The 57,671-nt window shown below is 61.1% G+C and carries 45 protein-coding genes and 5 pseudogenes (1 of these 50 cut by a window edge); 15 read left to right on the top strand and 35 right to left on the bottom strand.

Translation table 11 applies throughout. The features are described 5' to 3' along the window. The first annotated feature begins 172 nt into the window (after positions 1-172). Positions 173-580: a hypothetical protein gene (locus CK220_RS32430; protein ID WP_348629658.1), complete on the top strand. Its 408-nt coding sequence runs from the start codon at positions 173-175 to the stop codon at positions 578-580. Positions 581-981: 401 nt separating this feature from the next. Here the strand turns inward: CK220_RS32430 and CK220_RS31375 are convergent, their stop codons facing one another. The 7 genes from CK220_RS31375 to CK220_RS11595 all read right to left on the bottom strand — a co-directional run bounded on the left by CK220_RS31375 (position 982) and on the right by CK220_RS11595 (position 8,855). Continuing rightward, positions 982-1,947, bottom strand: a complete 966-nt coding sequence (locus CK220_RS31375; RefSeq protein WP_141245115.1) for a hypothetical protein — start codon at positions 1,945-1,947, stop codon at positions 982-984. Between the two features lie 444 nt (positions 1,948-2,391). Then, positions 2,392-4,437 carry a S8/S53 family peptidase gene (locus CK220_RS11620; protein ID WP_095811652.1) on the bottom strand — a complete coding sequence of 682 codons (2,046 nt, stop codon included), beginning with the start codon at positions 4,435-4,437 and terminating at the stop codon, positions 2,392-2,394. 12 nt (positions 4,438-4,449) lie between these two features. Beyond that, positions 4,450-5,298, bottom strand: coding sequence for a S1 family peptidase (locus tag CK220_RS11615; protein WP_095811651.1), 849 nt, complete (start codon positions 5,296-5,298; stop codon positions 4,450-4,452). Beyond that, positions 5,282-6,295 carry a peptidoglycan-binding protein gene (locus CK220_RS11610; RefSeq protein WP_095811650.1) on the bottom strand — a complete coding sequence of 338 codons (1,014 nt, stop codon included), beginning with the start codon at positions 6,293-6,295 and terminating at the stop codon, positions 5,282-5,284. The genes CK220_RS11615 and CK220_RS11610 overlap by 17 nt, the downstream gene beginning before the upstream one ends. Positions 6,296-6,336: 41 nt before the next feature. Further along, positions 6,337-7,038 (bottom strand): acyl-homoserine-lactone synthase, encoded by a 702-nt coding sequence (locus CK220_RS11605; protein ID WP_245429122.1) that lies wholly within the window; start codon positions 7,036-7,038, stop codon positions 6,337-6,339. 85 nt (positions 7,039-7,123) lie between these two features. Further along, complete coding sequence (locus CK220_RS11600) at positions 7,124-7,780, bottom strand: LuxR family transcriptional regulator (RefSeq protein ID WP_245429119.1); 657 nt, start codon at positions 7,778-7,780, stop codon at positions 7,124-7,126. 871 nt (positions 7,781-8,651) lie between these two features. Then, positions 8,652-8,855, bottom strand: coding sequence for a hypothetical protein (locus CK220_RS11595; protein WP_095811648.1), 204 nt, complete (start codon positions 8,853-8,855; stop codon positions 8,652-8,654). A 1,484-nt stretch (positions 8,856-10,339) separates the two neighbouring features. Here CK220_RS11595 and CK220_RS11590 point away from each other — a divergent pair. The 7 genes and pseudogenes from CK220_RS11590 (at position 10,340) to xopAD (ending at position 21,036) form a co-directional block, all read left to right on the top strand. Next, positions 10,340-10,837 carry a hypothetical protein gene (locus tag CK220_RS11590; protein ID WP_095811647.1) on the top strand — a complete coding sequence of 166 codons (498 nt, stop codon included), beginning with the start codon at positions 10,340-10,342 and terminating at the stop codon, positions 10,835-10,837. A 75-nt stretch (positions 10,838-10,912) separates the two neighbouring features. Next, a complete protein-coding gene (locus CK220_RS11585; RefSeq protein ID WP_141245114.1) occupies positions 10,913-11,314 on the top strand; it encodes a hypothetical protein in 402 nt (133 codons plus the stop codon). 429 nt (positions 11,315-11,743) lie between these two features. After that, entirely contained in the window at positions 11,744-11,947 is a 204-nt protein-coding gene (locus CK220_RS11575) for a hypothetical protein (protein ID WP_095811644.1), read from the top strand. Between the two features lie 478 nt (positions 11,948-12,425). Continuing rightward, positions 12,426-12,803: a hypothetical protein gene (locus CK220_RS11570; protein ID WP_141245113.1), complete on the top strand. Its 378-nt coding sequence runs from the start codon at positions 12,426-12,428 to the stop codon at positions 12,801-12,803. Positions 12,804-13,096: 293 nt separating this feature from the next. Continuing rightward, positions 13,097-13,815, top strand: a pseudogene (locus CK220_RS11565) (IS5 family transposase); the annotation flags it as partial. Positions 13,816-13,906: 91 nt separating this feature from the next. Further along, a pseudogene (locus CK220_RS32425) lies at positions 13,907-14,166 on the top strand (recombinase family protein); the annotation flags it as partial. A 57-nt stretch (positions 14,167-14,223) separates the two neighbouring features. After that, positions 14,224-21,036 carry a XopAD/skwp family type III secretion system effector gene (gene xopAD / locus CK220_RS11555; RefSeq protein ID WP_095811642.1) on the top strand — a complete coding sequence of 2,271 codons (6,813 nt, stop codon included), beginning with the start codon at positions 14,224-14,226 and terminating at the stop codon, positions 21,034-21,036. A 497-nt stretch (positions 21,037-21,533) separates the two neighbouring features. Here the strand turns inward: xopAD and CK220_RS11545 are convergent. Continuing rightward, positions 21,534-21,737: pseudogene (locus CK220_RS11545) on the bottom strand (IS5/IS1182 family transposase); the annotation flags it as partial. Between the two features lie 460 nt (positions 21,738-22,197). On the opposite strand from CK220_RS11545, the gene groES reads away from it, so the two are divergent. The 3 genes and pseudogenes from groES to CK220_RS32420 all read left to right on the top strand — a co-directional run. Then, positions 22,198-22,494: a co-chaperone GroES gene (gene groES / locus CK220_RS11540; protein WP_095811641.1), complete on the top strand. Its 297-nt coding sequence runs from the start codon at positions 22,198-22,200 to the stop codon at positions 22,492-22,494. Between the two features lie 62 nt (positions 22,495-22,556). Beyond that, entirely contained in the window at positions 22,557-24,212 is a 1,656-nt protein-coding gene (gene groL / locus CK220_RS11535) for a chaperonin GroEL (RefSeq protein WP_095811640.1), read from the top strand. Between the two features lie 119 nt (positions 24,213-24,331). Further along, a pseudogene (locus tag CK220_RS32420) lies at positions 24,332-24,653 on the top strand (TSUP family transporter); the annotation flags it as partial. Between the two features lie 329 nt (positions 24,654-24,982). Here CK220_RS32420 and ccoS read toward each other — a convergent pair. The 8 genes from ccoS to ccoN all read right to left on the bottom strand — a co-directional run bounded on the left by ccoS (position 24,983) and on the right by ccoN (position 33,047). Next, positions 24,983-25,138: a cbb3-type cytochrome oxidase assembly protein CcoS gene (gene ccoS, locus CK220_RS11525; protein WP_095811639.1), complete on the bottom strand. Its 156-nt coding sequence runs from the start codon at positions 25,136-25,138 to the stop codon at positions 24,983-24,985. Beyond that, entirely contained in the window at positions 25,135-27,414 is a 2,280-nt protein-coding gene (locus tag CK220_RS11520; protein ID WP_095811638.1) for a cation-translocating P-type ATPase, read from the bottom strand. The genes ccoS and CK220_RS11520 overlap by 4 nt, the downstream gene beginning before the upstream one ends. Further along, on the bottom strand, positions 27,411-27,908 hold the full coding sequence (locus CK220_RS11515; RefSeq protein WP_095811637.1) for a FixH family protein: 498 nt from the start codon (positions 27,906-27,908) through the stop codon (positions 27,411-27,413). The genes CK220_RS11520 and CK220_RS11515 overlap by 4 nt, the downstream gene beginning before the upstream one ends. Continuing rightward, a complete protein-coding gene (ccoG, locus tag CK220_RS11510; protein ID WP_095811726.1) occupies positions 27,905-29,446 on the bottom strand; it encodes a cytochrome c oxidase accessory protein CcoG in 1,542 nt (513 codons plus the stop codon). The genes CK220_RS11515 and ccoG overlap by 4 nt, the downstream gene beginning before the upstream one ends. A gap of 224 nt (positions 29,447-29,670) precedes the next feature. After that, positions 29,671-30,534, bottom strand: coding sequence for a cytochrome-c oxidase, cbb3-type subunit III (ccoP, locus tag CK220_RS11505; RefSeq protein ID WP_095811636.1), 864 nt, complete (start codon positions 30,532-30,534; stop codon positions 29,671-29,673). After that, positions 30,531-30,686, bottom strand: a complete 156-nt coding sequence (locus tag CK220_RS11500; RefSeq protein ID WP_095811725.1) for a cbb3-type cytochrome c oxidase subunit 3 — start codon at positions 30,684-30,686, stop codon at positions 30,531-30,533. Before CK220_RS11500 ends, ccoP begins: the two co-directional genes overlap by 4 nt. A gap of 10 nt (positions 30,687-30,696) precedes the next feature. Continuing rightward, on the bottom strand, positions 30,697-31,428 hold the full coding sequence (gene ccoO / locus CK220_RS11495; RefSeq protein WP_095811635.1) for a cytochrome-c oxidase, cbb3-type subunit II: 732 nt from the start codon (positions 31,426-31,428) through the stop codon (positions 30,697-30,699). An 11-nt stretch (positions 31,429-31,439) separates the two neighbouring features. Next, positions 31,440-33,047, bottom strand: coding sequence for a cytochrome-c oxidase, cbb3-type subunit I (gene ccoN / locus CK220_RS11490; RefSeq protein ID WP_095811634.1), 1,608 nt, complete (start codon positions 33,045-33,047; stop codon positions 31,440-31,442). A gap of 86 nt (positions 33,048-33,133) precedes the next feature. On the opposite strand from ccoN, the gene CK220_RS11485 reads away from it, so the two are divergent. Continuing rightward, positions 33,134-33,709: a hemerythrin domain-containing protein gene (locus CK220_RS11485; RefSeq protein WP_095811633.1), complete on the top strand. Its 576-nt coding sequence runs from the start codon at positions 33,134-33,136 to the stop codon at positions 33,707-33,709. Here CK220_RS11485 and CK220_RS11480 read toward each other — a convergent pair. From CK220_RS11480 to glmS, 16 genes are all read right to left on the bottom strand, one after another. After that, positions 33,706-34,464: a Crp/Fnr family transcriptional regulator gene (locus CK220_RS11480; protein WP_095811632.1), complete on the bottom strand. Its 759-nt coding sequence runs from the start codon at positions 34,462-34,464 to the stop codon at positions 33,706-33,708. The genes CK220_RS11485 and CK220_RS11480 overlap by 4 nt on opposite strands. A 383-nt stretch (positions 34,465-34,847) precedes the next feature. Beyond that, positions 34,848-35,120 carry a DUF2274 domain-containing protein gene (locus CK220_RS11475; protein ID WP_095811631.1) on the bottom strand — a complete coding sequence of 91 codons (273 nt, stop codon included), beginning with the start codon at positions 35,118-35,120 and terminating at the stop codon, positions 34,848-34,850. Positions 35,121-35,133: 13 nt separating this feature from the next. Further along, positions 35,134-36,351 (bottom strand): TrbI/VirB10 family protein, encoded by a 1,218-nt coding sequence (locus CK220_RS11470; protein WP_095811630.1) that lies wholly within the window; start codon positions 36,349-36,351, stop codon positions 35,134-35,136. A gap of 11 nt (positions 36,352-36,362) precedes the next feature. Continuing rightward, on the bottom strand, positions 36,363-37,391 hold the full coding sequence (gene trbG, locus CK220_RS11465; RefSeq protein WP_095811629.1) for a P-type conjugative transfer protein TrbG: 1,029 nt from the start codon (positions 37,389-37,391) through the stop codon (positions 36,363-36,365). Beyond that, complete coding sequence (gene trbF / locus CK220_RS11460) at positions 37,381-38,112, bottom strand: conjugal transfer protein TrbF (RefSeq protein ID WP_095811628.1); 732 nt, start codon at positions 38,110-38,112, stop codon at positions 37,381-37,383. The genes trbG and trbF overlap by 11 nt, the downstream gene beginning before the upstream one ends. Beyond that, the gene (trbL, locus tag CK220_RS11455) at positions 38,113-39,435 is read right to left on the bottom strand and encodes a P-type conjugative transfer protein TrbL (protein ID WP_095811627.1); all 1,323 of its coding nucleotides are present in this window, start codon (positions 39,433-39,435) and stop codon (positions 38,113-38,115) included. Positions 39,436-39,461: 26 nt separating this feature from the next. Continuing rightward, positions 39,462-40,193, bottom strand: coding sequence for a P-type conjugative transfer protein TrbJ (trbJ, locus tag CK220_RS11450; RefSeq protein ID WP_095811626.1), 732 nt, complete (start codon positions 40,191-40,193; stop codon positions 39,462-39,464). Beyond that, a complete protein-coding gene (trbE, locus tag CK220_RS11445; protein WP_095811625.1) occupies positions 40,190-42,643 on the bottom strand; it encodes a conjugal transfer protein TrbE in 2,454 nt (817 codons plus the stop codon). Before trbE ends, trbJ begins: the two co-directional genes overlap by 4 nt. Further along, positions 42,637-42,909, bottom strand: coding sequence for a VirB3 family type IV secretion system protein (locus tag CK220_RS11440; protein WP_095811624.1), 273 nt, complete (start codon positions 42,907-42,909; stop codon positions 42,637-42,639). Before CK220_RS11440 ends, trbE begins: the two co-directional genes overlap by 7 nt. Beyond that, positions 42,909-43,217, bottom strand: coding sequence for a TrbC/VirB2 family protein (locus CK220_RS11435; RefSeq protein WP_095776539.1), 309 nt, complete (start codon positions 43,215-43,217; stop codon positions 42,909-42,911). Before CK220_RS11435 ends, CK220_RS11440 begins: the two co-directional genes overlap by 1 nt. A gap of 11 nt (positions 43,218-43,228) precedes the next feature. Continuing rightward, positions 43,229-44,197, bottom strand: coding sequence for a P-type conjugative transfer ATPase TrbB (gene trbB / locus CK220_RS11430; protein WP_095811623.1), 969 nt, complete (start codon positions 44,195-44,197; stop codon positions 43,229-43,231). Beyond that, complete coding sequence (locus tag CK220_RS11425; protein WP_095811622.1) at positions 44,194-44,607, bottom strand: CopG family transcriptional regulator; 414 nt, start codon at positions 44,605-44,607, stop codon at positions 44,194-44,196. Before CK220_RS11425 ends, trbB begins: the two co-directional genes overlap by 4 nt. A gap of 116 nt (positions 44,608-44,723) precedes the next feature. Continuing rightward, the gene (locus CK220_RS11420) at positions 44,724-46,754 is read right to left on the bottom strand and encodes a conjugal transfer protein TraG (RefSeq protein WP_095811621.1); all 2,031 of its coding nucleotides are present in this window, start codon (positions 46,752-46,754) and stop codon (positions 44,724-44,726) included. A 565-nt stretch (positions 46,755-47,319) separates the two neighbouring features. Further along, entirely contained in the window at positions 47,320-47,709 is a 390-nt protein-coding gene (locus CK220_RS11410; RefSeq protein WP_095811620.1) for a hypothetical protein, read from the bottom strand. Between the two features lie 422 nt (positions 47,710-48,131). Next, positions 48,132-49,457, bottom strand: a complete 1,326-nt coding sequence (gene hemN / locus CK220_RS11405; protein ID WP_095811619.1) for an oxygen-independent coproporphyrinogen III oxidase — start codon at positions 49,455-49,457, stop codon at positions 48,132-48,134. A 628-nt stretch (positions 49,458-50,085) separates the two neighbouring features. Further along, positions 50,086-51,909, bottom strand: coding sequence for a glutamine--fructose-6-phosphate transaminase (isomerizing) (gene glmS / locus CK220_RS11400; protein WP_095811618.1), 1,824 nt, complete (start codon positions 51,907-51,909; stop codon positions 50,086-50,088). A gap of 498 nt (positions 51,910-52,407) precedes the next feature. Between glmS and CK220_RS11395 the strand changes: the two genes are divergently transcribed. The 3 genes from CK220_RS11395 to CK220_RS11385 all read left to right on the top strand — a co-directional run bounded on the left by CK220_RS11395 (position 52,408) and on the right by CK220_RS11385 (position 54,225). Next, the gene (locus CK220_RS11395) at positions 52,408-52,578 is read left to right on the top strand and encodes a hypothetical protein (RefSeq protein WP_245429116.1); all 171 of its coding nucleotides are present in this window, start codon (positions 52,408-52,410) and stop codon (positions 52,576-52,578) included. Positions 52,579-52,654: 76 nt separating this feature from the next. Further along, the gene (locus tag CK220_RS11390) at positions 52,655-53,293 is read left to right on the top strand and encodes a LysE family translocator (RefSeq protein WP_095811617.1); all 639 of its coding nucleotides are present in this window, start codon (positions 52,655-52,657) and stop codon (positions 53,291-53,293) included. A 17-nt stretch (positions 53,294-53,310) separates the two neighbouring features. Beyond that, a complete protein-coding gene (locus CK220_RS11385) occupies positions 53,311-54,225 on the top strand; it encodes a dihydrodipicolinate synthase family protein (RefSeq protein WP_095811724.1) in 915 nt (304 codons plus the stop codon). Between the two features lie 108 nt (positions 54,226-54,333). Here CK220_RS11385 and fni read toward each other — a convergent pair whose 3' ends face one another. From fni to CK220_RS11370, 3 genes and pseudogenes are all read right to left on the bottom strand, one after another. Then, positions 54,334-55,383, bottom strand: coding sequence for a type 2 isopentenyl-diphosphate Delta-isomerase (gene fni, locus CK220_RS11380; protein ID WP_095811723.1), 1,050 nt, complete (start codon positions 55,381-55,383; stop codon positions 54,334-54,336). Positions 55,384-55,521: 138 nt separating this feature from the next. Next, positions 55,522-56,391, bottom strand: a pseudogene (locus CK220_RS11375) (hypothetical protein); the annotation flags it as partial. Next, positions 56,388-57,671: the 3' portion of a hypothetical protein gene (locus CK220_RS11370; RefSeq protein ID WP_095811616.1), read on the bottom strand. 267 nt of this gene lie beyond the right edge of the window; 1,284 of the gene's 1,551 nt are visible here — the last part of the coding sequence; its start codon lies beyond the right edge, outside the window; its stop codon occupies positions 56,388-56,390. The gene CK220_RS11370 and the pseudogene CK220_RS11375, both read right to left, overlap by 4 nt.

Here is a 57,671-nt window from a genome sequence, read left to right as displayed (position 1 = left end):
TAGCACCGTTCGCACAGAGATTGCGCGCGCTGATGCGTTTGTTGTGGCGCGGCCAGGCGGTGGCGGCATTCGATTGGGCGGGGAGGTTGTTAAAAATGACGCACAGCTTGCTGCATGGTTTGCCACGGTTCCCACCCCGGCACCCGCCCAAGCCCACAGTGTTGCGCGGCGTATGGTGACTGCGCGCGCTGACGCGCGTGTGATATTAGGCGGCAAGATGGGCGTGTTATCCGATCCAGCCGATGCGTACGACGGCGCCATGCCAGGGATCGTCGAGGAGGCTATTTTGACACTGGACGCGGCCAAGCCGCTAGTCGTCCTCGGCGCGTTCGGCGGTGCAGCGCGCGATATCGCCATCGCTCTTGATCTCCTGGCTCCTACCTTCACAGTGCCTCGAACCAAGCAGCACGGGAGCTATGCGCCTGCCATCAAGAAGGTTGGGCGTCTTGGCAGTCGCCTTCCCAGCGGGCTTCGCAGCGCCCTTTGCGATGTCGCGGACGATGACCGGGCCGAGCAAACCGCCTTTCAGGTTGCGACGATAATAGGCAAGTGGCTCACAAGTGAGAAATTGGGTTCCTAACCCCACGTCGGCATCTTGGTTGGATGACTAGCTCTTTACTCGACCAGTGGCTCTCAGGATCTCGCGAACCACAGTCATTTTTGTGCAAACGAGACTGGCCTGCGGCGGGTAGATTGGATCGGCCGACGCGCCTCCTCAATGGCCGAAGCTCTCCCCAACTTGGTGCTACAACAGATTGTTGACGACAATGCCTGCCACCGGCTACGTGCATGATATACCAACATAAAAATGGGCGTAAAAATGGAAACCAGGATCCAGGTTCCCAGCCAACCTACTTTCCCGAGCGGAAGTTCGCGCCATCAGTTTGGGGCTGGGTGCACTGTTAGCGGCAGACGCGCCTCCTGCCTCGATCAAGTCGAGCGTCAGCTGTGATCGAGCTACCCCGGAAAGCAAGCCCTAATTTAGCCAGAGACGCACGAACGGATATCCGTGGCAATCCCGGGATCCGTCGGCACGGGGGTAGGCACGAGACCTCCTGCATCCCGCAGAGCTTTGCGACGCTGGAGATACACAAGCTTCTCCTGGTAACCTGCGAACGCCATCCCAATCGCATTTCCTGGCACAGCGAGTACGCGCTCGACAATGTTGAGTGGTAGTTGGGACAGGCCCGCAATTTCGCTGTCCTTCTTGACTCGCATAGTCGTAAGGACCCCATTCTGAAAATCGAGCTGAGTTATTCGCTTATTGAAGAAGGCGCCGCGCACCTTCAGCCAGCCGACATCTCGCTTGCTCGCCACCGTCTGTTGAGTAAATGGAAAGGCGACCTTCCCGTCGGGCTCAACCAGATAGGCGTTGAATTTACTCTTCGTTGCAAAGCAAACGGCGTCATCTGGGCAATCAGCGATGCCCGTCCGGAAATCGAGTTCGGCTGGCACCGCAACCTTGACCTTGCACAATTGCTTGTTAAACCGCGCGAGAGCAATTTTGTCGTAGGGATCCATCCACGCAGACACTACTGTCCGTGAACAGGTCCCCCTAACTACCTCTTTGGGCGGCGCGAGCACCGGAACCCCTGGTCCTGCCTCCGCGAACAATTGCACAATGTTTAAGATGATATCAGCTGTGCGATCCTGAGCGCCAAAATATACCGCCTTGAGGAAACCTTCCTCCGAACGGCTGATGCATACATTCTCATCGGCAAATCCATTCGCCGTATAGGACAGATACCGCGGCCTCGACCTGTCTGGAACATCAATTGTGTCAATCTTGGACGCTGCAGGGGCGCTCTGATCGACCGTATACCGAACCAGGGTTTGTGGCAGAAAGTATGGAATACCTTCAACTGGATTCAGATTAGAGTGCAGCGCAGAACAACCTGCAGCTATACTGCACAATAATACTGCCCCCAGACGGCTACGCTCGTTCATATGCCTCTCACGTTTATGATCCGACAGCTGCTGTATACAGAAGACCCGTGGGTTGGCTGGGAACGATCGGCTTTGAGTCGCCCGGCGGTCAGGTTGGAAGGGGCTAGGCGCTGAATTCTCTCCTACTAGTGTGTGCGTTATGTTAGGGAGGCTGACTCCCACTGATCAGTGCCTCCGCCCCAGCACCATCGAAGTTAGATTATTCTGCCAATGTTTCTTTATGGCAGTCCGGCCCTCTCTCGCGTCCTACTTGTCCGCCAGTAGGTGCCCTGTTGTCAGCTTGTTTGTGGAAGCCGCATGCTACAGACGTCCGAACTCTTTCACGAGTTGGCCCAACCGTTTTCGCTTCTCCCAGCGTGATCCGAAAAAAAGCGGACGACGAAACGCATGCCTCGAGTCTCGTTTCCCGAGCATCGATTATGGATTACGATCCTGCTACCGACCTCACGGTCTAAATGCCATGACGATGTCCTTGACTTGCTTCACATCTATAACCTCCTTCTTGCCAGTCATAGCGTCAGTAATATCAATAGTAGGAAATAGACTATCACACCACAACTCTTGAACAGTTCTGCGTTCCGGCTCAACGAAGTTCCCCTGCTCGCGATAGATAAAGTACGGCTTTAATGGGCCGTCAAAGCGTTCATTCCCAAGATAGGCAATTTTTCGTATCTCTGTGAACGGTATTGCAACGTCTGGGCACAGTTTTACAGTGCCTGTGTCCGTCTCGTCTAAGTGCAGATTCCCGAACATCAATCGTCCGCTTGTCAATTCAACAACATCTGTATATAGGGATAGTGCCTTCCTCGGATTTAATACCCTTCCATCTTTAACATTTTTCCACAGCTCTGGGTGCAAGTCGGATGAATAAATGAGGCGCCGCTTCACCTGAACGGGCTTGATCGCTGTCCAGTCTTCGCGATGCTCCCGCATCAGTAGAGCTGCTACGAAAACCACCTGCGGTGCGGCGAACGATGTCCCAGTCTCCAGGCTGACTTTGAACACATCGTCTTCAGCGTCATACCGAAGAACGGGAACTCCGCACCCCCACGCGGCGATGTCGACGTGCGCACTACTCCGGTTGGAGTCACGCAGCCACTCGTTACCTCCGTCTACTGCCCCGACAGTTATGATATTGTCGCTATCGTTTCCTCCGAACATCGCCGGATAGGCGGTGTAGTTCGTTCCAAGTTCATCGCCGCCATTTCCGGCCGAAACAACGATTAGAAAATGCTCGTCAGGTCCCACAAACTCTGAAAATCCTTCTATCTCACCAGGAAACCGGAGGCTCATATTAACAATTTTGACGCTTTCATTTGCTTGCGCCAGGTGCAGACCCCGAAGCACGAGTTCTTCTTTCGCCACGAATTGTTTGTGAGCTTGCCCCTGGTCGTCACTTGTCAATTGCACATCGATCACGCGAAATGGTGCAATTTCAACGAACTTCATCAAACCGCTTACACGTCCCAGCAGGTTGCCACCCGCAGAAATCGAGAGCACCTCCGTTCCATGCGCCTTTTGGTCGTGGTCTGGTAACGCCTCGGTCTGATCATGGGGAAGCCACGTGGCCAGCGGCCGCAACATTATCGCCAACAGCGGATTTGCATTGCCTTCCACGCCGCTATCAAGGATTGCCACCCGTACCGGCTGCAGTTCCCTGCTCCAATCTTGTTGTTTGTCTAAATACTCATTTCGGATCAACGCATCAGCAATTTCTTGAAATGCACTCTGGGTCTTCGGTATTCCGCTCATGCGGTCGGCACCGCACCTGCCCTCATTTTTCTCTTCCTCGCCCGAGTCCAAAACACCCCAGTTGGTTGGGCGAAAGGACTTAATTCCTCCGGATTCGATATCCTTTTGTATCGTTCGCACTGCATCTTTTACTGCCTTGCTGCGCACTGGAATGTCGACTGTGAACTTAGGGAGTATCACTGGCTTGCCAATCGGAAGAGCCGATAGGCTGTCGGGAGTCGTGTTGTTTAGGCGTGCAACAGCATGCACGTAGTCGTCCCATGATAAGTCAGGAGTTTCCAGTTTTTGCCTATCAAAGTATGTCCACAACGTCTCCCCGGGCGCTACCGTGTGACTTTCCGCAGTTTTGCCGACACAAAATGGCACATACACGACCTGTGCGGACGTTGCTCTTTTTTCCAACGCAGCTTCTGCGTTGTCTTCATCTATAGATAGCCGTGGATTTAGCTGCCCGATTTTCTCACGGAGGATACCGAGATACACCCCCGTAACAGAGGAGCACTCCTCTTTCACTGTTTCGGTTATTGTTCTTCCAACCGGGACGGTTATTGTAATCGGACCAGCGCTTTCAGCCAGTGTTTTTTCTAGCGATGGCGACATATCCGACGGTGATTTGCCGAGAACGACCCGCGCAGGGAGTTGAACTGACAACCCGTTCAGTAGCTCTGAAGCCCCGGCCTTGGGCGGCAAGGCGCATATACAGACCGCTCCTAAACATCCTAGCCAAATGCTACCCATGAGAACGCCTCTCTAAGGTCGGCAACCAGTTGCTTCCGTGTGGATACCGCAAATAAACGCTTTGGTCTGTTTGCTCCAATCAATGGCCCAGGACACAAACGCCTCGGTATCTGTAGACGATATATAAGATACCTCACTAATGTCGCCCTTTGAATTCACACCCACTATCAGACGATGGCGCTGGATCGCGTCATCATAAACGTATGCGGCACCGCCACTGTCACCAAAGCACACAGCGGCACCTCCATGAGTTATTGTGTAAAGATCATCGTTTCTCGGGAGTCGAGTGACTGTGGCCGTGCCAGAGAATAGCATTCCAAAATTCCGGTCAAAACCTCCAGGAGTCGTGCAACCATAGCCTAAGATGGTTATGGGCATAGCCACCTTTGGAAAAGCAATTGACGTATTAACTGCTTCAAATGCAACACCAGATATCGGAGCGTCGGTATTACAAAGAGCAAAATCGTGAGTGGTATTTGTGTTCTTATAACCAGGATGCCTTTTGCATTGCGCCTTGATTGGTTGGCTGTGTATTTTAATCTGGCCGGATGCTCCGTCCTCAATGCAGTGTGCCGCCGTCAAAACCGCCTGAGGTCCGACTACCGTTGCCGTGCAGCCGCCGATCGCACTCTTAAAGATCAGTGTGGCAGGCCAAATCTCCGGTTTCGCAGACTTCGCGCCAATGACCTCTATACTGCCATCCGTCGCTTGGTCCGGGGTGGCAAATACGAAGGAATCTTGCTGCGCTGCCGTTTGCTGCGCGCCAAAGAGGAGAAGGGCTATCGCAGCCGCCGAGCGGCTCAGCCACACATGAAATTTCCGTTCAAAGCCGTGCGGAGCACAGTTACTCGCGTGGTACATTTTTCGGATCCGTCAATTCATACAAGGTATCATCATCCAGCGTACCGGTTTCGGGTAGACCGCGATCTCGCTGGAACTCCCTTAGAGCGCCCGCATAAGCCGCAGCGGCGTCAGCCTCTTGTTTTGGTTGTGCCCCCGGTTCAGCGGCGGTCTGAACGGCCAGTACGTCCTGCTCGTCAGTGAGATCGAGTGCCTCCAAGGCACTCATAGCAGCCAACCTCTCTTCGTCGTTGAGCTGTGTCGCGGCCGCCACCTGGGCGGGACCTTCGAGGTCCGGACCGAATGCTTTCTTCGCTCTGATGTACCAAATCTTAGCATTATCCAGCCCAACGAGTGCCGGGTTAATCTTCAACCGGACATCGCGAACCGACCCATGGTCAGCGACCGAGTTAATATCGTGCGAATTCCAGTACTCGGTGGCGACCAAAAGGCCTTCATTAGGCGATCTTGCGAGTTCCGGATTCCCGTCTTCAGTGCCCGGGGCAGGCAGGCCCTCCAACTTCAGCCCAGCGTCCTTTCCCCTGTCCCGGAAATTTGCGCGCCCTGTCAATTGGATGTACCCGGAGCCCCTGTAATCCCATCCGTCATTGGTACTTCGCCCTAGGTTCCCGAGCTTCTTGCCATAGACATGGTTGGCGATTGCAACCGGCCGGTGCGCTAGGCGCCTCGCTTGGTCGGGGCTTACGCTCTTCGGGAATATTTTCAAGAGGCCCTGTTCCGAGTAGTTCATGTTCTCATCCAGGCGAAGCAACCCTCCCGTTTCGGCGGCGACTTCCGCTATAAAGTGATAAAATCTTTGCGGGTTATTGATATTCTTTTTTTCAAGATAGGATCGGTACTGAATAAGGCCGGCGATCAGGTCAGCGCGTGCGTGTGGCGAAAACTTCTGCAAATTGTCTAGAGTTAGCGCATCTGTCACTTTGGCAGCCATAGTCAGGTGACTGAACAACAAAACGAATGCGCAGGCATAGGACACAACCTTCAAACGCGAGAGCATCTTTGTCTCCTTGACCTCAAGGACCTTTCTTCCAGGAGGTTTCACGGCTCGCCCTGATGGATCGCATGGATTTCATGTCTGCCGCTAAGATCGATATAGATCGAAGATCGGTCGCCATGGACGAATGGCACCTGCGCCCCCCTCCTCGCCAGCAGCGAATGCTCGATCCTTAGTATCTTCCGAACACTCGCCAGCGCCGCCTCATTCACTTCGATGTAGGCGACGATGTACCACTCGCCATTTTCTTCTCTGGCCATCCCCAGCGGCTCGGCGTGCCATTTCAGCGCACCGTGGTGGGGCATGAAGTAGGTTTCCTGGACGCCGCCGACCGCGGTCAGGCCCTCGTCGAGCGCATATTCCATCACCGCGCAGCAGAGTTGCGTCAGCGTGCCTCGCAGCCCGGTCGAGCGCTTGTCGGGCACGACGAAGGTGCGCGTCCATTCGGCCCAGTCGGGAAGTCTGGGCACACCTGATTTCTCGCACATGTGAGGAAAGACCTCCGAGACCATGTGCGGCTCAGTCGTTGGGATCAATCGGGCCGATGTCACGACGCGACCCTCTTCGATACCGAGCAGATAGGTGGCCACATCAGTATCGAACTGGTCTACTTCCCGACCGTCCGGGCTTGGGGGGCGCCAGTGTTTCTGATGCACGAAAAAGTCGTGTCGGCGGCGCAGGAACTCGTCGAATTCGTTTTCGTAGAGATGCTTGTTCTGCGCATTGACAACATGGGCCGTGATCATAGCGCGATCCCCCGATCGTTCTTTTGGGGGAATAGTTGCAGTCTCTCTAATGTACGTCACCTGTCCGATCGGACAGTTGACGCAGCTATGGATGGATCAGGCGCCTGCGCACCGCCTCGACGACAGCTTGCGTGGTGGTGGCAACGCCGAAAGCCTCGCGGGCCCGCGTGGCATGCCATTTGACGGTACGCTCGGTCAGGCCGAGGATCTGCGAGGTTTCCGAAGATGTTTTGCCGGCCGCGGCCCACAGGAGCACTTCCCTTTCGCGATCGGTCAGCGGGCTCTCTTTGTCTTCGTCGTCATGCGACAGCGCCTGGATCGTCATGCCGGCGTAGATCGCCATGGTGACCAGCTGCACCTGCTGGCGCGCAGACAGCTTGCAGACCTTCGTCGATGACGCAAATGACAGCACAGACTGCCAGTGATGGACGCTCAGCATCGGCACGGCGAAGCCGCTCCAAATGCCGAACTCCGTTGCTTCGCCCGCGACGCGTCGCGACGCTTCCGTATCGGACCACTTGGCCGGGACGTCAGACCAAAGGAACGGCTTCAGTGTCTTGGCCGAATATATGCAGACGCCATCCACTGCTGCGTGCTCGGCTTCGACATAACGCTCGAACCAGCCCCTTGGCCACCCATTCAATTCCACCATTGGGGCCAGCTTCTGCCCACCCAAAGGCACGCCGCTCAAGATGAGATGCTCAAATCCAAGATTTTTTACAGTCGCGAGCAGATCGGTCAAAAGCGACCCTGCTGTCGCATGTTTGCGGCAGCGCTCGACGAAGTCGAATACATCTGAATCGATCATGCCAGAGCGCCTTCTCCCGCACGATCCGTTTATAACGAATTTTAGGGACTTTGAATATCCAAGAGTTGGTGATCTCGATATCTACATTGCGGAAACGAGCAACATTCTGGCGTCAAACCCTCACGGGCAATTCGAGGCATTGTAGCTCCGCTATACGCTCCCGCTGCTGAGCGATGTGTCATCCACCCAGTCTGACCTACCCCGCACAATCAGCAAGCCAAGCGAAACTCGCGTCACTGCCTAAGAGCCTCGACAGCGCTCGTCGCACGCGCGCTGCTGGGCCTCTCTGGCCCTGCGCTCAGCCGCCTTCTGTGCCCTGAACCGCTGATGAGCCGCCTCGGCCTCCTGTTTGCGGCTGCAGCGCATATTCCTCGGGCATGGGAGGGTGATAGGCGGTTTCTTCATGCACGCCAGTGCGCGCGCATTCCAGCGTTCAGACATCCTCGCCGCGCAACCACCAACAGGCTTGCGGAGTTCTACGGGCAAGGATTTTGCCGCAAGGCAGATGTTGGGTTCTCGGTTCAACAAAGAGTCGATTGGACGACGGGTAGACTCAGCTTGACGCTACAATTGAAGCTTGACGAGAATGCCTGCCCTCAACTAACCATCTGATATTGCAACGAAAGGCGGGTCTACAAATGAAAATCCGGGATCCCTCCCCTCCGCCCGATTTAAGTCATAACGCGTTGAAATCTCTGAAGAACATCTAGCTGTTCTTGTCCCTTTCCCAATGCGGTTTCCAATCAAATGTGAACCCCTATGGAGGGGCAAATGCCCAACTTTTCCGATACGCCGGCCGCTTGGTTCAAAGGCCGTTTTCTCGCCGGGCCGTACTTATCCGCACCGTCTCTTCCGCGCCTGTGGTCGCTGCCGCTGCCGCCAACGCAGCACCAGAGCCCCCGGAAACAGCGGACATCAGCCGCACCGACCTATGGCCTATTCCGAATGGTTGCATTTCGAAACGCTCATGCTCCAGCGCGACCTGTACGGCGACAACGTCGACGTTCATGAGCGCGCTCGTTGGGTCCCCTGTAACACCACGGCAAGCTGGTTCATTTCCCACCGCGTGAAAGTGGCCTCGATGGGAGACGATGCCCTCGCCGGCGACACGCGCGCTTGCGGTAATGAAGGCCGCGGGCGTCGATCTCATCAAAGGAGGAAAGTATGTCTGATCTCATTCTCGGGCGCATCTGCTTGAGCCCGTCGTCATCCTCGACACATTCGTGCAAGGCGTCGGTCGCACGGAGGAAGTCGCGCCGAACTTGTCCCGGGTGTCGTCGTACATCAGATCGGCTATGGCGGGGTGCAGGAAAGACTTGCGTGGCCAAGTTCATCATCCCGTTGGAGGCCATGCTGACGATTGCGCAGGACATGGCAGGACGGCAAGCCGCCGCGCGGCTGATGGGGCAGTTTCACTCGCCTGTAAACTGAGAACGTTTCGCCTAATAAACTGGGCCAGGGGAGCGAAACGCCTGGCCATCAGCACCCTTTGTTTTGCCGAAGGTGGTCATGCTATGCATTTTCGCATGAAGCGAGGGGATGACGACCTTGGGTGGCGTGCACCGATGGTGTTTCTCATCATCGCAGTCGCGACGTTTGCGCCTCACGTTTGTGGCCAGCTTATTCGACCGTCTGCGGTAAGGACGAGGGTGCCGCCATTTGCGCCAGAGAGTGGTTCGGCGCTGCGAGTCGATGGATGGCAGCAATTGCCGCAGCAGTCGCAATCGGACCGTTGTTGGGACAGTTGCGAGAGCAGCGAAGGCAAACGGAATTCGCCCTAGGCTACGCGTCGGCGACGCTTAGTGCCAGTCATGTCAAGCATAGCCTCGAAGACGCCATCCTCCACATCGTCAATTGAAATCGCTTTCCGGCCGATCTCGTCGATGGTTCGTATGACGAGTTCTTTGGTCGCAGGGATGGCAATTTCAAGAATTTCGATCTCGGGAGAGTCCATGCAGCGTTACGCTCGCGAAGAAGCCATCGAAGGCATTCTGCGGATTGACGGATGGAGAACCGAAACGGCCGGCCGCCATTTGCGCACGTCACGGTCTACAACATCGTTCAACACTCGCTCGCAAAGAGTGAGATGGAAGACGTGAAGACGTACGTGGAAGCCGGGCGAAAGCATGAGAGTCTGCCGGCCGAGGCACTGAAGGCACGTTATATCGACGTGTTCAAATCTATGGCCGCTGCCGCCAGCCGTGACGAGTCGATAGACTACCGGCCATCTGCGATCTGCAGGCTGAATTCCGGCTGCGCAAAGCGGAGCCGCCGCTTGATGAGATCGGGGAGGAGATGGCGGCGATCACAAAGATGATATCAAGGGTGTATCGCAACCTGACGTCGGAACAGATTGACAAAGCAGGCGGTGAGATCATCGAAGCATATTTCGCGGATTTAGATAAACGGCAGTGAGACGGCCAGACGTTGAAATCCCTCAGCCCCTTGGCTTGTTCGCTGGCGATCTCCTCATTCGCAGCGTCGAGTACCTGGATGTTCGAAGTGCTGGTGGAGCCTGCGCAGCCCGTGCGCCATTTCGCGAGCCACTTCCTCTTGGCTTACTCCTTGGAGTTGGCCCTGAAGTCGTTCCTTGCAGCCAGCGGGACGTCAAAGGCCGACATCTTCGATCTGGGACACCGGCCCAAAAGGATTCTCAAGCGGTGCAAGACCAAGGGGCTGCCCGAGGTCAATTTGCTTTGCGAACTGGTGGTGCGGATGGAGGCGATGAACAAGCTGCACGATTTTCGCTACCCCGCGGGTTATCGATTTGGTGCTGCCCTTCACGGACGAAAGTCTCACAGTTGTGCGTTCCCTCCACCGAGCGATCGCCCCGAAAGTCGAAATGGAGCGTGTGAAGGCAACGCTTCAGTTCGCGAGTCACACGCGACACCTAATGGGAAACAAGGTCGCTTGGTCCGACTGACGGCGATCTTTGCCGCCACTGCCCTTATGCCGCCCTCGCCTCGATCGCCCTCCGGCGGGCTTCCCTAGGGCGAGGGACACCTTTGTCCATGAATCGCTACAATCCCTGATGAACATTGGTGTCGGCACTCGATGGTGGGGAAAATGAGCGCTCGTCTTCTGCGCATGGCGCCTTCGGTCATCGCCGCGGTGACTGTAGCCCGCGGGGCGCACTCCGAAACGCCGAAAGAGGCTTATGAAGCCTGTCTTGCCGCCGCCATGAACAAGATACTGCCAACTAATTGCGGCCGCCCCGACGTGATCGCCAGAATGATAGCGTTCCAGTGCAATCAGCAACTGCTGGCGCTGGTGGGATCTATGCCTTCGGCGAAAACCGTCGACATGGCTGCCCTCCCGGTAATGGGCTCTCCCGATGAGACCGAGGAGATAACAGCTTACTTGGGGAAACACTGGGTTCGCATGGAGTGCATAATTAATCAGCCCATGGCCGTCCCGCTCTACATCGCCGCAATCGGCCTTGCGATGCTCGCCAGCGCGATCTGGTAGCTTCCTTGGCTGCGCGGCGTGCCTCCTGATGGGTGCGCTATGTGCTTATGCGCTGATGCTGTCCCCGGCTCACTCAGGGCCGGCCAAGACCCCCATCGCACGTTGCACAAGCTTCCTGCGCGTGTTCGTGCTCCCCCTTCATGGAGGGCTGAAATACAGCCTCATCAAGGCGACACAGCAGGGAGATCCGCCGACCGTGACGATCGAGTTGAGACCCGCAACAAATTGCGTTCTCCAGGTCGACCGATCGGCTCCTGTGAGTTCGACCGAGATCGGCGCCATATCAAGTTTCTATACGTTGGACGGACAGCGTAGCCAGATCATCTACGACTAGGAGAGGCGCGTTTACACCGCCTCCACGTCCGGTGCGCTCTGGCGCTTCCCTGTGGCCCACTGCATGCTGGCGCAATCAAAGAGCAAGGATCGTCTATGCCCAAGGGAGCCGACTTTCAGGATGATGATATAGTGGTCATCTCGCGCGACCCGCTGATAGGCAAGTTGCTGCTGATCACGGAAGATGACGAAGAGATCGAGCTTCACCTCGAGAGGGACAGCGCCGAAGCATTGGTTGGCGCGCTGGCCGCCTTCCTGGCCGAAGGCGAAGGCAAGGATAGGCCGAGAAGGCTCACCTGAATCCTACGCCGCCCTCGGCTCGATCGCCTCTGGTGGGCTTCCCTGGCCAGCGCCATGGCCCCTATGGGTGATCGCGACACGGCCCTAAGCACCGATGGTGTCTGCCATAAGGTACCAGCCGGCTGTATGAACGCCAATCCTGCCGCTCCAGCCATGGGAGGCTTGACGGCCACTGACAGGGTTGCGAGCACCAACATGAAAAACGTCGACGAGCGCATGAGACAGAAACGGGGTTCCTCGCTGCAGCGGCAACTCACATTGGCGTGAGTTCCTCTCGCCGCTGTCCTACACCGCTGAAGCGTCCGGCGCGCTCCTGCCGGCGGCCTGAATTTGGGCAACCATTCGCGCCTGCGCGGCGATGCGCACCCGGTCGAGCGCTTCCTGCTGCGCGCTCCCGCTCGAGCCGATAGACGTCGGGCAGCGGTTGCCAGTCGGCTGGCCTCTGCTTCATGCACCACTGCGGCCGGCGATAGCCCCAGTGCTCGATCGCGACGAGCTCACTGCCATCGAACCAGCACGAGACGTTGAGGCTTTGGGGAAACGCAGCACCCTGGCCAAGTCGCCCAGAGGCGCAAGCGACGAAAAAATGGCCCAGACGATCCGGTTCGCGATCTTTGCGGCGTCGGCCGCTCTCGCTGGCTTGAGCTTTTCGGTGCTGCATTCCTTCTGGACATGGGCTGCGCCGCTCCTGTCGTTTCCGCACGGCATCCCGGCTGACCGTGATACCCAGATCCCGGCCGACGACGACGGCGCCTTTGATTACCCGGATAAATGTAAAGGTTCAATAAAGCTGAATATTCCGCCGATCAGTTTAATAGGGATTTTTCTTCCTGACCACGGCCGACACAACAAGTAATCTGATGAAATTCTGGTGTGGCATTGACGATGCTGCCAAGGCCGCACGAGATGTCCAAAAGGTATCCGATCGAAAAGGAGGTCCGCACGGAACCTCGGTGATCCAGATTCGCTGTTAGAAGCTCGACGCCTTGCCCATGAACCTTCGTCCAGGCCTTCGCGGAATATGCTCAATTCAGTGCGGCAACACACTGAAGACTGCGACCACAAGAACCGCGGCGACCAGCGCTAGAACGATTGCAGCGAGCCGTATGCGTTTGACCCAGACTTGGCGAGCGGATCGAGCGGCCATGCCTGCGGCTGCGCCAGGCAGAAGGCTTGCTGGAATCGGTGCTGCAACTGATGGGGCTGGCGCTCGCTGTCCCCGATCATACCACCCTGAGCCGTCGGGCGCGGACATGGCAATCGCCCAACAAACGGCATGATCGCCAGGTTCCGCCGGAGGGACCAGTGCATGTTCTTGTCGGCAGCACCGGCCTGCAGGTCTACGGCGCGGGTCAGTGGCTGGAGGAGAAGCAAGGCGCCAGATCCCGTCGCAGTTGGCGCAAGCTGCATCTGGCACTGGATGCCGACAGCGGCGAGATCATTGCCCATACCCTGACTTATCAGGCGATGTCTCTCAAGTTGAGCCACTACTCGACCAGATTGGCGGTCCGATCGGACAGTTTACTGCTGACGACGCCTATGACGGAAAACCGACTTACGACGCAGTCATCGATGATAGCGCTGCCGCCGCAATCGTCATTCCGCCTCGCGTCAACGCGGTCGAACCATTCGACGATAGACCTTCCGGCCAAAGGGACCAGCATATCGCCGCAATCGGCAGAGACGGCCGGATGAAATGGCAGGTCTCCAACGGTTATGGCAAACGCTCGCTGGTCGAGACCGCCATAGGGCGATACAAGTCCACCATCGGGCGGCGTTTGCGGGCACGGTCGCTTCCCGTTCAGAAGACCGAAGTCGCCATCGGCTGCGCCGTCCTCAACCGCATGCTTGCCTGCGCACGCCCCGAAATCCGCCCGCCGCAAGGCAGCCACGGCATAGTCTGCCGCTTCAAAGATCGACATCCGCTCAAGTCCGGACCCATGCACCAACGCCACGTTGATGGAGAAGATCCAGTAGTACGTCGGTGCAGGCTTTCAGAGTTTGACGGAAGCGATCGACACCACGTCGCCGGAAGGGCGCATGATGATGCAGGTGTAGGAGCGTTCGCCGAATTCGAGCGCGCCAAGTTGCGTGAACGCACAAAATATGGTCTGGACGCCGCACGAAAGGATGGCCGCATTGGCGGGCGCCGCCCCAAGCTCAAGGCGCCCCAAGAGCAGGAGATCGTGAATTTGGTGCGCACGGGCCAAAAGCTGGGCGATTCAAGGCTTCGTATCGAGCAGGCCGCTGGCAGGCGGATTGACTAAAGTTCAGGCATGAAAACCTCTAACGACAATCCAAACTCGTTGCTTACAAACTGGCCTCACTCTCAAGAGGAACAGCCCAGGCCAACAGAGGATCAGGCAGCAGCCAGCACCAGGGGCAACCATCAATCACTTGGACGGCCGCCGGCCAAACGGCGGCGGATAGAGCCGGATGAACCTGGGACGTCGACACGACGCGGCCAACCCTTGTCTGTGAATGCGCGAACCGTAGCCAGCGAAGGCGCATCGGACAGTCTCGTTCGGCAACACGCGGTCACCCACTCGCACCGGCGCGATGATCCCACCGAACGACGCGGTACCGCGCCCGAGCGGCGCCCGGACAGAATGCCCGCTGACGGTAGCGTATCGTCGTCGCATCGTGGGCCACAACGACCAACGTATGGTCTGGAGGCGACGGCAGATCTTCGCCTGACGGAACAACAGTCCGACCGGACCGCAGGAAAACGACTGCGGGAAGAGCCGTACAGGCAGCGAAAGCGACCGATGCATCGCTTGGAGTTGACGGCGGCGGATCTCCGCCTGGCCGAACATCAGCTCGGCCCGGCGGCAAAAAAAAGGCTGCAGGCAGAGCGAGAGCGGTATCAGCGACAATTGAGCCGAATAGCTCAGAACCATAACGCCGGCCTGTGCGTGTCCATGGCAAAGGACAACGAGCTGGCGCATCGCATCGCTGGCGGGCTGGCATTGCCCTTCCTGGAAGGGAGCGTCAACGCGCAAACCAACGCAGAGCGGCTCGACAAGTACCTTCAGATGATTGTCAATGCGAGGCGGGCCACGGGGGCAGGCATAACGCACCGCGATCTCGATCGTTGCACCGCGCTCGCGGCGCAGTATCTCTGCGAGACCGGGTGGTTCGAAGGTGTATCGCTGAAGCAGCTGGCTCATGTGGGCAACAAGCTGAGCAAGCACCCGAACCAGCAAGCGTGCATGGATGCAATCGCGTGGATCGCCGGACAGCTCGAGCAGGCCGATGATCTATCGGGGCTGCGTGGCTACCCGTCAGTCCTACTCCTGAACGCCTTCGCCAAGAACATCAACAGTGGCAGGTGTAAACGCGCGGTGGCTCGTTTGGCACGTTACCTGCAACGTGACGACCAGGCCCGGCAGTCTCTGGACTCGAAGGACATCGGCCTGGCACTCAATACCTTCAGCAAGTGGTTCGATAACCCGGACTGCCAGTCCATGGCGCACTCGCTCGCCGCGCTTCTCGCCAGCGGAAGCCGCCTGCGTCATGCGATGGATGCGCAGAGCGTCGCGAACACGCTTAACGCCCTGAGCAAATGGCCCGACACGGCGGTCTGTGCGGAGGCCGCCAAAGCACTGGCCGGGCGGCTGGTCGACGAGCCCGGGTTGCGCAAGGCCCTGGAACCACTAGGCGTGGCCAACGCGCTCAACGCCCTGAGCAAATGGCCCGACACGGCGGTCTGTGCGGAGGCCGCCAAAGCACTGACCGGGCGGCTGGCCTACGAGCCCCGGTTGCGAAAGGCCCTGGACCCGCAAGGCGTGGCCAACGCGCTCAACGCCCTGAGCAAATGGCCCGACACGGCGGTCTGTGCGGAGGCCGCCAAAGCACTGGCCGGGGGGCTGGCCGACGAGCCCGGGTTGCGCAAGGCCCTGGAACCACTAGGCGTGGCCAGCGCGCTCAACGCCCTGAGCAAATGGCCCGACACGGCGGTCTGTGCGGAGGCCGCCAAAGCACTGACCGGGCGGCTGGCCGACGAGCCCGGGTTGCGAAAGGCCCTGGACCCGCAAGGCGTGGCCAACGCGCTCAACGCCCTGAGCAAATGGCCCGACACGGCGGTCTGTGCGGAGGCCGCCAAAGCACTGGCCGGGCGGCTGGTCGACGAGCCCGGGTTGCGCAAGGCCCTGGAACCACTAGGCGTGGCCAACGCGCTCAACGCCCTGAGCAAATGGCCCGACACGGCGGTCTGTGCGGAGGCCGCCAAAGCACTGACCGGGCGGCTGGCCGACGAGCCCCGGTTGCGCAAGGCCCTGGACCCGCAAGGCGTGGCCACCGCGCTCAACGCCCTGAGCAAATGGCCCGACACGGCGGTCTGTGCGGAGGCCGCCAAAGCACTGACCGGGCGGCTGGCCTACGAGCCCGGGTTGCGAAAGGCCCTGGACCCGCAAGGCGTGGCCAACGCGCTCAACGCCCTGAGCAAATGGCCCGACACGGCGGTCTGTGCGGAGGCCGCCAAAGCACTGGCCGGGGGGCTGGCCGACGAGCCCGGGTTGCGCAAGGCCCTGGAACCACTAGGCGTGGCCAGCGCGCTCAACGCCCTGAGCAAATGGCCCGACACGGCGGTCTGTGCGGAGGCAGCCAAAGCACTGGCCGGGCGGCTGGCCGACGAGCCCGGGTTGCGCAAGGCCCTGGACCCGCAAGGCGTGGCCAGCGCGCTCAACGCCCTGAGCAAATGGCCCGACACGGCCGTCTGTGCGGAGGCCGCCAAAGCACTGGCCGGGCGGCTGGTCGACGAGCCCACATTGCGCAACACCCTCAACGCGCAAGAAGTCGCCACCGGGCTCAACGCCCTGAGCAAATGGCCCCGACGTGCGAACTGCGAGAAGGCCATCGACGTCTTGGCCAGCCGGCTGGCTAAGGACCACGATCTGCGACAAGCCATGGATGCGCAACAGGTGGGCGTGTCGCTCAATGCGCTTAGCAGATGTCTCGGAAGGCCGGCGTGCCAAACAGCAGGGCTGTTGCTCGCAGAGCGCGCAGGCTTGGCCGAACTTCCATGGCAGCAGTTCGAGATGGGTGAGATCGCCATGGTGGCCAACGCGATGTCCCGCCTGCTGCACCCTGACGAGGAACAGCTCCAGACCTTGGGTGGCGCCAAGCTGCAGGCGATAGCCGGGCACCTGGAGTTGCACCGCGAGCGTTTTGAGTCCGCCTCGGTCCCGGAGATTGGGATGCTCTTCAAGGCCCTTGCAGCGGCGCGGCTTCATCGCCAGATGCGTCCGCTGGCACGGCCCGCGCTGGAGCGGGTTTCGGTGCTTGTGGGGGACGGCAGATTACGTGAGACCAACCTCGAGGGTATCGGCAACCTATGCATGGGACTGTTGCCGTTGATTCGCAGTCCGGAGCTGAACTCTCGCCATCGGGGCCACGCGTTACGGGTGTTCAACACGTTGCAGCCTATCGTCGAGCGCAAGATCGACTTGTACCTGACCGACGGTGATTCGCAGTCTTCGACCGACATTGATCAGCACGCAACGCGATGCCCGGCACTGACCTTTTTCCAGGTACTCAAGGCCTACAGCATGGTGTCCCGGCAATGGAAGCCGCGCCACGTCGAAGGCACTCACCAGGAACTGCGCCAGCGCCGCGACCAACTGGCGACATGGGTGGACCGGACGCTGGAGCGTACGCGCGAGGCCATCGAGGCGGACCTCGGCGAGATGAGCTGGAACCTGATCGCTCAGATCGAGGCCGGTGACCAGACGTTTGACGCCCTGGATCTGCGCATGGCGAAGGAGGCGCCGACGATTACTCAGGCCCACCCACCGACCAGCTTCGACCTGGACGTTGGGCGCTTGAGCATGCACTCGGTTCCCGGCCAGCCTCGTGTGCCGGCACCCGGCAACGGCAGCACGAACCATCTTGTGGTCGACTTGCAGGGTAAGGAGGTATCGAACAATGCGACTGAGACGAACCAGCAGTACTCGCTGTTTGCGCGGCTGACGGGTCTGCCGCTGGTGGAGGTCCAGCTGCCCGGGGCGATTTCGACGTTCATGCTCGCGCGTACGTTCAACTATCAGGGTGAGCCCTGGCGCTTCGACTTGTTCGGCGGCAGCCGCGCCACGCGCGGCAACATGAGCCGCCCCGCCCAGCTGTTGTCCGGCACATCCGCGGCGCCGTCGCTGCTGCCGGCAATTCGCTACGCCGACACCACGCCGGGCAGTAGCTTGATGACGCTCGTCGCCAAGCTTGCCCCGCAGCGCGAAGACTGGTCGCGCATGCAGCGTTCACTGCTGGAGATGGTGCCGAGCGATCACGTTATTGAGGGCACACTGCGTCTGGGATTCTTTGACGACGTCAGCGGTCCTGCACACCCGTTCAAACCCTTGGCAGTGGACGGACGGCCCCTGGCGCTGTGCCCCAACGATGGCTGCGGATTTTTAAAGTTAGAGGTAGCCTTGTGCATCCCCGCCTTCCGCAAGCACTATGATGCTTGGCAAGCAGTGCAGGCTGGTCAGGCCAGCGAAGAGCAGCGTGACCTTCTGGCAAACGACAAGGGCCCCACGCGGCTGGCACCGCAGGCGCTACAGCACTTCCCGCGCGACGAGGCGGCGCTGCAGGAGGCGCATGAGGCGATGCGGCACCGGCTTGAGGGGCTGCCGCCAGAGCTCAGCCAACTCACGCTATTCGAGCTGGCCACCAGTGGCGGCTACCAGGGCCAGCGAGTCCGGGCGGTGCCCTCCGCCGACGACAAGGTGCATCTGCCGCGCGAGCGCAGCCAGGCCTTCGACGCCGCAGGCGGCCCCTTGCTGATCGGCAAGCCACCCTACGACAAAGAGAATCTGCTACCGGTGCCAGAGGAACGCGTGGCGACCGTGGCGAAGGGGGATGCCACCGCCGAGTTCCTCTCGCAATCCTTCGGCATTCAGTACAGCTACACCGGATTCGACGACCGATCGGGCGACGATGCCCAGATGCTGCACAGCAAAGGCATGCTTATCATCGTGCCGGAGAAGAACTGGCCGGCCGATTTTGTGAACACGGACCTGGTCTGCTCCAAGGAGGACCTCAAGACGCTGTCGTGCTGGACGGCCGGGCGCGACCGCAGCGCCGTGCCGCGTGACATGCTCAGCACCGGCAGCCTGCGGCTAAAGGACATCGTGGAGCCCGGGCGCATGGGCGCACTGCCGATTCGGGAGCTGCGCAAGCGCAACATGGATACCGACGGCGACGACGCGTTCGTGTACGCGGGCTACCCCAGGCTGGCGGCGCTGATCGCGCGCGAGATGGCCGATCGTGAGGACAGGCGCGGCCAGCCGCAGTCCTTCAAGCCGCCGAAGACGGCCACGCCGGCCATTGATCGTGAGACCGGTCATTACAAGGCCGGGCGGCTGTCCGAGATCATGTCGCTGCGGCGTGGCGGTCAGATCATGGGCGCTGCCAGCACCCTGGCGGCGCGCTTCATGGCGCAACCCGACCAATTACGCGAGGCGATGGCGCGCAACATGATGTTCGGCACCTACGATGGCATTGAGCGCGATCTGCGCACCGGCTTGCGTGAGGTACTCGAAGGTGACGCCCGCGATCCACAGGTGTTGGCGAAACTACGCGCCGATGCGGGCGATGCGATTGAACGCGCCCACATGCCTGAGGCGCGTGAAGCCGCCCAACTCCTGCACGCGCAACTGTTTCGCCTTGACCCGCGGGTGTCCTCCGCTGACGTGCCGCAGCTGCCCGATGCGCTGGCGGAGGCCTTCCCGAACCTCGCCAAGGCGTACGTTGCTGCGCCTTCTGCTGAGGCACGTATCCACGCCATCCTCGACAACTACCCTGTGTGCAGGCTCTCACATGCGCAATTCCCTGCCGGACAACCGGGGCTCATCCCCGGCGAGCCGGAACTGACCATGCGCAACCTTTTCACCATTGCGATCAAGGTAGGCACCGATGCGCTGAAATCCGACACCGGCACGGCGCTGTTCGCCAAGATCGTGGAGGCGTGCGAACGATCCGAGCGGGGGTTCGCCGAGCGGGTGCGCGTGGTGCCGTACAGCAAGGCGACAGCCCGGGCCATGCACGATGGGAGATTTGATGCTGAGCAGACCAAGGGGCTCCTGCAGCACATGCCCACAATGGCCGCCGGTGTGATGCAGGATGCGCTGCACGCGCTGCAGCAGGCGGGCCTGATCGGTCCGCCACCGCCACCGGTCGAGCGCCTGCGCGACATAAGGACCGAGGACATCACGCTTAACGCCGTATCCCTGCTGACACGCGCCCGCGATATGGAGCCCGTGGTCACCGACATGCTGAAGCGTGCGGCCCAGCCCTATGGTGGGCGACTGGTGGGAACACAGCATCAACTGAAGTCGCACGGCTCGCTGAAGGAAAAGCTCAAGCAGCAGATGGCTTTGAAAAAGCAGACCCTGGAAGAAGCGACGGCCGGCGTAAACGACGCGCTGCGCTACAGCGTGGCACTGAATCCGGAGGACTTCACCGTCGGCCTGCGTGGCGTGCTGGCCTCGCTGGACGATCAGGGGCATGTGCGCGTCAAGTTGACCAACACGTTTACGAAGCACAGGCAGGCATTCAAGGCAGTCAACGTCACGTTGCGCAGTCCCAAAGGCGCGCTCTGGGAAATCCAGTTCCATACACCGCAGACCTTCGCGCTCAAGGAGCAATTCCATGATCTATACAAGCGCAAACATGCGCTGGAGATGAAGGGCGCTCCACTGGCTGATCAGAGGGAACTGCAGGCACCCGCGCAGGAGGCCTTCAGTCGCGTGGCTTCGCCGCCGGGGTGTGAGGAGATCGAAGATTGGGAAACGTTGGGCAGCGACAGAAAAGCCGCACTGCCAGCTGCCGAGATCTCACATGTCTCCGGTGCTTCCGGCACCGCCACCAGCATGTCCCCAACAGCGCAGTGCTTGCACGATGATCATCCCAATTGCGAGGAGGGCGTCGTGGAAACCATCCAGGCGCCGGCGGCATCATTGAGTGAAGCGGAACGCCCGCCGCCCCTCGTCTCCCTCACCGCCGCCCCGCAGCCTTTGCTAGCCGGCAGTAACGCACGAGCGGATTTAGCGTCTTCCACGAGAAGCAGAGAACGCTCAAGTCGAGGTCGCTAAGCTTTTAGCGGCGTTGTCACGTTGTTTAAATGTGGCCAGGTGAGGCCGAGCCTGCGCTTTTCAGGCAGGGCGTGCACTCACGGCTTCCCACGGCCATTGCCTGGGGTCGATGGGTTCGAATTTGTGCCGCGGGGCGGTTGGTCTGGGATGGGACGAAGAGGTTTCGGACGGCGGAGAAGATCGACACGAAATGCTGCAATGAGCCACCCGACCGGATCCTGTCGCCTTCGCTCCCTTTCGACTGCCGTTGACGTGGGTCCAGCCGCACGATGAGTGCCGTCAACGCTTGTGGCGTTCCTTCGGACAACGGCTGCCATTGCGGCATCGCTGGTGTCTTCCCGGAGCTATGGCGGAAACTGGGTGATGACGGTTTGAGGAGAGCGGCGTATCGAGGCGGGTGATGAAGCCTGCCAGAACCTCTCAAAGAGAGCGATACGCCATGAACGAGGCGTTGGTGCATGGGTCCGGACTTGATCGGCGATCTTTGAAGCGGCAGACTATGCCGTGGCCGCCTTGCGGCGGGCGGATTTCGGGGCGTGCGCAGGCAGCATGCGGTTGAGGACGGCGCAGCCGATGGCGACTTCGGTCTTCTGAACGGGAAGCGACCGTGCCCGCAAACGCCGCCCGATGGTGGACTTGTATCGCCCTATGGCGGTCTCGACCAGCGAGCGTTTGCCATAACCGTTGGAGACCTGCCATTTCTCCAGGCATACGGGTCGGTCGTCCCGATCTGGCGCAGGCTCGTCCGGCTGCGCACCCGCGCAAGCTGCCGGTGGGAAACATCGTCCTCAGAAAAAGACATTCCAATGTGCTCTGCAAGAGCCTGCCGAAGCGATGAGGCGCTCGTTGCCACCCCAAGTTCATGGATGCCGCCGACAGCTCGGCCGTTAATTTCACATAATTTCACATTCCAAATAAGACACAAAAGTCAGCCCCGAGCTGACGGCCGAAAACGCGCTTATGCAGTGGGATCGCGCGTAATGAAGGCCAGGCTTTCGTGTCGATTCCAAGTCTTTTTGCTCTTCGGCTGTCCGCTCATCCGTCTTGACCAGCACGAACCTACAGCCTATCTCACCGCAAGGTTAGCACTTCCCGCTGGCGAGTGCTAACCGGGCTCCGGCAACGGAGAACCTTTCAACCTCCGCACCAGGGATATCCAAAATGGCAAAGTCGAATTTCCGGCCGCTGCATGACCGCGTGGTCGTTCGTCGGGTCGAGTCCGAATCCAAGACCGCGGGCGGGATCATCATCCCGGATACGGCGAAGGAGAAGCCGCAGGAAGGCGAGATCATCGCCGTCGGCTCCGGCGCCCGTGACGAAGCCGGCAAGCTCGTGCCGCTGGACGTCACGGCCGGCGACCGCATCCTGTTCGGCAAGTGGTCGGGCACTGAAGTCAAGCTCAATGGCGAAGACCTTCTGATCATGAAGGAATCCGACATCATGGGCATCATCGGCTGATCATAGACCTCTCCATCAATTGAGTTTTCGGGCTCTTCCCGAACCCTGTCAGGAGCTTAACCATGGCTGCAAAAGACGTAAAATTCTCCCGCGACGCCCGTGAGCGCATGCTGCGCGGTGTCAACATCCTCGCCGACGCGGTGAAGGTCACGCTGGGCCCCAAGGGCCGCAACGTCGTCATCGACAAGTCGTTCGGCGCCCCGCGCATCACCAAGGACGGCGTCACCGTCGCCAAGGAGATCGAGCTTGAGGACAAGTTCGAGAACATGGGCGCCCAGATGGTGCGTGAAGTCGCTTCGAAGACCAACGACATCGCCGGCGACGGCACGACCACCGCTACCGTTCTCGCCCAGGCGATCGTTCAGGAAGGCAACAAGGCCGTTTCCGCCGGCATGAACCCGATGGACCTCAAGCGCGGCATCGACCTCGCCGTCGGTGAAGTCGTCGCCGCTCTCAGCAAGGCCGCCAAGAAGATCAATACCTCCGAGGAAGTTGCCCAGGTCGGCACCATCGCCGGCAATGGTGACGAGTCGGTCGGCAAGATGCTCGCGGAAGCGATGCAGAAGGTCGGCAACGAAGGCGTCATCACCGTCGAGGAAGCCAAGACCGCCGAGACCGAGCTGGAAGTCGTCGAAGGCATGCAGTTCGACCGCGGCTATCTCTCGCCCTACTTCGTCACCAACGCCGACAAGATGGTCGCCGATCTGGAAGACGCCTACATCCTGCTGCACGAGAAGAAGCTCTCCAACCTGCAGGCCATGCTGCCGGTGCTGGAAGCCGTCGTACAAGCCTCGAAGCCGCTGCTCATCATCTCGGAAGACGTCGAAGGCGAGGCCCTGGCCACGCTGGTCGTCAACAAGCTGCGCGGCGGCCTGAAGATCGCCGCCGTCAAGGCTCCGGGCTTCGGCGACCGCCGCAAGGCCATGCTGGAAGACATCGCCATCCTGACCGGCGGCCAGGTCATCTCGGAAGACCTCGGCATCAAGCTCGAGAATGTCGGCCTCAACATGCTCGGCCGTGCCAAGAAGGTGTCGATCTCGAAGGAAAACACCACCATCGTCGACGGTGCTGGCAAGAAAGAAGAAATCCAGGGCCGCGTCGCCCAGATCAAGCAGCAGATCGAGGAGACCACCTCGGACTACGACAAGGAGAAGCTGCAGGAGCGTCTGGCGAAGCTCGCCGGCGGCGTTGCCGTGATCCGCGTCGGCGGCGCGACCGAGGTCGAGGTCAAGGAAAAGAAGGACCGCGTTGACGACGCTCTGAACGCGACCCGGGCGGCCGTGGAAGAAGGCATCGTTCCCGGCGGCGGCGTCGCGCTGCTGCGCGCTTCGCTGGCCCTCACTGTCAACGGCGCCAACTCCGACCAGACCGCCGGCATCGCCATCGTTCGTCGCGCGCTGCAGGCTCCGGCCCGTCAGATCGCGGCCAACGCCGGTGCCGAGGCTTCGATCGTTGCCGGCAAGATCCTGGAGAACAAGGGCGCTACCTTCGGCTTCAACGCCCAGACCGGCGAGTATGGCGACATGATCGTCATGGGCATTGTCGACCCGGTCAAGGTCGTTCGCACCGCTCTCCAGGACGCGGCGTCGGTCGCCGGCCTGCTCGTCACCACCGAAGCCATGATCGCCGAGTCTCCGAAGAAGGAGTCGGCTGGCGGGGGCATGCCTGGCGGCATGCCCGGCGGCGGCATGGGTGGTATGGGCGGTATGGATTTCTAAGGTCCACGCACCTCAACAATCTCGAGGGCGGCAGCGATGCCGCCCTTTCTCTGACGCGGAGCCAAGCCGATCGCCCATCCACAAGGCTACATACGGCGGCACATTCACTGCGGACACCAATGACTGACTTCATTCTGTTCGCCATGGTCGGCTTCCCGCCGCGGCGGTTGACGGCGCATTAGGCATGGACTAGGGCCCGATCTCCTCCACCGTGCTGCTCTCCTTCGGTGTTCCGCCGGCGCAGGCTTCCGCCGCGGTGCACGCGGCGGAAATATTCACCACGGCCGCTTCCGGCACGGCGCATCACTACCACCGCAATTTCGGCCGGAAGCTGTTCTGGCGGCTCGCACGTTCGGCATTCTCGGCGGATGCCTTGAAGTCTTCGTGCTCACCTCGTTCGACGTCATAGTGAAACCCTATGATAAGACCTATCTCGCTGTTGATCAAAAGAGGTTCCACACGACATCAATAGCCAAAGTTTCTGCGGTACTTTCAGCTATTCTACCGACCAAACCGGGAAGTCTCGGGATTTTGGTCGCCCGAGGCAAAGATCGATTAGGGGGAATAGGTGGGTGCAAGAAGCGCGAGCGTGAGGGACTTGGTCTAGCCCGATTTGTTTTGGTGGGAAGGAACCGGCGACGCAGTCCTTCGAGCGACGGGGCTTTTCACCAACCTACGTCACGGGTGGCTTAGCTGGTTGCGGAGCCTCAATCGTTCTTCCGTGTTGGCTGATGGCCGGCATGCGCACAGCGTCGGGACAGCGATCTGGCTCAGCGTCCCGGCTTGTCGTCCTGGTCGATGAGGATGCGCTCAACGGCTCCATCAAGATCTTCATATTGGCCACTTCTCAACGCCCATAGGAAGCCAGACAGCCCCAATGCGCCCAAAAATAGCGCGACTGGTATGAGGTAGATGAGTGTCGTCATGACGGCCGCGCTGATGAGCGTATGCCGGAACGCGTTGCCGAAGAAGCCCTTGTCAGCTCGGCGGGCATAAAGCGGTGCAGCCTCAGCGCGTTTCCGATCACCAGCAGCGATGAGGCGGACATCGCGACCGCCGCGATCACCGGTGTGACATGGCCGAGGATGGCGACCGGAACGGCAACGGCGTTGTAGATGATCGCGATTGCTATGTTCTGGCGGATCAGCCGCCTTGCCTTCCGCGAGACGTCCAGCGCAAGGGGTACCGCCGAAAGGCTTTCACGCAGGAACACGAAATCGGCGGCGTTGCGGCCGACATGGGCGGCGGTGGCTGGAGCGATCGAGACGTGCGCCGCGCCCAGCGCTGGGCTGTCGTTGAGCCCGTCGCCCACCATCAGGACCTTATGGCCGGCCTTGGTCAGCACTTCGATCCGCTCAGCCTTCCCGGACGGCAGCAGCGCCGAAACAAAACGGTCGATTCCCAATATTCTTGCGACATCGCCACAGGCGTCTGCGGTATCGCCCGACAGCATTTCGACCGAGACCCCCGCATCATTCAACTGCGCCAAGCCGGCCCGGGCATCGGGCCGCAACGCATCCTCGAAAACGAAGGATGCGACAATGCCGCCGTCTTTCGTCAGGACTGTTCCGCCATGCCCACTTTCGCTATCGGTTAGGGCCTTCCATCTAGCCCATCCGCGCCGGCCCAGCCGCCAGATACTTCCAGTGACAGTGGCTTCGATTCCAAACCCCGGATGCTCTGTGACGGCATCGAACTTGTGCTGCCCGCCAGCAGCGGCAAACCCGGCTACGGCCCTTGAAAACGGATGACGCGAATGCGCGGCCATATCGGCGGCGATTGCCAGCACGGCCGGGTCGATCGACGACGCATTGACGAGCCGGGGCTGTCCGAGCGTGAGCGTTCCGGTCTTGTCGAACACCGCCGTATCGATCGTCGCCAGGCGCTCCATGGCCGAACCGTCCTTCACCATGATGCCGCTTTCGAACAGACGCCGCGCCGCGACCACCTGCACGATCGGCACCGCGAGGCCGAGCGCACATGGACACGTGATGATGAGAACGGCAATTGCAGTCGTCATTGCCAGGTGCCAGTCGCCAACCGCAACCATCCAACCGATGAATGTTATTAAAGCTGTGAGATGGACCACCGGCGCATAGAGGGCGGAGACGCGATCGGCGATGCGTCGATAGGGCGAGCGGCCGCCCTCCGCCGCCTCCATCAATCGAACCATCTCCGCCAGGAACGAGTCCTTCGCGGCGGCTGTCGCCTCAATCGTGAGCGAGCCGGTAAGGTTAAGTACCCCAGCCTGCACGGGGACGCCTGGCGCCACGTTTCTGGGCGTGCTTTCGCCGGAGACCAGGGAGCAGTCGAGATCAGATGATCCCCGAATGATCTTTCCGTCGACAGGAATCCTTTCGCCCGCTGCGATGAGCAGCTGCATTCCCGGTTCGATCTCGGCAACCGGCAGATAGTCGCGCGCGCCCTCGCCGCGCAGCACCATGGCACCACGCGCCGCCAGCTGCGACAGGCCGTTGACGGCGGTTCGGGCCCGCTCGCGCATGACATGATCCAGCGTACGGCCGATTAACAGGAAGAACAGCAGCGATACCGACGCGTCGAAATAGGCGTGATCGCCGTGATTGATCGTCTCATAGAGGCTCATGGCGTAGGCGAGCGACATCCCGACCGCGATCGGCACATCCATGTTCATGCGGCCGTGGCGCAGCGCGTTCCAGGCCGAGCGGAAGAAAATGCCCCCGGCGAAGGCAAGCGCCGGGATCGCGATCAGCGCAGAGACCCAGTGGAATAAGTCGCGGGTCGCGCCTTCGGCGCCGGACCAGACCGAGACCGAAAGCAGCATGATGTTGCCCGCCGCAAAACCAGCAACCGCGACTGCGCGGATCAGTTCGGATAGTGTCTTGTTTTTGCCGCCGAGCTCGGGGTCGAACAGATGCACCTGATAGCCTAGCCGTCCAAGCGCGCGGACGAACGGTGGCACCTCGTCACCACGCCACCTGACCGAGACCCGTTTCGTCGACAGGTTGACGCGGGCGCTCTCGACGCGATCGAGATTTCCCAACGCCTTCTCGATCGTCTGGATGCAGGCTGCGCAATGAACCGTCGGAACCGAAAGGTCGGTCTGGCGAAGACCATCGCCAACAAAGCGGCTCGCCAACCTGATCTCCTGGCCAGACGGCAGGACCGATGTGGTACCGGTCAAATCCAGCGCCAGTTCCGCGCCGGGTGCACAGCAGCTCATTGCAGCGCTCCTTGCGAAATCATGATCCGGCGAACGTCGCGATAGGGCTCGGCGAGACCGGCGTCGGCATCGACTTCGACGATCCAGACGCCATCCTTGGGCACGTCCCGTGCTGCAAACTCCTGAGCCGAAGCAAGGGCAAGAGTGATGCACTTGTCCTCGGCCTCATAAGCGGGATGACGAAACAGTATCTTCACGCCATGCAAGGTCACCGGCTTGCCGGTGGCATCACTCAAGCTGTAGCGGACCTCACTCCGAGCGATCGTCAGGTTGCCGGTCCAGCCGAGTGCCGTCTGCGCGCGCCCTTCCTGGGCCTTTTTGTTGAATTGCTGACTGGCCACATAGGTGTTCTCGACGACCAGGCCGGTCCAGCTTTTGCTGGCGAGCGTCGCCATGGTCAGGTTGACGGCGATGACCACGCCGAAAAAGCCGAGAATGGTGAGCAGCATGTGCCTGCCGGTGAACTCGCGCGTCTTTTGCGTATTGGTGCTCATCTGGCGATCTCCGGTGCGTTGAAGGTGGCCGTGTATTCGTCCGATTCGAAGTTCGCCTTGTCCTCGACCCGGAACTTGAAGGTTTGTGCAGCATGCCGCACCTCACCCGCTGGCTGGCGCACGAAAACTTTCAGCATCTTCAGCCGGTCGGGTTCGACCGCGATGCCGAAGAAGCGGTCTGGCGGCAGATCACTGCCGACGACGCTCATTTCGGCTCCCTGCAAGCCCTGCATCGCGACAATTATTGTCCTTGGCTCGGGGATCATGTTGAGCAGTTTGACGGTATAGCCGTTGCGGATCGAACCGTCGGACAGCGTGACGAACTGTGGATTGCGGTCATGCAGCACGTTCAGTTCGAGCCGATCGCGCGTCAGCAGCGAATAGAGCAGGCCCAGCCCGATCAGCGACCACAGGCCCATGTAGACGTAGGTGCGCGGCCGAAAGATCTTGCGAATGTGAAAATACGCCACCTGATCGCAGAAGGTGCCGACAGCAGTCCTGACCAGCGACGGATTGATCGAACTGGAGCCGCCTGACGTCGCCAGCGTCATGTTGGCGTTGTAATCGAAGAGCGTCGCGTAGGAGATCAGCCCACGCTCCTTGCCGAGCTTGTCCATGACGCGGTCGCAGGCGTCGATACACAACGCGCAGGTAATGCATTCGAGCTGCTGGCCTTCGCGAATGTCGATCCCCATCGGGCACACCGCGACACAGGCGTTGCAATCGATGCAGTCGCCGACCCGCTGCCCCGCCGCGTGGGCCTTCTTGGCGTGCCTCGAACGAGGTTCGCCGCGCCAGTCATTGTAGGTTACTGTGAGCGAATTCTCGTCGAGCATGACAGCCTGGATGCGCGGCCACGGGCACATGTAGGTGCAGACTTGCTCGCGCATCAGCCCGCCGAACGTGTAGGTGGTCGTTGTCAGCACCGCTATAGTGACGTAGGCGACCGGTGCGGTGGTGCCGGTGAATACCTCGCTGATCAGCGTTGGCGCGTCGGCGAAATAGAGGATCCAAGCGCAGCCGGTGGCTGCCGCTATGACCAGCCAGATGGCGTGCTTCGCTAGGCGCAGTACCAGTTTGCGCACCGTCCATGGGCCGGCGTCGAGCTTTATGCGGGCGTTGCGATCGCCTTCGATTGCCCGCTCCACCACCACGAACAGATCGACCCATACAGTCTGCGGGCAGATATAGCCGCACCATGCGCGGCCGACGGTGGACGTGATCAGGAAGAGGCCGATGCCGGCCATCACCAGAAGGCCGGCGACATAGTAGAATTCCTGCGGCCATATCTCGATGAAGAAGAAGTAGAAGCGGCGGTTGGCAAGATCTATCAGCACGGCCTGATCAGGAGCGAACGGACCTCGATCCCAGCGCAGCCAGGGTGTCAGATAGTAGATGCCCAGCGTGATGGCCATCACCAGCCACTTGAAGCGGCGGAAGCTACCCGAGGCGCGCTTGGGGAAGATTTTCTTGCGCGGTGCATAGAGCGGCTGTCGTGTCTTGGCGGAGTCAACCACCTTTGCCTCGAGCCGCTCCATCTGCGTTTTATCCGGCACCTGGATCTCCACTTGCCCGCGACCTATGACATCGTTGAACGACGGACTTGTCTGCGTCGACAGGCGTCCGGTCTGCAGCGAGCCCTTCGCCGAATGGGGCCGCGCCACCTTGCAGGGTCAATCGCCCCATGCCGGAATGGTGTCGAGGCCCGGCAAAGCCGGGCCTCGTCGCTTGGCGGGGGAGGGCTGAGAATAGGCTTCCGTTCCTATTCTCCGCCGCCAAGCGAATGAACATAAACCGCAAGTTCCTTAACCTTGGTCTCGCCGAGACGCCCGATCCACGCCGGCATGACGCCGTGCTTCGGCGCACGGACCTGGACGGCGACGGCTGTCTCGCCGGACCCGTAGAGCCAGATCGCGTCCGTCAGGTCGGGTGCGCCGAGTTCCCTGTTGCCTTTCGCATTGTCGCCGTGACAGGCGACGCAGTTTTCGGCGAAGATCCTGGCGCCGGGTTGAATCAGACTTGCATCGCGGACCTTGCCGGACAGGCTGGCAACGTAGGCGCTCACCTGTGCGATCTGATCGGCGGTGATGACGTCGCCGAAGGCCGGCATTTCCGACTGGCGCGTGTCCGGATCTGACGCGAAGCGGATGCCATGCGCGATCGTTTGCTGGATCTGCTCGGTCGTGCCGCCCCACAGCCAGTCATCGTCGTTCAGGTTTGGAAAACCTTTCGACCCTTCGGCGCCGGAGCCATGGCACTGCGTGCAGTTGACCTTGAATGCGGCGCCGCCGGCCGCGACCGCGAATTCGCGCAAGGCATAGTCCGAGGTAATTTCAGCGACGCTTTTCGACTCCACCGCCGCGGCGTATTTGCCTTTCGCCGCTTCCGCCGCCGCCAGTTCATTCTTGACATCGTTGCGGCTGGAATACCCAAGCACACCCTTGGTCGCAGAATACAGCATGGGCCAAGCCGGATACGCCATTGTATAGGCCACCGCCCAACCGACAGTGATGTAGAAGGTTATCACCCACCATCGGGGCAATGGGTGGTTGAGCTCCCTTATCCCGTCCCATTCATGACCGGTCGTTGAGATGCCCGAGACTTCGTCGATGTGCTCATCGCTCATGATCGGTCGCCCTTGAGTGGAATCTGGGCGGCTCGCTCGGCCTGTGTTTTGCCGCCTGGACGCAAGGCAAAGGCAATGCTGCCGACGAAGAAGAGCGCCATGGCAAGCAGACCCCAGCTGTCGGCGAATTCCCGCATCAAATCATAGCTCATCGCGTCCCCCTCAGCGGTAGCCGGCTGCATCGTCATAGGTCTTGAAATCGACCAGTGTTCCCAGCATTTGCAGATACGCGACGAGGGCATCCATCTCGGTCACCTGCTGCGGGTTACCGTCCAGGTCGCCGACCTTGGCTTTCGGATAGCGTTTCTCGAGGCCGGAGCTGTCGGCATTCGGGTCGGCCTGCGCCATCAGGTCGACATTGGCATTGGCGATCATGTCATCGGAGTAGGGGACGCCGACGCGCCGGTTGGCGATGAGATGCGTCGAGAAGTCCTTCACCTCTATCGGTTTGTCTTTCAGAAAGGCATAGTTGGGCATGATCGACTCCGGCACGACGGAGCGCGGGTCGCTGAGATGCTGGACATGCCAGCTGTTGGAGTAGCGGTCGCCGACGCGCGCGAGATCGGGTCCCGTCCGCTTGGACCCCCACTGGAACGGGTGGTCGTACATGGACTCTGCCGCCAGGCTGTAGTGGCCATAACGCTCGACTTCATCGCGGAATGGCCGGATCATCTGGCTATGGCAGAGATAGCAGCCCTCGCGCACGTAGATGTTGCGTCCGGCGAGTTCGAGCGGCGAGTAGGGCCGCATGCCATCGACCTTCTCGATTGTGTTGTCGAGATAGAAGAGCGGCGCAATCTCGACGATGCCGCCGACAGTCACCACGAGCAGCGAGCCTACGAGGAGAAGCGTGGCGTTCTTCTCGATGATCGCGTGTTTGTCGATCAAGCCCATTGTCTGGCTCCCTATTCGGCAGGCCGGAGGGCGGGCTCAGAACCCGGCAATGGCTGTTCTTCGCGCTGGTATCCGAGGATGGTCATGGTGATGTTCCAGGCCATGATCAGGGCACCGGAGAGGTACATGCCACCGCCGATGGCACGCATGACGTAGTAGGGATGCATGGCCGCGACGGTTTCGGCGAAGGAGTAGACGAGGAACCCCTGCTCGTCGTATTCGCGCCACATCAGGCCCTGCATTATGCCTGAAACCCACATCACCGCCGCGTAGACGACGATACCCAGCGTTGCCAGCCAGAAATGCCAGGTGACGAGCCGCAGCGAATAGAGTCGGTCACGGTTCCACAGTTTCGGCACCATGTAGTAGATCGCGCCGAACGAGATCATGCCGACCCAGCCGAGCGCGCCGGAATGGACGTGCCCGATGGTCCAGTCCGTGTAGTGCGACAGCGAATTGACCGTCTTGATCGACATAATCGGACCCTCGAAGGTCGACATGCCGTAGAAGGCGACTGCCATCACCATCATGCGGATGATCGGATCAGTGCGCAGCTTGTCCCAGGCGCCCGACAGCGTCATCAGGCCGTTGATCATGCCGCCCCATGATGGCATCCACAGCATGATCGAGAACACCATCCCGAGCGTCTGCGCCCAGTCGGGTAAGGCGGTGTAATGCAGGTGGTGCGGGCCGGCCCAGATGTAGAGAAAAATGATCGCCCAGAAGTGGATGATCGACAGCCGGTAGGAATAGACCGGCCGGCTCGCCTGCTTGGGCACGAAATAATACATCATGCCAAGGAAGCCGGCCGTCAGGAAGAAGCCGACCGCATTGTGGCCATACCACCATTGCGTCAAGGCGTCCTGGACGCCGGAGAAGGCGGAGTAGCTCTTCGATCCGAGGAAAGAGGCCGGCATCGACAGGTTGTTAACCACATGCAGCATCGCGATGGTCACGATGAAGGATAGATAGAACCAGTTGGCGACGTAGATATGCGGTTCCTTGCGCTTCAGGATGGTGCCGAGGAACACGATGAGATAGGCGACCCAGACGATGGTCAGCAAGAGGTCCACATACCATTCGGGTTCGGCATATTCCCGGCCCTCGGTGATGCCGAGCAGGTAGCCGGTCGCGGCCATGACGATAAACAGCTGGTAACCCCAGAACACAGACCAGGCCAGATTGCCGCCAAACAGCCGGGCGCGGCAGGTGCGCTGGACAACATAGAGCGATGTGCAAAGCAGTGCGTTGCCGCCGAAGGCGAAGACGACTCCCGATGTGTGCAGCGGGCGCAAACGGCCGAAATTGAACCAGGGTGGGATGTTAAGGTCGGGGAAGGCGAGTTGAAGCGCGATAATGACGCCGACCAGCATGCCGACGATACCCCAAAACACCGTTGCGATGGCCCCATAGCGGAGCGGACCATCCATGTAGGCGGAGCGGTTCGGCGCCGCGGGCTTGAAATCCCAATTACGCAGCAAGATCGCGGTGAAGCCAGTCAGTGCGAAGAACAAAACCCACATGTGCTGGCGGAAGGGCCCTTCTACGCCGAAGCCGGCAGCCACCAGGGCCGCAAAGGCAAACAGGCTTAAAAGGACGATCTCCGTGCCGAATTTCATGACATGTCCCCCGACCAGGATTCCAATGCGCGACGCTAAATCCGCGATGCATTAATTCCCTAGTTGCCGCCTGCTCGCCCTGATCCATGTCAGAGCCGCACGATTTTGCTTCGGGCAGCATCGAGTTCGGTGAATCAGAAGGTGGCGATTTGAACAAGGAGACGCAGCACGGGCCACCCCACTCATGGACAAGTGCAGCTTCCTCGCGTCGGGCCGGCACAGAGGCGATTCCGGGCGAGGTCATGAAGCGTGCCCATCGGGAAAAGCTGAATCTCTGCGACTCGCTGGAAAGCATTGCCGATGCACTGCCGAACGTCGACCGCCTCAAATGTCTTGGAACGGCCAAGAAAATCGTTCCGCTGCTCCGTGACATTCATGGGTTTCAGGAGACGGTGATTTTCCCTGCGTATGAGGCGCAGTTGACGCCGGCCGAGGCCAAACTTGCCTCTACCAGCCGGTTGCGCGTCGAGCACCTTGAGGATCATTGCTTCGCTAGCGAGGTGGCCGAAACGCTCCTAGCGATAGGTCATGGTAATCCGATAGAGAGTCCGGAAGCTGTCGGGTTCATGCTACGCGGCTTCTTCGAAGGCTTGCGGCGACACATCGCTTTCGAACGCGAGCACGTCCTGCCGCGGATCGCAATAAGCGACGTAGGCGCTTAGGTCTCAAAGGCCGGTTGCCGCGAGCCTCGGCCGCCGCAGCGCTGCTCCAGCCGGCTCATGCTGTCCACCGTTACATGGCGGTTGTTCTTGATCCGGATCACGCCGTCAGCCCGCAATCGCGTAAGCTGGCGGCTCACGGTCTCGTTCGTCAGTCCAAGGAAATCAGAGATGTCGGCACGTGTCAGGGGCAGGTCGAAGCATGAGGACCTAGCCGCCGGGTCGATACTGGAATCCATATTCTGGGCGATCATGAGGAGAAAGCTCGCCACCTTCTCAGGTGCGGTCTTGCGCCCGAGCGTCACCATCCATTCAAGTGCCTCGTCGAGTTCGTTCAGCGTCTGCTTGAGCAAGCGAAGCTGGAGTTCCGGTGATTCCTTCATTATCCGTTCAACGGCCGCCTTCGGAAACGAGCACAGCGAGACGGAGGTTGCCGCTTGCACATTGATCGTGCTTTTCACCTTGAAGGGCCGGCCCAGAAAATCCGGTGCGAACCGAAGACCGACAATCTGCTGGCGGCCGTCCGAAAGGCACTTCGTCAGCTTCACAACGCCTGAAAGCATGTTTGAATAGCTGTCGACAGCCGCGGCGTCGGCGATCAGTTCGACCCCCGGCTCGATTTTGTGCCGCGACGAAGTCTTGGCGAGCCCAACCAAATGGTTTCGATCGAGCGCACCACAGATCCCGCGATGCCGTGCGGCGCAAGACAGGCAAAGAACGGGAATGCCGGAACTGTGAATGTCCTGCTGTACTGTCATTACGCTCGCGCCATCGATCCCAAGTTCGGCAGGATAGCAAGCGATGGCTGAGAAATCCTTGCGGCAGTTTGTCCGTCCTGGAGGCTGACCGAAATCAGGGCTTTGACTCTTCGACGAGTCCAGACTTCAGGGGAGGCAAAAACCACGGACCACCAAATGAGACCGGAATTAGCTGCCAGGCTTGGCGAGACATATGGCGCCACTTATGATCCTGTGACGACGCGTGTATTTCCCAATGGGGGTCGCATGGCAGAGGAGGCCCGCCGGAACCCGCAGGCAGGGCCCAGTTTGTGTCCGCCCGGGAGCTTGGATTGTTCGGGCCATTCTTTCACTGAATGACAGCGACGCACCCCTCATTGCGGCCTCCGCTACTCAGCCTTCGATTACTCGGAACCTGAACCTGACACGCGTCGCGATTTCTCTGACATGCCGGCGGCAGGCAAGCTTTCCTTTCTGGCCCTGGCAAACGCGCGATCGCCTTCCAAGAAGCCGGCCAGCATGAACGGAATGAGCTCAGCTACTGTCTCAGACTCATTGTAGGTCTGACGGTACAGCGCCGCGTAGTCCTTCAGTGCTTGGCTGAGGCCCGCGCTGACGGTAATGGTGATCTTGGAAGGCGTCCGGTCCGGAAGCTTTCCTAATTTCAGGTTCGCCATGAGCGGCTCCTATTCAATTTGTGTATGGTCGTAGCACGATGTCCTTGTGCACGATGACGCGCAGCGGCCAACCAGGACGGACGATAATGGTGGGTTGAATATTGAGGTTTTTTTCGGTGATGCGCTGGCCAGCTTGACTGACGTTCTGCTGAGTGGATTCGCGGATTGCCTTGAGCAGATCGCTTTCGTTGTCCCCAAAGCTCAACTCGGTGCCGACGCCCAACACCGTGGCTAGAGCAACTCCCTTGATCAGCTGCCAGGTGTGGAAATCCACCTGGTCCTCCAGCCCTGCATAGCCGGCAGTATCTGTCGCTGGCAGATTGTCGATTTCAATCGACGACCCGTCGGGCATCACGATGCGCTGCCAGACTAGCAACGCGCGCTTCTGTCCAAAAGCGACGACACTGTCATAGGTGCCGATGAGCCGCGAGCCCTGCGGGATGAGCAAGGTGTTGCCGGTGACTGTGTCGTCCACATTCTCGGTGACCTGTGCAACCACGAGGCCAGGCAGGTCGGAATTGATGCCGGTGATGAGGCTTGCGGCGATCACGCTGCCGGCCATCAGCTGGTGGGGCGAAGCCGGAGTCTGCAGCGCGTGCGGATTATAGATCCCATTTGTGCTCTGCTGGCTGACGAAGTCGAGCTTGCGCTGCTGATTGTTCTGATCACCCTCAGCCGGTGCAACGGAAGCCCTTGCGTCTTTCATATCGTGTTGCGCAAGTGGTGCTTCAAACGGCGGCCGCGCTCCCTGCGCATTGTCGGCGACCTTCGTGTCCCCGGGCCGGTTCTCGATCCGGAACATCACTTGCGACTCACGTGCCTCGATCGCCTGCTGGGCAAGCCGCTGCTCCTCGGCGGAGGCCTCCTGCCCCGGGGCGGTGCCAAGCTGTCGCTGGCGTTCAAGAATGGGGCGGCCGAGATCGCCGGGCAGAGGTGGCCCAAGCACGGGAGGCTTCGGCTTCATTACGGAATAATCCTTGGGAAGCGTTTCAAGTCCCTCTGCGGTTGGCTTATGTTCCGTGTTGTAGAGGTCTTCCGCCCGCTCTTTGATACGCAACGCCGTCCCCTGAAGCGCTATCATCGTGACGCCCAGAATTGCGCCAGACCCAAGTGCAGCGATGGCGACGATCACGCCGCGCCTGAACCGCACCGCGCGGCGAGGAGAAGCCCGCAACTGCAGCTGCTCGGGATCGAGTTTCGGCGGTGCATCTGGTCGGAAACTGTCGGTCATGAGTGCTCCCCTCACCTGCTGGACCGCGCAAAGAGCGGTATTCGCCGCGGCGGTTGCCGGCCGTCGACCCTGGTGATGCGGACCACTTGCTGCTGCTTGACGCCGAGGCGCAATTCGGCGGCGGCAAAGAGACGATCGACGACGTAATAATTCCCGCGCATGCGGTAATTGACGAGCTGGTTGCTCCCGTCAGCACCGACGATGAAGAGTGGCGGTGCCTCACCCTGATCGATGCGCCGCGGGAATTCGATGTAAACCTTGTTGCCGTCGTCGAAGGCACGCGTCGGCCGCCAAGGCGGCGTGTCACCGCTGATCGAGTAGCGGAAGCGAATGTTTTCGAGCGCCACATTTGAAGCTGCCGGCATGGCGGCGTCGGCCTGCGTATTCCGCTGGCGTAACGCGATGATCTGGTCTTCGCTGTAGGTCCAGGAGATCGCCGCCATGGCAGTCTTCTCAGTACTTTGAAGCTGCAAATGGTATGTGCGCCGTTCCGTGGTGATCACCAGATTGGTGCTAAGCGCCGGGGCGAACGGTTTGACCAGCACATGGGTGCGCTGATTGTCACCGGTGCCGCTGACGGTGTCGCCAATCACCCAGCGCACGGTGTCGCCAGCCGACACGGCTGTTAGCTTCTCGCCCGGCTGTAGAGCGATATCGGTGACGCGCTCCGGCGCGGCGTAGAGCTGATAAAGTGCGCCGTCGGTGAAGGGATAGACCTGGACCGCATTGACATAGCCATATCTGGTGGGTTGCTGCGTCGCCGCCTTGTTGGCATCGGTGACCCTTTCTTCAGGGGAGCGCTTTTCCTCAGCGACCTTATCCGGATCGGGCTGCAACTGGCCCGGTAGCGGTAGCGGCTTTGGGACTTGGACAATCTTCACCGGTCTCTCCGGCGGCTTTTCGATCGCGGCTGGTTTGAAGTCGGCAGCATCGTAGGAAATCTCAGGCGGTGGCACCGGCTTCGACGCGCAGGCTGAGATGACGGCTGCCGACGCTGATATGATCAGCACGGCACGGAGGGATGGGGCTCTATTTGTCATTGGCGGGCTCCTTCGGGGGAACGAATGTTGGCGCGGCGCTGTCGAGCTCACGCGACCAATCGATGGCGTTGATGAAGACGCCGAGCGGGTTGTTGCGCAGCTGGTCGGTATTGCTCGGAGGGCGGGTCACGAGGGTGAGGATCGCGGTCCAGCGCGTCGTGCTGGCAAGGCTGCCGCGCTCAAAAACCTGCTCAGTCCATTTGACCTGAAAGGAGCTGTCGGAAGCCCTGACCACGCTGGTCACCTGCACCGACACGCTGCGCGTGCCGATCTGCCCGAATGGATCGTTTGCTTTGGCGTACTCGTTGAGGAAGAGTGCTGCGCGGTCCGTGGCAAAGTCGTAGGCCGCAAGCCAGTTCTGCCGTACCAGCACTGGGTCGGTGGAGATCGAACGGACATTTTGGATGAAGCGGCCGAGATGCCAGGCAATCTGTGCATCGGACGGCTCGTAGTCCCGGATTGCCGGTGCGACTGCACGCGCCTCACCGAAGCGGTCGACCTCGACGACGTATGGCACGACACGGCTTTGCATCGACTGCCACACGAGTCCGCCGGAGAGCTCAGTCGTCAAAGCCAGGCAGCCAAGAGCCATCAGCCGCCAATTCCGGGCCTGCAATCGCGCTGAGCCGATGCGCTCATCCCACAGCTGGGCGGCCTTCTGATACGGCGTGACCGGCTCGGGCGTCTTGCCGTAACGTTGAACGGGTCGCTTGAAGAGCATCTAGTCGTCCTTGTCGTTGAGAGAGGGATTGGCGCTGCCTCCAGGCCTGTCACCGTCACGGACGGCTTGCACGGCGGCGTGGCGATGAGCACGAGCAGTCTGTTCAGAACGCAAGCGCTTTGCCCAATTGGGCGCGGTGCCAGCGGCCGTACTGGACGGGCCCCCGGTCATGGACGCGGTCGGCGCGCCGCCGGTGGCGGTCCATGCGGCTTCGCGTCCGGCATCAGCGCTGCGCCGGAAGCTTCCGCCAGCAGATCGTGCCGCTCGCATCGCCGTACCGCTGGCGGCACCCGCCACGCCCTGCATTCCAGCAGCCAAGCCGGACAGGCCGGTCTCGGGCGAGGTTGCTCGTCCCAACTGCCACGCCGAGGAAGCCGCCGAGCCCATGGTCGTACCGGCTCGGATGGCGGTAAGCGCGCCGCCAGTTGCCATGCGCGCGCCGGCGAATGCCGCACCTCCGGCCACCAGCGACGCACCGGCTGCCGCCGCGGTAGTCCCAAGTGCTGCGCCCGCGCCAAGTTGTGGCGCGCCGGAGACAAGACCCGAGGCGATCCCAGGCCCGAAAATGCCGAGCCCAAGCAGCGCCAGCGCGCCCAGCACCTGTGACATGGCCGCCGCCAGGTCGGGCTCCTTGCCCTGGAGCGCCGAAGCGAACTCGCCGAAGAGCGTGGAGCCGATACCGACAATGACGGCGAGCACCATCACCTTGATGCCCGACGAGATCACGTTGCCGAGCACGCGTTCAGCGAGAAACGACGAGCGGTTCCACAGCGCGAAGGGCACGAGAACGAAGCCTGCCAACGTCGTGAGTTTGAATTCCAGGATGGTGATGAAGAGCTGGATGGAGAGAATGAAAAAGGCGATGATGACCAGGAACCAGGCCAAGAGCAGCACGAAGATGGTGAGGGCGTTGCCAAAAATTTCGGGGAAGCCAAGCAACTGGCTCGCCTGATCGAGAAGCGGCCACGCGCCCTCGAAGCCCGTCGCGGCAATGCGGCCTGGATGCAGCAGATTGTCGGCCGATAGACTGCCGGAAGAAGCATTGATGCCGAGACCGGCAAAAGACCGATAGATGATGTCGGCAAGGGTTTTGAAATTGTTCAGGATGAAAGCGAAGACGCCGACATAGAGCACCTTGCGGACGAGGCGGCCGAGAATGTTGGGCTCGTCGCCGAATGCCCAGGCGAGGCCTGCCAGGGTGACGTCGATGCCAATTAGAATCGTAGTGAGGAAGGCGACGTCGACCGAAAGCAGACCGAACCCGCTATCGATATAGCGGATAAAAGTCTCCATGAAGCGATCGATGACGCCAAGGTCGTTCATGCCGCCGCCTTCCTCATGTTGAAGTGCTAGTGATCAGTTGCCGGATAGGCCGTGCCGGTGCCCAGGAAGCGCTTCGTCGTCTGGCGGGCTGCTTCCTCGGACTGCGCCTTGCGCGCGGCATCCTCGGCCTCGGCCCGGAACTGCGTCGCGAGCAGCGTCTGGATCTGCATCTGCTGCTTGGTCGAAAGCGCGATCAGCTGATTGGTGGCCTGGCTTGCCTCAAGCGCACCGGCCGCGCCTTGGCTGCGGCGGACGAGATCGGCAAGCAGGTCGCCGTCGCCGCGGACATTCTCGACGATCTGCGACTGCACGCCCATGGTCTGGCGGAATGCCTGCATGGCGCTCTGCCAACGCTCGCGTGCGGCGGTGGCCGCATCGCTCACTTTGATGGTGGCATCGTAGCTTTCCGGATACTGCTCTCGCCACTGGTCCTGGAGCTTGCCGAGATCAAAGCTCAGGCCGCTCGCCTGGTCCATCAAACCGTCGATCCGCTGGAGCGAACCGGTAAGTTGGCCGACCGAGGAAAAATCCAGCCTCTGAAGGTTGCGCGCCATGTTCTGCAGCATGGTGGCCTGGTTTTGCAGCGACTGGATCTGGTTGTTGATCTGCTCCAATGCGCGCGCCGCCGAGAGTACGTTCTGCGTATAGTTGGAGGGATCGAACACGATCAGGGCGTAAGCCGGCTGGACATAGTCAGCCATCGGCTTGGCGATCAGGGAAAGAGTGATCAGGCTGGATAGAAAGCGGCGTCGCATCATGACGATTGCTCCATGTCAGATTGAGGGAATTGCCGGAGAAGCTCGGCGGCCCAATCGAGGCCGCGTGCACCGAGGAATCGGGAGGCAAAGCTGTCCTGCCCGTGCTTGGACAGCACGCTATCGATGAGCGTCTGCGTGACCGCATCGGACGCGCCGCAAAGCGCAAGCGTGATGGGACCGAGGCCAAGCTCGAAGAGGCGATTACCGCGGCGCGATTGCAAATAGTAGTGACGCTTTGGCGTAGCGCGGGCGACCAGTTCGATCTGCCGTTCGTTCAGACCAAAGCGTTCGTAGGCTGCCCTCGCCTGCGGTTCCACGGCACGATCGTTGGGGAGAAAGATCCGTTGTGGGCAGCTCTCGATGATTGCCGGCGCGATTGAAGAACCAGCGATATCGGCAAGCGACTGCGTGGCGAAGATGACCGACACGTTTTTTTTGCGCAGCACCTTCAGCCATTCGCGGATCCGCGCGGCGAAGAACGGATTGTCGAGATAGACCCACGCCTCGTCGAGCATGAGCAGTGTCGGCCGTCCGTCGAACCGCTCCTCAAGACGATGAAAGAGATAGGTGAGCACCGGCGTCGTGACGGCGCCCTGGCTGTGCATCAGTTGCTCGGTCTCGAAACACTGCACATCCGACAAGGCCAACCGATCGTCATCAGCATCGAGCAGCCGGCCGAAGGGACCGTCGAGTGTGTAAGGCATCAGCGCGGACTTTAGCGCGTTTGACTGAAGCAGGACCGATAAACCCGTCAGTGTGCGTTCTTGCGCTGGCGCAGTGGCAAGGCTGCTGAGAGCCGACCAGACCGCCTCCTTCACTTCGGGCGTGAGAGTTACGTTCTCATGAGCAATGAGGCCGGCGATCCATTCGGCGGCCCAGCTGCGCGTGGCATGGTCGCCGATATTGCGAAGCGGCTGGAAGGCAAGAGAACCGTCCGCCCCCAATGCGTGGTGTTCTCCACCCATGGCGAGCGTTGCGGCACGAGCGGAATTGCCTTTGTCGAAGACATAGACCTGCGCGCCGGCATAGCGTCGGAACTGCAGAGCTACCAGCGCAAGCAGCACCGACTTGCCGGCGCCGGTCGGACCGACGATCAGCATGTGACCTACATCGTCGACATGGGTGGAAAGCCGGAACGGAGTTGACCCGCTCGTCTCGGCGAAGAGAAGCGGCGGGGCGTCGGTCTGGGTGACTTTCGCGACATGCTCGTTCGTCGCCGGGCCGGCCCACACCGACGACAGCGGCATGAGGTGGGCAAGGTTCAGGGTGTGAACGAGCGGCTGGCGAATATTGGCGTAGACATGACCGGGCAACGAGCCGAGCCAGGCCTCGACCGCATTGACGCTTTCGCGGATGGTGGTGAAGCCGAGTCCATTGATGACGCGCTCGACGGCGCGAAGTTTTTCCGCGGCGGCTTGGCGGTCCTCGTCCCACACCGTCACGGTAGTGGTGAGATAGCCGAAGCCGACGTGATCGCCACCCAACGCCTGAAGGGCTTCGTCGGCATCGTGCGCCTTGTTGTCGGCATCGCTGTCGACCAGCGGGACCGGCTCGTTGGTTACAACCTCGCGCAGGATGGCCGAGATTGACTTGCGCTTGGCAAACCACTGCCGCCGCAACCGTGTCAGCGTCTTCGTGGCGGCAGTCTTGTCGAGCGGAATGAACCGCGTCACCCAGCGATAGGCAAAATCCTGATTATTGAGGGCGTCGAGGATCCCGGGCCGGGTGAGGTTCGGGAAGCCGAGGATGGTGAGGGTACGCAGATGCTGATCGCCCAGCATCGGTTCCAGGCCGCCGGTAAGCGGCACGTCGACGAGGAAGCCGTCGAGATACATCGGCGTTTCCGGCACTGTGACCGGGTGGCGGCGGGTCGCGATTGTGCCGTGCAGGTAGGTTAGCGTCTCGGCATCCTCGAGCCCGCGCACTTCGGGCATGAAGCCGGAGAGAAGGTCCAGCACACGCGCGGTTTCATCACGGAACCGCGCCATCTCCTGGCGCCAGTCTCGTTCGCCTTCGGAATGATGCGAGTCGACGAGCGCGCTTTCCGCCCGCGCTTGGCTGTCGGGCGATGGCATGAACAGCAAGGTCAGGTGATAGCGGCTTTCGAAATGCGCCACCTTGCCCTCAAAGGCCGCGCGGCGTTCTTCGTCGACCAACCATGAGGCAGGGTCGGGAAAACGCGATTGAGGATAGCCCAACGCTTCGACGCGTTCGGCCTCGAAGAACAATGCCCAGCCGGAACTAAGTCGCCTCAACGCATTGTTCGCCCGCGCGCAAATGCCAACGAGTTCGGCTTCCGTGGCGCTTTCGAGATCGGGGCCGCGGAACCGCAGCGTCCGCTGAAAGCTGCCGTCCTTGTTGAGCACGATGCCCGGCGCGACGAGTGCGACCCAGGGCAGATGGTCGGCAAGCCGGTCGGCCTTCCCGCGATATTCCGAAAGGTTCAGCATGCCAGCCACCCCCTCAGACGAAGGTGCCGGACAAGCACGCTGGCAAAGTCCGGATCGCGGCGGGCGGCAAAGACCGCCAGCGCGTGCCCGGCAGTCCAGAGCACCAGCCCCGCTATCCATTGCTGAAGGCCGAGCCCGATGGCTGCGGCAACTGTGCCGTTGAGGATCGCTACCGCTCGCGGCGCCCCGCCCAGCAGGATCGGTTGGGTCAAAGCGCGGTGGACCGGCACCTCGAAGCCTTCGATATGCTGTTCTCCGGTGGCCATCAGACGAGTGCCCCGCCGCCGAAGGAGAAGAAGGAGAGGAAGAAACTCGATGCCGCGAATGCGATCGACAGCCCGAAGACGATCTGGATAAGCCGGCGAAAACCGCCTGCCGTGTCACCAAAGGCGAGCGTCAGGCCGGTGGTGATGATGATGATCACCGCGACGATCTTGGCGACCGGGCCCTGCACAGATTCCAAAATTTGCTGCAGCGGTTGTTCCCAGGGCATGCCGGAACCAGCCGCGTATGCCGGGGCGGTGACTAGAAGCGCGAGCGCGGTGGACGAAAGAAAGCGGAGCTTCTTGAGCATGAAGTGACCTTTCAAAGCTGCTGGAGTTGAGGAGGCGTGAGCTGGGTGACGGCGTAATCGCCGCTGCCGTCGAGACCGGTGACCTCAGCAATCGCGTCGACGCGGCGCGATGATCCTCGCCCGGCGATGAAGACGATCAGATCGATCGCATCGGCGATGATGCGTCGAGGAACGGTGACGACGGCCTCCTGAGCGAGTTGCTCAATACGGTAAAGAGCGGAGCGCGCCGAATTGGCGTGAACCGTGGCGATGCCGCCGGGGTGGCCCGTGTTCCATGCCTTGAGCATATCGAGCGCTTCCGCGCCCCTCACTTCGCCGACAATGATGCGGTCGGGTCTGAGCCGGAGCGTGGAGCGCACGAGATCGGCAAGCGTTACAGAACCACGCCTCGTTCTCAAGGCAACGCAGTCCTTTGCTGCGCATTGCAGCTCGCGCGTATCCTCGATCAGGATCACCCGCTCGTCGCAGTCGGCGACTTCGGTGAGCAGCGCATTGGCAAGGGTCGTCTTGCCCGAGGACGTGCCGCCTGCGACCAGGATATTGCGCCGCTCGCGCACTGCCTTCCTCAGCGCATCGGCCTGCAGCGGCGATATGATGCGGTCGGCGACATAGTTGGCCAGCGTGTAGAGTTTTGCCGCTGGTTTGCGAATGGCGAAGCACGGCGCCAGCACCACAGGCGGCAGCAGTCCTTCGAATCGTTCGCCCGACGGCAGTTCCGCACTGACGATCGGGTTGTCGGCATGGGCCTCGGCGCGCATATGGGACGCGACCAGGCGGATAATGCGCTCCGCCTCCGAAGGATGCATGTGCACGCCGGTATCGACCCGGCCTTCGCCCAACCGGTCGAGCCGCAGCGCGCCGTCGGGATTGACCATCACCTCGATAACCAATGAATCGGAGAGCGCCTCGGTGATCGCAGGGCCCATGGCGGTGCGCAGCATCGCGCGGCGACGATGGTCGGCCTCCGGATGAGAGCTCATCGTTCCCCTCCCCTGCCGTTCTCCTTGCCGAGCGACCGTTTCCCGGAAGCAATCTGGCGACCGACCTGCTCGACGAATTTGTCGAAACGGTCCTGGGCAATGGCTTGCGTCGCCTTGTCTGGGACAGGCGTGTGCGCGTGAAGCGTGATCGAAAAGCGAATGAAGAGCGCAAGGCTCTCCAGGATCATTTCGGCATCGCGCCGGACTTGAACGAGGTCGCGTGAAAGACGATCGAGCCGCACACCGTAGCGCCGGTCGAGCTCGTTCTCGCCACGCCGCTCGATAAAAGCCTCAACCGCCCTGGCCACAATGGCTGATTTGGTCGTCGAGGGATCGCGACTGAGGTTCTCCAGCCTCTCGCTCAATTCGGGTTCGAGCAGAAACTGGTGACGAATGCGGGGGGTCTTCATGCGGCTTGTTCCGACGGGCCGGCGTTGCGTTGGCGACGGGAACAAGCATCGGCCAAACCCCCGAAATCGCTTATGGCCGTTATCTACGCTGAAGTACGCCGGCTACGCGCCGGCGTTCAGAAGCCGGGCACGATGTCCTTGTCGTCGCCCCTTCCCTCGTTGATGCCATAGGCACGCCCGACGGTGGAGATCCGGTCCATGACGCGCTTGTCGGCCATCGCCTCGCTATCATCATCTGCGGGTGGGGACAGATCGTCCTGGTCCGGTTCCCGGGTGACGGCGGTATGTTCTTCGGGCAGGCCGGGATGGCGCTGCTGCTGAACACCTCCCTCGTCGGCAAGCGCGGCGCCAGCGTTTTCGTCGTCGGAGGCAAGACGACGGTCGACTCGGCGTACTTGGCCAGTCCAGTCGTCTTGGCGCGGCGCAGGGGAGTCTGCGTAGAGAGTGTCATGCAGCACCGGCGCAGGCAGCATCCGTTCGGTGAAATTCTGATCCTCGTAGTAGCGCAGCTTTTTGGCGCGGATGGGGGGCAATCCCGAAACGAGCACCAGTTCGTCCGAGGGCGGCAATTGCATCACTTCGCCAGGTGTCAGCAGCGGGCGGGCGGTTTCCTGGCGGCTCACCATGACATGCGAGAGCCAGGGCGCCAGCCGGTGGCCCGCATAGTTGCGCATCGACCTCAATTCCGTGGCCGTGCCAAGCGCGTCCGAGATTCGCTTCGCCGTGCGCTCATCGTTGGAGGAAAAGGCAATTCGCACATGGCAATTGTCCAGAATGGCGTTGTTCTCGCCATACGCTTTGGAGATCTGGTTCAACGATTGCGCGATCAAGTAGGCGCGAATTCCGTAACCGGCCATAAAGGCGAGCGCGGTCTCAAAGAAGTCGAGGCGACCGAGCGCCGGAAACTCGTCCAGCATCATGAGCAGTTGATGCTTGCGACCCTTCTTTGGGTCACCCTCGAGGCGCTCCGTGAGCCGTCTGCCGATCTGGTTCAGGATCAGCCGCACCAAAGGCTTGGTGCGCGAAATGTCAGATGGCGGCACGACCAGATAGAGCGATGTAGGCCGCGCGGCATCCATCAAGTCGGCGATCCGCCAGTCACAAGACGAAGTGGCTGCAGCCACGGTAGGATCATGGTAGAGCCCGAGAAAAGACATGGCGGTCGAGAGGACGCCTGAACGCTCGTTCTCCGACTTGTTCAGCACCTCGCGCGCCGCAGAAGCCACAACGGGGTGTACTTGAGGGCTTTCCGCCGCGCCCAGATGGTTGGTCGTCATCATCCGCTGTAGCGTTGCAACAAATGAGCGCTGCGGGTCCGACAAGAACGTGGCGACCCGAGCGAGTGTCTTTTCCTCCTCGGCATAGAGGACGTGCAGGATGGCGCCGACCAAGAGTGAATGGCTGGTCTTCTCCCAATGATTACGCCGCTCCAGCGCGCCCTCAGGATCGACCAAGATGTCGGCGATGTTCTGAACGTCGCGGACCTCGTTCGGACCTTTGCGCACTTCCAAGAGTGGGTTGTAGCGGGCCGATCGCGGATCAGTCGGATTGAACAATAGGCAATACGAGAACTTCGACCGCCAGCCGGAGGTCAGCTGCCAGTTCTCGCCTTTGATGTCGTGAATGACGGCCGATCCGGACCAGGAGAGAAGAGTTGGGACAACCAGTCCGACGCCCTTGCCCGAACGTGTCGGCGCAAAGGCCATGACGTGCTCCGGCCCGTCATGACGCAGATACCGATCCTGCAGTTTGCCAAGGAAGACGCCGGCCGGCTGAAACAGCCCTGCTTTGTCGACCTCCCGCGTCGCCGCCCATCGAGAGGAGCCATAGGTAGTAACCAACCCGCGCTGGCGCGCGCGCCACAGGGAACCAGCGATTGCAGCGGCAAAGCCCATCAATCCACTGGTGCCCGCAAGCATGCCCGCCTTGTCGAATACCTCGGGCGCATAGGCATCGAATTGGAACCACCATTCCAACAGTTTCCACGGCTCGTAGATCGGCCAGCCAGCCGCGACAAACCATGGCGCGCCGAGTTGTTCCTGAAAGGCCAGCATTTGAGCGCACCATTGCGTGGCAGCCCACACGCCGATCAGAACGATGGCGAACACAATGGCGATCTGCCCAATCAGAAGCTTTGTGGGCGTCACTGGATTGCTCCGCTGTTCTGGAGAGGTGGATCGAGCATCGCCCGGGGCGGGCGGAAGAGGAATGCACTCTATGTACGACTTGGTGCGATGAGAGGGTTTGGCGCGCCGTTGCTCTCCTTCGAGGTGGGTATCGATATTCGGGCATTCCCGAGCAAGTCTTGACTGCTGTGTCAGAGGGGGGCCGGTATCGTTCGTGCTCTCGTGAGCACGTCGGATATTTGGTCGGGGAGCTGGCGGTAGCGTGCGGGCAAGCCGCTGAGGAAATCCTGAACATCGAACCCGATCTGAGGTACAACAGGCCTATCGAGGTCGGCTCGCGAGGTCGGCCTGCCCGCCACGGGAATTTCTCAGGCGAGCTGGGACATATTGGGCGCTGAGTGTATCTTGGGCGATCTTATCGGACGCCGAATTGACGACATTCATTGTGTGGCAAGGTTCGCCGGCGATGCTGTCGAACAGAGGCCGCGATCACTCCCCGGCCGTGGCACATCCGCGCGCTGCAGAATCTCGATGGGCCACCGTTTCAACGCCCACGCGGATGTCCACAGACGCGTTCCGCCAAGCGCTAGTTGCCAAGCATATGACCCGCATTTCGCAACGCCCCTAGGAACTGGCTAGCAAGCTGAGTGACATCGATTTTGGCCTGCATTGACACCGGCATGCTGGTCCAATTTTCCAACGGCACAATGAAGCGGGAAAAGGTACCATTTACGACGCAGTAGCGGCTAACAAGGCCTTGTCTGTCCAACGCCACCACACCCATCTGGTCGTCTCGATATCGGATGGCCGCGATCCGCTGGATGTCGGCGTCATCGTCGACCCGCGCGTCGAAAAGCAGGGTTCCGCGGCTCCTCGCTGCTATTTCCGCCGCTTTGTCATTGAAGCTCAAGCAGAGTGAGCGGACGCTTTCCACTGCCATCTGGAAAACCAACAAATCCAGTTCATTCACGGCCATGTGGGCAGTTGAGCCATTAGATGGATTATTGCAATGTCGCACACGGCTTGTTCACAGGTGTCGACCAACTCCACACGACCGATCGTTTTAGTCGACCGCCGACAGACGGCTGCTCCTTGGCTGCCGCTCCTGAGGGGCGCTCGCGGGCGTTAACGAGGCCGGGCTTCTGCACCACTCTTGAGAAACTTTTGCTTCCGCGCCGCTTCGCCAATCTGCGCCTCGCCTGTGCAGCCGTCCCTTATCGGACCCAGATCTCGAGGCTCGTTGGGCCCTTACCGTGGCCTTCTTCGAGGGCGGGAAGCCGCTTGAGGCCCGCTACGCCGGCGACGGCTAAGAAATCCTGACCTACAAGAAGGCAAACCGCATGTGCTTCGACTTTCCTTTCGGTGTCGCCTTGGCCTCCCTCACACTCGTTGGTTGACTCACGGGGCAACCCGGTCGAGAAAAGCATCGAATGCGGCAGCAACAGAGCGAATCGCAAAGCGATGCTGCCGCGATACGCGGACAAAACCCTTTTCGATGTCCACCATTCCGTCCTTGGTAAGCATCGCCAAGCGTTCAGCTGATTCGAGAAAATGGATCGGATCAGACCCGTGGGCGGCACAGATTGCCGGCACATCGGCCTCGAGATCGCACATTAATCGCTCGATGATTGCGGCTCGCGCGCGGTCTTCGTCGGTAAGACGGTAGCCCTTTGACGTCGCCAGACGGCCAGCTGCGATGTGCCGGCTGTAGGAATCCCGTGTAACCTCGTTCTGGACGTAACCCTCGCCGACACGCCCGATAGCCGACGCGCCGAAACCGATCACGGTTTTGCAGGTGTCGGCCGAGTAACCCAGCGAGTTGCGCCGCAGGCGACCGGTTTTCTGTGCCAGGGCGAGATCGTCGTCCGGCAAGGCGAAATGGTCGAGCCCGATCTCTCGGTAGCCGGCGGCAATCAGCGTCACAGCAATGGCCGCATCCTGTTCGGCGCGGGCAGCGCTGCCTGGAAGAGATGCCTCCTCGATGAGGCGCTGATTCCTAATAAAGGACGGGATGTGGGAGTAGCCGAACGCCGCAAGCCGGTTGGGGCGCATGGCGACCGCCGCTCTCGTGGTCTCGACGCAAGATTGCACCGTTTGATGCGGGAGACCAAAGATGAGGTCGAAGTTGATGCTTCTCACTCCATGCCGACGCAGCATTTCGACGGCAGCCGCGGTTTGCGCCTCAGTTTGGACCCGGTTGATCGCTTTTTGAACAATGGGATCGAAGCTCTGCACGCCGAGGCTCGCGCGGTTCACGCCTGCTGCTTCCAAGGCTTCGGCCATGTCGGCCGTGAACGTGCGTGGGTCGATCTCGACGGCGATCGTAGCCGTTTTTTCGAGCGCAAAGCTGCGGCGCAGCAACTCCATGATGGCGAGGAACTCTACTGGCCCCATGAGAGTTGGCGTTCCCCCGCCAAAATGCACATCGCTGACGGGCAGCGCCTGCGGCGCGTGCTCCGAGACCAAACGTATCTCGTCATGCAGCGCCGCCAGATAATTGAAGATCGGCGCATCATGGCGAGTGATTGCGGTGGGAAAGCCGCAAAACCAGCACTTTGATCGGCAGAACGGAACGTGCAAGTAAAGTGACGCCGGATCGTCAGTCGGTAGGTTCCTGAGCCATTCCTCATAAGCCTCGGCGCCGACCGCCCCAGAGAACTCCGAGACAGTCGGATAGATGGTGTACCAAGGCAGGCGGACCTCGTGATCTTTTGTGGTCTGCAATAGTTACCGTCCCATGTTGATGCCTTCCATCCTTACCACTGCGCTCTCCTGTGTCTTTGCGCTATATCAGGCCGTTCCGCTTTCGGTCTGATTCGCAGCGATAAGCGCTGTTCAGCCTTGGCTGGACAGCGACGGTATGAGGACGCGCTGGTCAGCGACAAGCGCCATGGGTTTCCCGTCGAGAGTATCGTGCACACGTTTGGGGCTACTATCTTATCCCCTTCCCTTCAGCGTCCGCCTGGGCGAGGAGATGCTGCTGGAAGGCGGCATGCCGCATCCGACTAGTCGGATTCGGGCTCGGCCAGTATCCCAGCTTCGATAACGACCGGATCGGCGGCGACTCCAATGCAACCTAGGCGTCCAAAGACCTCGACGCGCTGACCGCCGCCGGCGTGACCGCGCTCGCCGCGCAGGATCCTTCGGACAAGCAGATCACTTACGTCAAGGCGCCGTTCACGTCGCTGACGGGGTTGCCCGTAGGCACAGCCAAGCAGCGTGAGGGGCGGCCAAAGGGATAACCAATCGTTGCTACCGGCATGCTCCACCAAGGCGGTGCGCGCTTGCGCCGGTTGAAGGGCTTGGAGTTTTCCCAACGGTGCGAGCGTTGCGACCTATGAAAGCTTCCCAATCATTCGACTGTGACTGATTTCGCCAGGTTGCGTGGCTGGTCGAGATCTGTGCCCACGCAGACGGCCGTGTGATAGGCAAGAAGCTGTATCGGCAGCGAGAAGATCATCGGCGCGACAATCTCGTCGGTGGCCGGCAGCACGATCGTGTGCATCGTATCGAGTTTCGATGCGGCTGCCCCTTTGCCATCGGTGATGAGGATAATGCGCCCTCCGCGGGCGGCCACTTCCTGCATGTTTGAGAGGGTCTTGTCGAAAAAGCGATCATGTGGCGCGATGACGATCACTGGCATGTTCGAGTCTATCAATGCGATAGGACCGTGTTTCAATTCACCTGCCGCATAGCCCTCGGCGTGGATGTAGGAAATTTCCTTGAGCTTCAGCGCACCTTCCATCGCCAGTGGGAAATTTGTGCCACGGCCGAGGTACAGGACATGATGACACTTTGACAGTTCGCGCGACAGAAGCTCAATCTCCGGCTGGATGCTGTTCAGCACCTGCCTCATGAGGCGCGGCATTTCGGCGAGGCTCCCGACGAACGCCTGCGCCTCATCTTCGGTCACGGTTCCGCGGACCTTGGCTGCGTGGATGGCGAGTGCTGCAAGTACGCCAAGCTGGCAGGTGAAGGCCTTGGTGGAGGCGACACCGATCTCCGGGCCGGCAAGGATCGGGAAGACCACATCGGCCTCCCGAGCGATGGTCGATTCGCGCGCATTGACGACGGCGCCAATTTTCAGCCCAAGCTGCTTGCAGTACCTCAGCGATGCCAGCGTATCGGCGGTTTCGCCCGACTGTGAAATGAAAAGAGCCGCAGACTGCGGCGACAGCGGGATCTCGCGATAGCGGAATTCGGATGCAACATCTATTTCGACGGGCAGGCGCGCATAGCGCTCGAACCAGTATTTTCCGATCAGTCCCGCGAGATACGCGGTGCCGCAGGCAGAGATCGCCAAGCTCGGGATCCTGGCGAAGTCGATGCCAAATACCGCATCGGCGCCATTTTCTATGAGATTGGTATACTGACCGAGCGCATCGGCGATGACCTCGGGCTGCTCGAGGATTTCCTTCTCCATGAAGTGGCGATGGTTGCCCTTGTTGGCCAGAGTGGCCGCAGCCATGGAGGTCTGGCGCGGACGCGCGACGGGGAGGCCGTCGTTATCAAAGATGTCGGCGCCCGTCCTGCTGACAACTGCCCAGTCGCCGTCGACGAGATAGGTGATTTCATTCGTGAATGGAGCAAGCGCGATCGCGTCGGAGCCCAGGAACATCTCGCCGTCGCCATGACCGATCGCCAGCGGTGGTCCATTGCGCGCCGCAATGATGGTCGACGGATCATCTTCAAAGAGGATGGCAAGCGCGTAGGCACCCCTGACGCTTTTCAGCATGGCATGCACCGCCTCACCGCGCCCCATGCCCGCCCGGCGGTGTCCTGCCAAGAGATGCGCAAGGACCTCAGTGTCGGTGTCGGTCTGGAACTCGGTTCCCGTCGCCGCCAATTCGTCCTTCAGTTCGGCGAAATTCTCGATGATGCCGTTATGGACGACGGCCACACCGTCCGTGAAGTGCGGGTGTGCATTGCGTTCCGTCGGTGGCCCATGGGTTGCCCAGCGGGTGTGGGCGATGCCGATGGTGCCACTCAGCGGCTCTTCCTTCAGTCTCGTCTCGAGATTGACGAGCTTGCCCTCGGCGCGCCGGCGGTGCAAGGTGCCCTCGGTGATCGTCGCAATGCCGGCCGAATCATAGCCGCGATATTCCAGACGCTTCAACGCGTCGACCAGGCGCTCCGACACCGGCTGTTGCCCAACGATGCCAACAATCCCGCACATGTTCTTCTCCGAATTCTTCCCGGCAGCCGACGCAGACGAGGACGAACACGCGCCCGGCGTGCTCAGTTAGAATCTTCTAATGAAATCCAGTGAGATCAGTAAAATTGATTGTTAGGATGGCTATCATCCACGCTATGGATGAATAAACCCCGGCCGCTGCGGGTGATGGCGCTGTCCACCTGCGACCGCTCTTGCGGCGCATTCTTGAGCAGGGATTGCTAATTGGACCGGTCGCTCCCGTACTGCGAGAAACCTCCTATACTGGACCGCTGAAAATCTCAGAAAGTGGCAGTTTATCTTGAACCAGTGAACTGCGATTTTGGCTTGTAGTCATGGAAGCGATCGGGACCGGTCGCGTCGTTCTTGGATGCTTTGCGCTTGAATTGATGGAGTTGCCTGGATGTTTGAGGGTCCCATCATCGACGTCGAATCGAGAATATTGCGCCGGGATTAAGAGCCGTGAGCGTCCACGTCGATGCCACTTCTGACGGGAGTGGAATGCCCGACACAATGATGAACGGAGAGGCAGTCAACGATGGCGCGACGACATTTGCGTCACCTGCGTTGGTGACCGTGCCGGACGACGCATTGGCGGAGGCGACGAATGCCCTGGTCGGAAGATTGAATGCTTTATGCAAAATTGCGAGCCAAGAAATTGCCCCCGGATGACGTTTCCGGTCGACGGATCCATGGCCGTGGCAATCCGGTGCGATCGATCCGATCGAGATTATCAAGGGCTGAGAGAATGAATGTCGATCTCCATCAGTTACTCATCGTCTTTGCTGCATATGTCATTGCCGCAGGGAGCCCCGGCCCGAGCAACATGCGCATCATGGGGGTTGCCATGTCGCGCGGCAGGGGTGCCGCGCTCATACTCGCCTCTGGCGTCGTCAGCGGCTCGATCTTCTGGGGTTTTATGGCCTCGACCGGCATCTCCGCCCTCTTGGCCAGGTACGCCCAGGCACTGCTCATCCTGCAGGTTTTCGGGGGCCTTTACTTGCTATTCCTCGCCTTCAGGGCGGGACGGTCGGCGCTTACGTCGAACGAGAAGCTGGCGGTGCGCGCCTCGACCGACGAAGTCGCTTTTTCACGGGGTAAGCTCTATGGAAGGGGCCTCCTGATGCATTTGGCGAACCCAAAATCCGTGCTGGCATGGATCGCGCTCGTCACACTGGGAATCGGCCCGAATTCGTCGTGGCAGACCATGGCGGCCATATTGGGTGGCTGCGCCGTCTTAAGTGTCACGATATTCTGCGGCTACGCCATTGTCTTCTCCACACCGCCGATGGTGGCTCTGTATCGCCGCTGTCGCCGTTGGATCGAAAGTCTGCTGGCAATGTTCTTCGTGTTCGCCGGGCTGCGCATGCTGCTTTCCCCTATGTAGTTTCGAAAGGATGGATGATGACTTTGTTTCGCGGCATGTCGGCGTTCCCCCTCACGCCAACCGATGCGAAAGGGCATGTCGACACCGAGGCATTGGCTCGTTTTCTCGAGCGTATCCAACGAGCGGGAGCAGACTCCATCGGCCTTTTGGGGAGCACGGGCGGTTATGCTTACCTCACGAGGGAAGAACGCAAGCGCGCCGTTCAGGCTGCCGTGGAATGCATTGGCGGCAAAACGCCTCTTTTCGTGGGGGTGGGTGCATTGCGTACCGACGAAGCTCAGGCTCTGGCGCGCGATGCAAAATCCGCTGGCGCTGACGGCCTGCTCCTGGCACCCATGTCCTACGTTCCCCTGAATGAGGATGAAGTCTTCCAGCACTTCGTCGCGGTTGCCGAGGCGGGGGAACTGCCTTTGTGCATATACAACAATCCAAGCACCACGCGCTTCACATTCAGCGACGCATTGATCGCCCGGCTGTCAGAGGTGTCCAACATCGTCGCCGTGAAAATGCCTCTGGCGGCGAATGAGGATTACACGGGAGAACTGGCACGCTTGCGGTCGATGACGCCTGACACGTTCACAATCGGATACAGCGGCGATTGGGGCGCGGCGGATGCCCTGCTCGCCGGATGTGACACCTGGTACAGCGTTGCGGCAGGTTTGCTGGCGGTCCCGGCGCTTGCGCTGACGCGTGCGGCGCAGTCCGGCGACGTGGCGGAGTCCGCTCGGTTGAACCGCGCTTTCGAGCCGCTCTGGACCTTGTTCAAGCACTACGGCAGCTTCCGCGTTATGTTCGTCATCGCCGAATACCTCGGTCTGGCGCACGTCGAGCCACCGCGCCCTATTTTGCCGTTGCCGGACAACGCCGGAGATGACATTAGGCAGGCACTGGAGAAGCTCCACACAGCATGCGCAGTGCAACTGCTACACTAAGCAGCCCGCGCGCTGGCGTTCCCCGCACCGTTCGAGATGGAAGTCAGGCGGCGCAGAATTGGATAGCTGCTCAACACCGCCTTTAACCACGTGCGGACTACGCCGGCATTAACCGGCGGGCAGATGCGCCGAGGGCAACAAGCGCGCCTGACGCAACGCCGCCAGATCAGCCGAGCCGGTGCAGAAGCAGGCGACTGCCAGCTGGCGGATGACGATCTCGAAATGCGCGACAACCGCCTCGGTGGACACCATCGCCGCGGGCAGCACGCCGGCCGCCTGGCCGGCGAAGTCCGCGCCCAGGCGGATGGCCTTGGCCACGTCGCCGCCGTCTCGGATACCGCCCGACGCGATTAACTTCACCGTTGGCAGCGCCCGACGCACCGCCTGCACGCCGGCCGGGGTCGGAATCCCCCAGTCGGCGAACGACATCGCCACTGCACGGTCGGCGGCATCGCGGGCCCGCTCGCCCTCCACCGCGGCCCAACTGGTGCCGCCGGCGCCGGCGACATCGATCATCGCCACGCCCGCCTCGACGAGCGCAGAGGCCACCGAGGCGGACAGGCCCGACCCCACTTCCTTGGCCACGATCGGCACGCCCACGCTGCGCGCGGCACGAGCGATCTGCGCCAGGACGCCGCGCCAGTCGCGGTCGCCCTCCGGCTGTACCGATTCCTGCAGCGGATTGAGATGGACGATCAGTCCATCGGCCTCCAGCGCATCAACCGCCCGGCGCGCCAAGTCCAGGCCGTCGGCCTCGCGCAGTTGCGCGGCGCCGATATTGGCCAACAGGGGGATGTCTGGGGCCAGGTGTCGCAGCGCGCGCGTCAGCCCTTGGGAGTTGCGGGATTGCAGGCTAACGCGCTGGGAACCGACGCACATCGCAATCCCCAAGGCTTGAGCTGCCTCGCTCAGATGCCGGTTGATGGCCTCGGCGCGCGGCGTGCCGCCGGTCATGGAGCTGATCAGCAGCGGCGCGCGCATGGTCTTGCCTAGCAGCGAGGCGCGCAGGTCGATCTGCGTCAGGTCCAACTCGGGCAATGCGCAGTGTTCGAAACGGATATACTCCCAGCCGGCGGCGACCGTGGCCGGCGCCGTTCGCCGATCCAGCACGATGCCAAGATGGTCGTCCTTGCGGCGGCTCAGGGTGGTGTCGTTCATGCTCGCTCCATCGGTCGCATCGGGCGACGGCGTTGCGTCGGATCGGACTGACGGCAGCGCGCGCACGTCGCCGCCTCCCGCGCCTTCAGGCCGGCCCACGCTGGCCTCCCCCGCAGTGTCCCTGGCCTCCCCCGCAGTGTCCGTGCGGTAGCGGCTTGCCGATGTCTGGTAGTACTGCGTGCGGATGGCTGCCATGGCCTCGATCAACGGTCCCCACGGCGCGGGAAAGCCTGCTTCCGCCATCACTCGGTGCAGCATGCGCGTATGGCCGGCCAGCTCGTCGTTGAGGAACTTCACCACAGGCATAGCCGGATAGCGCTGCAGCAGCAGAATCGCCGCGTTGTCGGCCTCGCCGGCCGACCTGTCCTTGTCGCGTCCATGCAGATCGTTCTGCAGGCGCCCTATCGCGGAGATGAGCCGCAGGACCTGGCGAAACGCCGGACGCGCGCGCAAAGTAGCCATGTCCAGCCCCCACAACAACGACAGGCAACACAACACGTTCCCGTAGGCGATCGAATCGACGCCGTTGTGCAGGTACTCGGCGTAGGACCAGCGCTCCGCCCCTGCTGCCTGCGCCTCTCCGGCGCGCAGCGCCGCGCAGTAGCACCGGGTATCGTCGAGAAGCTGAGCATAGTCGCGACGATCGTAGGCGAGCGCGGCCAGCGAAGCGCTTAGCACAGCGCAGCCCTCGAATCCTGGGAGTGCGCACGGTACGCCCTGCCCCAGCGCCTGCTCCACCGCGGCGAGCTGCTCCGGCGTGATCAGCCCAAGGTCATTGCAATCGTCGAGCCAAAACAGCAGCGCCAGTTCGCGATAGAACGTCACGATCAGCGTTTCATCCTGCGGATCGCGGCCAGTGCGGGCGCTGGTGTCGCGCAGGCTCTGGTCGATGCGCTGCAGGATGTACTGGCCGCCCCTGACCGCTTCCACGGCATGCTCCTCGGCGAACCCGGTCAGGGAACGCCCCCACTCCAGCACCTGCTGCAGCGCGCGTTCGGTCTGGGTCATGGCGCCGCTCCTGCTCCCTCGGCCAGCACGCGCTGCCCCCAACCAAGCGCCAGCCACAACCCGGCGAGTTCGGCCACGCGCACCACCCGGGTTGGGCAATACAGTTCTTTGCCGATCCACAGCGGCATCTGCCGCAATACATGCGCCCTATAGCGGGCGAGCATCCACTCCAGCGCACGCGCCACGGCCTGCGCGATGCGTCGGCGCCCTATCGGCTCTTCGCTTCCGTCCATCACGTGCAACGCGAACAGCGCATAGGCGGTTTCCTCGAATGTGGACGCGCGACCGGCGCCCCAGCCGCCGTCGTCGCGCTGCGCCTGCAGCAGCGCCGCCAGCGCGCGCTCGTCGCGCCAGTGGGGCTTGCCTTGCGCCAGCGCAGCGACCGCATGCGCGGTGGGATACAGCCAAGAGACATGCCATTTTTCGTTGCCCCATAGACCGTGCGGGTTGCGATTGGCCTCGACGTAGGCGCTGGCGCCGGCGGCGGGCTTGCCCGACAGTCGCAACGCATGCAGGGCATGGATGTTGGTCGAGACCGAAGCATTGCGCTCGCCTGGGAAGGTCACGAATAGCTCGCCGATTTCGAAATGGCGCAACGTATCGACCGCCGGATCGCGGCCTGCAAGGCGCAGGACGCACAACGCAACGGCGGTGTCGTCCGCATCGGCCGCGAACTGCAGGGCCGGGCCCAGACCGCGCTCGCCCAGGCGGGCCTCGAGCTGCGCGACGATCACGCGCACCATCTCGGCGAGCGCGGGATGCGCGAACAGCCCGGCCAGATGCAAGGTGTACAGCGACCAGCATGGCTCGAACACATTGATCGGCCAGACGTTGGGAACGACACCTTCGATGCCGCTGCGTGTCGCCCGCGATGCCGTTTGCAGATACGCGTCGGCGCGCCCGACTTGCGGCGTGCTCCCTTGTCTCACGGCCTGCGCACGCCACGCGGCGGTTGCCGCCGGACTGATGCCGATGCTGCCGTCGGCATCCGGGCATGCGGTGGTCGGCGACGTCCCCCAGGCTTCCCAGGAGTGCAGCAACGGATGGCCGCTCGGCAACGCCGCCACCGCCCCCAGCTTGACCAGGCACGCTTGCCGCAACGGCAACAGCGCCGGGTGGCGCGGAAACGCCACGCCGCCCAGCAGGGATGAAGCCTCGCCGGATAACTGCGGCAGAATCAGCTCCGCCCCGATCGGCGCGTCTTCCGGCACCGCATCCGCGTAGGGATCGGGCTGGCGCTCGAGGAATCGGGTTGCAGCCTGGACTGCGTCGGCAGCGTC

The sequence above is a fragment of the Mesorhizobium sp. WSM3860 genome, assembly GCF_002294995.1.
Classification (GTDB): domain Bacteria; phylum Pseudomonadota; class Alphaproteobacteria; order Rhizobiales; family Rhizobiaceae; genus Mesorhizobium.
This window is presented reverse-complemented; position numbering and strand designations above follow the sequence as displayed.

Excerpts from the sequence above, each read along its gene's own strand:
- CK220_RS32430 (WP_348629658.1), top strand. The coding sequence starts at position 173 with ATGGTGACTGCGCGCGCTGACGCGCGTGTGATATTAGGCGGCAAGATG.
- CK220_RS31375 (WP_141245115.1), bottom strand. The coding sequence starts at position 1,947 with ATGAACGAGCGTAGCCGTCTGGGGGCAGTATTATTGTGCAGTATAGCT.
- CK220_RS11620 (WP_095811652.1), bottom strand. The coding sequence starts at position 4,437 with ATGGGTAGCATTTGGCTAGGATGTTTAGGAGCGGTCTGTATATGCGCC.
- CK220_RS11615 (WP_095811651.1), bottom strand. The coding sequence starts at position 5,298 with ATGTACCACGCGAGTAACTGTGCTCCGCACGGCTTTGAACGGAAATTT.
- CK220_RS11610 (WP_095811650.1), bottom strand. The coding sequence starts at position 6,295 with ATGCTCTCGCGTTTGAAGGTTGTGTCCTATGCCTGCGCATTCGTTTTG.
- CK220_RS11605 (WP_245429122.1), bottom strand. The coding sequence starts at position 7,038 with ATGATCACGGCCCATGTTGTCAATGCGCAGAACAAGCATCTCTACGAA.
- CK220_RS11595 (WP_095811648.1), bottom strand. The coding sequence starts at position 8,855 with ATGAACGTCGACGTTGTCGCCGTACAGGTCGCGCTGGAGCATGAGCGT.
- CK220_RS11590 (WP_095811647.1), top strand. The coding sequence starts at position 10,340 with ATGTTCGAAGTGCTGGTGGAGCCTGCGCAGCCCGTGCGCCATTTCGCG.
- CK220_RS11585 (WP_141245114.1), top strand. The coding sequence starts at position 10,913 with ATGAGCGCTCGTCTTCTGCGCATGGCGCCTTCGGTCATCGCCGCGGTG.
- CK220_RS11575 (WP_095811644.1), top strand. The coding sequence starts at position 11,744 with ATGCCCAAGGGAGCCGACTTTCAGGATGATGATATAGTGGTCATCTCG.
- xopAD (WP_095811642.1), top strand. The coding sequence starts at position 14,224 with ATGAAAACCTCTAACGACAATCCAAACTCGTTGCTTACAAACTGGCCT.
- groES (WP_095811641.1), top strand. The coding sequence starts at position 22,198 with ATGGCAAAGTCGAATTTCCGGCCGCTGCATGACCGCGTGGTCGTTCGT.
- groL (WP_095811640.1), top strand. The coding sequence starts at position 22,557 with ATGGCTGCAAAAGACGTAAAATTCTCCCGCGACGCCCGTGAGCGCATG.
- ccoS (WP_095811639.1), bottom strand. The coding sequence starts at position 25,138 with ATGACGACACTCATCTACCTCATACCAGTCGCGCTATTTTTGGGCGCA.
- CK220_RS11520 (WP_095811638.1), bottom strand. The coding sequence starts at position 27,414 with ATGAGCTGCTGTGCACCCGGCGCGGAACTGGCGCTGGATTTGACCGGT.
- CK220_RS11515 (WP_095811637.1), bottom strand. The coding sequence starts at position 27,908 with ATGAGCACCAATACGCAAAAGACGCGCGAGTTCACCGGCAGGCACATG.
- ccoG (WP_095811726.1), bottom strand. The coding sequence starts at position 29,446 with ATGGAGCGGCTCGAGGCAAAGGTGGTTGACTCCGCCAAGACACGACAG.
- ccoP (WP_095811636.1), bottom strand. The coding sequence starts at position 30,534 with ATGAGCGATGAGCACATCGACGAAGTCTCGGGCATCTCAACGACCGGT.
- CK220_RS11500 (WP_095811725.1), bottom strand. The coding sequence starts at position 30,686 with ATGAGCTATGATTTGATGCGGGAATTCGCCGACAGCTGGGGTCTGCTT.
- ccoO (WP_095811635.1), bottom strand. The coding sequence starts at position 31,428 with ATGGGCTTGATCGACAAACACGCGATCATCGAGAAGAACGCCACGCTT.
- ccoN (WP_095811634.1), bottom strand. The coding sequence starts at position 33,047 with ATGAAATTCGGCACGGAGATCGTCCTTTTAAGCCTGTTTGCCTTTGCG.
- CK220_RS11485 (WP_095811633.1), top strand. The coding sequence starts at position 33,134 with ATGTCAGAGCCGCACGATTTTGCTTCGGGCAGCATCGAGTTCGGTGAA.
- CK220_RS11480 (WP_095811632.1), bottom strand. The coding sequence starts at position 34,464 with ATGACAGTACAGCAGGACATTCACAGTTCCGGCATTCCCGTTCTTTGC.
- CK220_RS11475 (WP_095811631.1), bottom strand. The coding sequence starts at position 35,120 with ATGGCGAACCTGAAATTAGGAAAGCTTCCGGACCGGACGCCTTCCAAG.
- CK220_RS11470 (WP_095811630.1), bottom strand. The coding sequence starts at position 36,351 with ATGACCGACAGTTTCCGACCAGATGCACCGCCGAAACTCGATCCCGAG.
- trbG (WP_095811629.1), bottom strand. The coding sequence starts at position 37,391 with ATGACAAATAGAGCCCCATCCCTCCGTGCCGTGCTGATCATATCAGCG.
- trbF (WP_095811628.1), bottom strand. The coding sequence starts at position 38,112 with ATGCTCTTCAAGCGACCCGTTCAACGTTACGGCAAGACGCCCGAGCCG.
- trbL (WP_095811627.1), bottom strand. The coding sequence starts at position 39,435 with ATGAACGACCTTGGCGTCATCGATCGCTTCATGGAGACTTTTATCCGC.
- trbJ (WP_095811626.1), bottom strand. The coding sequence starts at position 40,193 with ATGATGCGACGCCGCTTTCTATCCAGCCTGATCACTCTTTCCCTGATC.
- trbE (WP_095811625.1), bottom strand. The coding sequence starts at position 42,643 with ATGCTGAACCTTTCGGAATATCGCGGGAAGGCCGACCGGCTTGCCGAC.
- CK220_RS11440 (WP_095811624.1), bottom strand. The coding sequence starts at position 42,909 with ATGGCCACCGGAGAACAGCATATCGAAGGCTTCGAGGTGCCGGTCCAC.
- CK220_RS11435 (WP_095776539.1), bottom strand. The coding sequence starts at position 43,217 with ATGCTCAAGAAGCTCCGCTTTCTTTCGTCCACCGCGCTCGCGCTTCTA.
- trbB (WP_095811623.1), bottom strand. The coding sequence starts at position 44,197 with ATGAGCTCTCATCCGGAGGCCGACCATCGTCGCCGCGCGATGCTGCGC.
- CK220_RS11425 (WP_095811622.1), bottom strand. The coding sequence starts at position 44,607 with ATGAAGACCCCCCGCATTCGTCACCAGTTTCTGCTCGAACCCGAATTG.
- CK220_RS11410 (WP_095811620.1), bottom strand. The coding sequence starts at position 47,709 with ATGGCCGTGAATGAACTGGATTTGTTGGTTTTCCAGATGGCAGTGGAA.
- glmS (WP_095811618.1), bottom strand. The coding sequence starts at position 51,909 with ATGTGCGGGATTGTTGGCATCGTTGGGCAACAGCCGGTGTCGGAGCGC.
- CK220_RS11395 (WP_245429116.1), top strand. The coding sequence starts at position 52,408 with ATGCCCGACACAATGATGAACGGAGAGGCAGTCAACGATGGCGCGACG.
- CK220_RS11390 (WP_095811617.1), top strand. The coding sequence starts at position 52,655 with ATGAATGTCGATCTCCATCAGTTACTCATCGTCTTTGCTGCATATGTC.
- CK220_RS11385 (WP_095811724.1), top strand. The coding sequence starts at position 53,311 with ATGACTTTGTTTCGCGGCATGTCGGCGTTCCCCCTCACGCCAACCGAT.
- fni (WP_095811723.1), bottom strand. The coding sequence starts at position 55,383 with ATGAACGACACCACCCTGAGCCGCCGCAAGGACGACCATCTTGGCATC.